Annotated in this window: 52 protein-coding genes and 1 pseudogene (1 of these 53 running past the window's edge); 26 read left to right on the forward strand and 27 right to left on the reverse strand. The window is 69.5% G+C overall.

Annotated elements, in window-relative coordinates; all coding sequences use genetic code 11:
• Positions 1-282: 282 nt before the first annotated feature.
• The 5 genes from VKV26_00140 to VKV26_00160 all read right to left on the reverse strand — a co-directional run bounded on the left by VKV26_00140 (position 283) and on the right by VKV26_00160 (position 7,682).
• Entirely contained in the window at positions 283-756 is a 474-nt protein-coding gene (locus VKV26_00140) for an HIT family protein (GenBank protein ID HLZ68293.1), read from the reverse strand.
• Between the two features lie 605 nt (positions 757-1,361).
• Complete coding sequence (locus VKV26_00145; protein ID HLZ68294.1) at positions 1,362-1,697, reverse strand: AbrB/MazE/SpoVT family DNA-binding domain-containing protein; 336 nt, start codon at positions 1,695-1,697, stop codon at positions 1,362-1,364.
• A 102-nt stretch (positions 1,698-1,799) separates the two neighbouring features.
• The gene (locus tag VKV26_00150; GenBank protein ID HLZ68295.1) at positions 1,800-5,339 is read right to left on the reverse strand and encodes an ABC transporter transmembrane domain-containing protein; all 3,540 of its coding nucleotides are present in this window, start codon (positions 5,337-5,339) and stop codon (positions 1,800-1,802) included.
• Positions 5,340-5,625: 286 nt separating this feature from the next.
• Complete coding sequence (locus VKV26_00155; GenBank protein ID HLZ68296.1) at positions 5,626-6,738, reverse strand: isocitrate/isopropylmalate dehydrogenase family protein; 1,113 nt, start codon at positions 6,736-6,738, stop codon at positions 5,626-5,628.
• Between the two features lie 23 nt (positions 6,739-6,761).
• Positions 6,762-7,682, reverse strand: a complete 921-nt coding sequence (locus tag VKV26_00160; GenBank protein HLZ68297.1) for an inositol monophosphatase — start codon at positions 7,680-7,682, stop codon at positions 6,762-6,764.
• A gap of 229 nt (positions 7,683-7,911) precedes the next feature.
• On the opposite strand from VKV26_00160, the gene VKV26_00165 reads away from it, so the two are divergent.
• On the forward strand, positions 7,912-8,721 hold the full coding sequence (locus VKV26_00165; GenBank protein ID HLZ68298.1) for a hypothetical protein: 810 nt from the start codon (positions 7,912-7,914) through the stop codon (positions 8,719-8,721).
• Positions 8,722-8,737: 16 nt separating this feature from the next.
• On the opposite strand, the gene VKV26_00170 is transcribed toward VKV26_00165, so the two are convergent.
• Both VKV26_00170 and VKV26_00175 read right to left on the reverse strand, forming a co-directional pair.
• Positions 8,738-10,036 (reverse strand): GDSL-type esterase/lipase family protein, encoded by a 1,299-nt coding sequence (locus VKV26_00170; protein ID HLZ68299.1) that lies wholly within the window; start codon positions 10,034-10,036, stop codon positions 8,738-8,740.
• Positions 10,037-10,153: 117 nt separating this feature from the next.
• A complete protein-coding gene (locus VKV26_00175) occupies positions 10,154-10,510 on the reverse strand; it encodes a hypothetical protein (protein HLZ68300.1) in 357 nt (118 codons plus the stop codon).
• Positions 10,511-10,621: 111 nt separating this feature from the next.
• On the opposite strand from VKV26_00175, the gene VKV26_00180 reads away from it, so the two are divergent.
• Positions 10,622-11,356, forward strand: coding sequence for an HAD family hydrolase (locus tag VKV26_00180; GenBank protein HLZ68301.1), 735 nt, complete (start codon positions 10,622-10,624; stop codon positions 11,354-11,356).
• 282 nt (positions 11,357-11,638) lie between these two features.
• Here VKV26_00180 and VKV26_00185 read toward each other — a convergent pair whose 3' ends face one another.
• Together VKV26_00185 and VKV26_00190 are read right to left on the reverse strand one after the other, a co-directional pair.
• Positions 11,639-12,148, reverse strand: a complete 510-nt coding sequence (locus VKV26_00185) for a VOC family protein (protein HLZ68302.1) — start codon at positions 12,146-12,148, stop codon at positions 11,639-11,641.
• A 150-nt stretch (positions 12,149-12,298) separates the two neighbouring features.
• Positions 12,299-13,576, reverse strand: coding sequence for an alpha/beta hydrolase (locus tag VKV26_00190; protein HLZ68303.1), 1,278 nt, complete (start codon positions 13,574-13,576; stop codon positions 12,299-12,301).
• Positions 13,577-13,773: 197 nt separating this feature from the next.
• On the opposite strand from VKV26_00190, the gene glgX reads away from it, so the two are divergent.
• Entirely contained in the window at positions 13,774-15,933 is a 2,160-nt protein-coding gene (glgX, locus tag VKV26_00195; protein HLZ68304.1) for a glycogen debranching protein GlgX, read from the forward strand.
• 18 nt (positions 15,934-15,951) lie between these two features.
• Here the strand turns inward: glgX and VKV26_00200 are convergent, their stop codons facing one another.
• Both VKV26_00200 and VKV26_00205 read right to left on the reverse strand, forming a co-directional pair.
• Positions 15,952-16,335, reverse strand: coding sequence for a RidA family protein (locus VKV26_00200; protein HLZ68305.1), 384 nt, complete (start codon positions 16,333-16,335; stop codon positions 15,952-15,954).
• A 31-nt stretch (positions 16,336-16,366) separates the two neighbouring features.
• Positions 16,367-17,038 carry a response regulator transcription factor gene (locus tag VKV26_00205; GenBank protein HLZ68306.1) on the reverse strand — a complete coding sequence of 224 codons (672 nt, stop codon included), beginning with the start codon at positions 17,036-17,038 and terminating at the stop codon, positions 16,367-16,369.
• A 142-nt stretch (positions 17,039-17,180) separates the two neighbouring features.
• Between VKV26_00205 and VKV26_00210 the strand changes: the two genes are divergently transcribed.
• From VKV26_00210 to VKV26_00230, 5 genes are all read left to right on the forward strand, one after another.
• On the forward strand, positions 17,181-17,990 hold the full coding sequence (locus VKV26_00210) for an enoyl-CoA hydratase-related protein (GenBank protein ID HLZ68307.1): 810 nt from the start codon (positions 17,181-17,183) through the stop codon (positions 17,988-17,990).
• A gap of 35 nt (positions 17,991-18,025) precedes the next feature.
• Positions 18,026-20,704 (forward strand): GMC family oxidoreductase N-terminal domain-containing protein, encoded by a 2,679-nt coding sequence (locus VKV26_00215; GenBank protein ID HLZ68308.1) that lies wholly within the window; start codon positions 18,026-18,028, stop codon positions 20,702-20,704.
• Positions 20,701-21,753 (forward strand): hydroxyacid dehydrogenase, encoded by a 1,053-nt coding sequence (locus tag VKV26_00220; GenBank protein HLZ68309.1) that lies wholly within the window; start codon positions 20,701-20,703, stop codon positions 21,751-21,753. Before VKV26_00215 ends, VKV26_00220 begins: the two co-directional genes overlap by 4 nt.
• 240 nt (positions 21,754-21,993) lie before the next feature.
• Complete coding sequence (locus VKV26_00225) at positions 21,994-22,986, forward strand: aldo/keto reductase (GenBank protein ID HLZ68310.1); 993 nt, start codon at positions 21,994-21,996, stop codon at positions 22,984-22,986.
• 60 nt (positions 22,987-23,046) lie between these two features.
• A complete protein-coding gene (locus VKV26_00230; GenBank protein ID HLZ68311.1) occupies positions 23,047-23,859 on the forward strand; it encodes a chlorite dismutase family protein in 813 nt (270 codons plus the stop codon).
• A gap of 18 nt (positions 23,860-23,877) precedes the next feature.
• Here VKV26_00230 and VKV26_00235 read toward each other — a convergent pair whose 3' ends face one another.
• Entirely contained in the window at positions 23,878-24,963 is a 1,086-nt protein-coding gene (locus tag VKV26_00235; protein ID HLZ68312.1) for a winged helix DNA-binding domain-containing protein, read from the reverse strand.
• A 133-nt stretch (positions 24,964-25,096) separates the two neighbouring features.
• Here VKV26_00235 and VKV26_00240 point away from each other — a divergent pair, with 133 nt between their 5' ends.
• From VKV26_00240 to VKV26_00260, 5 genes are all read left to right on the forward strand, one after another.
• Entirely contained in the window at positions 25,097-26,458 is a 1,362-nt protein-coding gene (locus VKV26_00240) for an aspartate aminotransferase family protein (GenBank protein ID HLZ68313.1), read from the forward strand.
• A 10-nt stretch (positions 26,459-26,468) separates the two neighbouring features.
• Entirely contained in the window at positions 26,469-27,902 is a 1,434-nt protein-coding gene (locus VKV26_00245; GenBank protein ID HLZ68314.1) for an aspartate aminotransferase family protein, read from the forward strand.
• A 317-nt stretch (positions 27,903-28,219) separates the two neighbouring features.
• Complete coding sequence (locus tag VKV26_00250) at positions 28,220-29,317, forward strand: L,D-transpeptidase (GenBank protein HLZ68315.1); 1,098 nt, start codon at positions 28,220-28,222, stop codon at positions 29,315-29,317.
• A 214-nt stretch (positions 29,318-29,531) separates the two neighbouring features.
• Complete coding sequence (locus VKV26_00255; protein ID HLZ68316.1) at positions 29,532-31,823, forward strand: glycogen debranching N-terminal domain-containing protein; 2,292 nt, start codon at positions 29,532-29,534, stop codon at positions 31,821-31,823.
• Positions 31,816-32,604, forward strand: coding sequence for a DUF72 domain-containing protein (locus VKV26_00260; protein HLZ68317.1), 789 nt, complete (start codon positions 31,816-31,818; stop codon positions 32,602-32,604). The genes VKV26_00255 and VKV26_00260 overlap by 8 nt, the downstream gene beginning before the upstream one ends.
• Before the next feature lie 51 nt (positions 32,605-32,655).
• Here the strand turns inward: VKV26_00260 and VKV26_00265 are convergent, their stop codons facing one another.
• Positions 32,656-33,861, reverse strand: a complete 1,206-nt coding sequence (locus VKV26_00265; GenBank protein HLZ68318.1) for an aminotransferase class V-fold PLP-dependent enzyme — start codon at positions 33,859-33,861, stop codon at positions 32,656-32,658.
• Positions 33,862-33,940: 79 nt separating this feature from the next.
• Between VKV26_00265 and VKV26_00270 the strand changes: the two genes are divergently transcribed.
• The 3 genes from VKV26_00270 to VKV26_00280 all read left to right on the forward strand — a co-directional run bounded on the left by VKV26_00270 (position 33,941) and on the right by VKV26_00280 (position 35,133).
• Positions 33,941-34,393 carry a hypothetical protein gene (locus VKV26_00270; protein HLZ68319.1) on the forward strand — a complete coding sequence of 151 codons (453 nt, stop codon included), beginning with the start codon at positions 33,941-33,943 and terminating at the stop codon, positions 34,391-34,393.
• A gap of 17 nt (positions 34,394-34,410) precedes the next feature.
• Positions 34,411-34,626, forward strand: coding sequence for a hypothetical protein (locus tag VKV26_00275; GenBank protein HLZ68320.1), 216 nt, complete (start codon positions 34,411-34,413; stop codon positions 34,624-34,626).
• A 174-nt stretch (positions 34,627-34,800) separates the two neighbouring features.
• Positions 34,801-35,133, forward strand: coding sequence for a putative quinol monooxygenase (locus tag VKV26_00280; GenBank protein ID HLZ68321.1), 333 nt, complete (start codon positions 34,801-34,803; stop codon positions 35,131-35,133).
• A gap of 79 nt (positions 35,134-35,212) precedes the next feature.
• On the opposite strand, the gene VKV26_00285 is transcribed toward VKV26_00280, so the two are convergent.
• From VKV26_00285 to VKV26_00295, 3 genes are all read right to left on the reverse strand, one after another.
• Positions 35,213-36,052, reverse strand: coding sequence for an SH3 domain-containing protein (locus VKV26_00285; GenBank protein HLZ68322.1), 840 nt, complete (start codon positions 36,050-36,052; stop codon positions 35,213-35,215).
• 166 nt (positions 36,053-36,218) lie between these two features.
• Complete coding sequence (locus tag VKV26_00290) at positions 36,219-36,482, reverse strand: DUF4342 domain-containing protein (GenBank protein ID HLZ68323.1); 264 nt, start codon at positions 36,480-36,482, stop codon at positions 36,219-36,221.
• Positions 36,483-36,611: 129 nt separating this feature from the next.
• Complete coding sequence (locus VKV26_00295) at positions 36,612-37,664, reverse strand: Gfo/Idh/MocA family oxidoreductase (GenBank protein ID HLZ68324.1); 1,053 nt, start codon at positions 37,662-37,664, stop codon at positions 36,612-36,614.
• A gap of 104 nt (positions 37,665-37,768) precedes the next feature.
• On the opposite strand from VKV26_00295, the gene VKV26_00300 reads away from it, so the two are divergent.
• Positions 37,769-38,281 (forward strand): PaaI family thioesterase, encoded by a 513-nt coding sequence (locus VKV26_00300; GenBank protein HLZ68325.1) that lies wholly within the window; start codon positions 37,769-37,771, stop codon positions 38,279-38,281.
• A 214-nt stretch (positions 38,282-38,495) separates the two neighbouring features.
• Here VKV26_00300 and VKV26_00305 read toward each other — a convergent pair whose 3' ends face one another.
• Together VKV26_00305 and VKV26_00310 are read right to left on the reverse strand one after the other, a co-directional pair.
• Positions 38,496-39,149, reverse strand: a complete 654-nt coding sequence (locus VKV26_00305; protein ID HLZ68326.1) for a 3'-5' exonuclease — start codon at positions 39,147-39,149, stop codon at positions 38,496-38,498.
• A 70-nt stretch (positions 39,150-39,219) separates the two neighbouring features.
• Positions 39,220-41,619, reverse strand: coding sequence for a CoA transferase (locus VKV26_00310; GenBank protein HLZ68327.1), 2,400 nt, complete (start codon positions 41,617-41,619; stop codon positions 39,220-39,222).
• Between the two features lie 170 nt (positions 41,620-41,789).
• Here VKV26_00310 and pdxA point away from each other — a divergent pair, with 170 nt between their 5' ends.
• The gene (gene pdxA / locus VKV26_00315; protein ID HLZ68328.1) at positions 41,790-42,827 is read left to right on the forward strand and encodes a 4-hydroxythreonine-4-phosphate dehydrogenase PdxA; all 1,038 of its coding nucleotides are present in this window, start codon (positions 41,790-41,792) and stop codon (positions 42,825-42,827) included.
• A gap of 50 nt (positions 42,828-42,877) precedes the next feature.
• On the opposite strand, the gene VKV26_00320 is transcribed toward pdxA, so the two are convergent.
• The 3 genes from VKV26_00320 to VKV26_00330 all read right to left on the reverse strand — a co-directional run bounded on the left by VKV26_00320 (position 42,878) and on the right by VKV26_00330 (position 46,136).
• Entirely contained in the window at positions 42,878-44,014 is a 1,137-nt protein-coding gene (locus tag VKV26_00320) for a tyrosine--tRNA ligase (GenBank protein HLZ68329.1), read from the reverse strand.
• 108 nt (positions 44,015-44,122) lie between these two features.
• The gene (locus VKV26_00325) at positions 44,123-45,340 is read right to left on the reverse strand and encodes a CoA transferase (GenBank protein HLZ68330.1); all 1,218 of its coding nucleotides are present in this window, start codon (positions 45,338-45,340) and stop codon (positions 44,123-44,125) included.
• A gap of 19 nt (positions 45,341-45,359) precedes the next feature.
• Positions 45,360-46,136 (reverse strand): SDR family NAD(P)-dependent oxidoreductase, encoded by a 777-nt coding sequence (locus VKV26_00330; protein ID HLZ68331.1) that lies wholly within the window; start codon positions 46,134-46,136, stop codon positions 45,360-45,362.
• Between the two features lie 105 nt (positions 46,137-46,241).
• On the opposite strand from VKV26_00330, the gene VKV26_00335 reads away from it, so the two are divergent.
• The 4 genes from VKV26_00335 to VKV26_00350 all read left to right on the forward strand — a co-directional run bounded on the left by VKV26_00335 (position 46,242) and on the right by VKV26_00350 (position 49,922).
• Positions 46,242-47,168 (forward strand): LLM class F420-dependent oxidoreductase, encoded by a 927-nt coding sequence (locus VKV26_00335; protein HLZ68332.1) that lies wholly within the window; start codon positions 46,242-46,244, stop codon positions 47,166-47,168.
• A gap of 148 nt (positions 47,169-47,316) precedes the next feature.
• On the forward strand, positions 47,317-48,099 hold the full coding sequence (locus VKV26_00340) for a DUF169 domain-containing protein (protein ID HLZ68333.1): 783 nt from the start codon (positions 47,317-47,319) through the stop codon (positions 48,097-48,099).
• 129 nt (positions 48,100-48,228) lie between these two features.
• Positions 48,229-49,311: a hypothetical protein gene (locus tag VKV26_00345; GenBank protein ID HLZ68334.1), complete on the forward strand. Its 1,083-nt coding sequence runs from the start codon at positions 48,229-48,231 to the stop codon at positions 49,309-49,311.
• A gap of 86 nt (positions 49,312-49,397) precedes the next feature.
• Positions 49,398-49,922, forward strand: a complete 525-nt coding sequence (locus tag VKV26_00350; protein ID HLZ68335.1) for a VOC family protein — start codon at positions 49,398-49,400, stop codon at positions 49,920-49,922.
• A gap of 15 nt (positions 49,923-49,937) precedes the next feature.
• On the opposite strand, the gene VKV26_00355 is transcribed toward VKV26_00350, so the two are convergent.
• From VKV26_00355 to VKV26_00365, 3 genes are read right to left on the reverse strand one after another with little or no spacing between them, the layout of a single operon-like run.
• Positions 49,938-50,561 carry a hypothetical protein gene (locus tag VKV26_00355; protein HLZ68336.1) on the reverse strand — a complete coding sequence of 208 codons (624 nt, stop codon included), beginning with the start codon at positions 50,559-50,561 and terminating at the stop codon, positions 49,938-49,940.
• Between the two features lie 7 nt (positions 50,562-50,568).
• Positions 50,569-50,910, reverse strand: coding sequence for a 4Fe-4S dicluster domain-containing protein (locus VKV26_00360; protein HLZ68337.1), 342 nt, complete (start codon positions 50,908-50,910; stop codon positions 50,569-50,571).
• Positions 50,911-50,925: 15 nt separating this feature from the next.
• Positions 50,926-51,723 (reverse strand): hypothetical protein, encoded by a 798-nt coding sequence (locus VKV26_00365; GenBank protein ID HLZ68338.1) that lies wholly within the window; start codon positions 51,721-51,723, stop codon positions 50,926-50,928.
• A 141-nt stretch (positions 51,724-51,864) separates the two neighbouring features.
• Between VKV26_00365 and VKV26_00370 the strand changes: the two genes are divergently transcribed.
• Together VKV26_00370 and VKV26_00375 are read left to right on the forward strand one after the other, a co-directional pair.
• Positions 51,865-52,326, forward strand: a complete 462-nt coding sequence (locus VKV26_00370) for a MarR family winged helix-turn-helix transcriptional regulator (protein HLZ68339.1) — start codon at positions 51,865-51,867, stop codon at positions 52,324-52,326.
• 114 nt (positions 52,327-52,440) lie between these two features.
• Entirely contained in the window at positions 52,441-52,986 is a 546-nt protein-coding gene (locus VKV26_00375) for a GtrA family protein (GenBank protein HLZ68340.1), read from the forward strand.
• Here VKV26_00375 and VKV26_00380 read toward each other — a convergent pair.
• Together VKV26_00380 and VKV26_00385 are read right to left on the reverse strand one after the other, a co-directional pair.
• Complete coding sequence (locus tag VKV26_00380; protein ID HLZ68341.1) at positions 52,983-54,536, reverse strand: chloride channel protein; 1,554 nt, start codon at positions 54,534-54,536, stop codon at positions 52,983-52,985. The genes VKV26_00375 and VKV26_00380 overlap by 4 nt on opposite strands.
• Positions 54,537-54,569: 33 nt before the next feature.
• Positions 54,570-54,776, reverse strand: a complete 207-nt coding sequence (locus VKV26_00385; protein ID HLZ68342.1) for a hypothetical protein — start codon at positions 54,774-54,776, stop codon at positions 54,570-54,572.
• 103 nt (positions 54,777-54,879) lie between these two features.
• Here VKV26_00385 and VKV26_00390 point away from each other — a divergent pair.
• Both VKV26_00390 and VKV26_00395 read left to right on the forward strand, forming a co-directional pair.
• A pseudogene (locus tag VKV26_00390) lies at positions 54,880-55,476 on the forward strand (hypothetical protein).
• Positions 55,463-55,975: a hypothetical protein gene (locus VKV26_00395; protein ID HLZ68343.1), complete on the forward strand. Its 513-nt coding sequence runs from the start codon at positions 55,463-55,465 to the stop codon at positions 55,973-55,975. The pseudogene VKV26_00390 and the gene VKV26_00395 overlap by 14 nt, the downstream one beginning before the upstream one ends.
• A 17-nt stretch (positions 55,976-55,992) precedes the next feature.
• Here the strand turns inward: VKV26_00395 and VKV26_00400 are convergent, their stop codons facing one another.
• Positions 55,993-56,078 carry the final stretch of a PEP-utilizing enzyme gene (locus VKV26_00400; GenBank protein HLZ68344.1) on the reverse strand. The gene runs 1,735 nt beyond the window's last position, so only the last 86 of its 1,821 coding nucleotides appear in the window; its start codon lies off the right edge, out of view; it ends in the stop codon at positions 55,993-55,995.

Genomic DNA, 56,078 nt, shown 5'->3' on the forward strand with positions numbered 1-56,078 from the left:
CCCCGTCGTGCTGCTCAACGATCGTGGCGAGCAGCGCATCGTGGCGTGCCATGGCCTGGCGCATGGCCGCGGGATGTTCCTCCCACGGCCGCGACGAGCCTTCAACATCGGTGAACAGAAACGTGATCGTGCCGGTCGGCAACGCGGTCATCTGCCGCTCCACCAAGACGCCATGCTGTGAAACAGCCGCGCGCGTAGTGTACCGAATCGAGCGACCGGCGTGGGCCGGCCGCCTCACAGCGCAGCGGTCTCTCCCGTTCAAGCGTCAGCCGCAGCCGGGGACTACGGGCCGTCCCCGGTTGAAGGGTAGCGACCAGCAAAGGCAGCGCGGATTGCCGCCGCGATCCTGCCGAGCTCTTCGCGCGGCGGGTGTACGGACCAGTCGGCGGTGAGGCCGAAGCCGTCGCCTGCAAAGCGCGGGAAGACGTGCAGGTGGACGTGAAAGATCTCCTGGAACGCCGCTTCCCCGTCGGCGAGGAACCAGTTCACGCCCTCGCAGCGCAGCCCCGACGCCCGGAGCGCCGCAGCCATGCGCATGCTGGCTTGAAACAGCCGACCGCCCGTCTCTTCGTCCATCTCGCCGACGAAGGCGACATGCCGCTTCGGGATGACCATCAAGTGACCTGGCGTCGCTGGCTCGGTCGTCAAGAAGCCGAGGATCTGCGCGTCCTCGTAGGTGATGCTGGCTGCCGCGCTGCCGGCAACAATCTCGCAGAATACGCAGTCGGTAGGTCCATCCCGGTCGGAGCCGAGCATGACGCCAAACTCCGTGGCTTGCGAATGTATCAATGGTGACCGTTGCTGTTCGAGTCATGCTCGAAAGTTGATGGTGCAGCGGGCGGAAAACGCTTCGCTGCCTCGATGTACACCGTAGCATGTTCACCGATCGCGAAGACCACGCAGGTGTCCTCTTCAGCTCGGTAGACGTAGACGGCACGATAGCCGCCGCCTTCCTAGCTTAACACGCGACCTAGGCTACATTGATATCAATGGCGGCACCAACTACTATTGTAATTGATGAGGGGTGCACTCATGAGGCTTCGTCTCATCGGCGCCTTGCTCTTTGCCACCGCCGGCGTTTTGGCCTTGTGGTCGGTGATCGATCAGGGCCACCCTGACATCAGAGCCGCGGGCACGCCGCAGGCAACCCACCCAAGCGGCCGGCTGCCCACCACAATCATAACCCCGCCCGCGCCATCTGTTGTGCCCGCTGACCAGCTGCCAAGGCAGCCGACACCGCTGCCGCCAACTGTGCAGCCGACTCTCACTGGACCGCTGTTTAACCCACCAGTCGCGCCTACAGCATTTGCAGCGCCGCTTTCGGGAGAGACGCCGATTCCCGTCATCTCGCCCAAGGTCCGTTAGACGTCGGGTCGTGGACCGGTGCGCTTGGGTTTAGCTCCGCGTGGAGCCGTGGTGGACTCGAAGCCGAGTGCGTCGATCTCGGCCTGCGTGATTCCCAGCTCTGCCATGACCTGCTCGTGCGTCAGGAAGCGCTCGGGATGCTGCTGGTAGGCAGCCCAAACCTGGCGAGCGACAGGGCCGTAGGCAGCGTACGGATCGTCTGCCGGTCGCACGCGAATCTCCCCATCGACAAGAGCATAGCAGACGGCGTCACCGGGCTTGAGGCCCAGCGCCTTCCGCATTTCGCGGGGAATGCGCAACCGATCCTTCGCGTCAATGGTCCCGATCGTCATCGCCTGCTTCCTGTGGGCATTGCCCACCAATCATAGTAGAGGGGGCAAGGCAGCAGGAGTACGGACCCAGCATCGACCCGCATCAGCATGCCGAGGGGTGGGTTAGCCCCCCTGTTCGTAGCGCAGGGCGCTGCCGCCGAGCTGGATCACGTCGCCGTCCCGCAGCTCGGCGGTGGTGACCGGCTGGCCGTTCAGGCGGGTGCCGTTGGTGCTGCCGCTGTCGGTGAGCACGTAGCGGCCGGCCGGGTCGCGCTCGATGCGGGCGTGGAAGCCGGAGACGCGGCGGTCGGGCAGCACAATATCGTTGTTCGGGTTGCGGCCGATGCCCGTAAACTGCTCGTTCAGCGTGATCACACGGCGGTTGCCCGCCTCGTCCTGCATCACCAGGCGCGGCCGCTGGCGGGTCCACGGCGCCGCGAACAGGCTTGCCGCCTGCTGCTCAGTTCCCGGACGCGGCGCCGACACCACTTCCTCCGGCGGCGCCACGGCCACGGCGGGTGAGGCGGCCAGCTGCGAAAGCTCGGCGCCGGCCCCCTGCCGCTCCGGCCCGCGCGCGACATGCCGCTCGGCCACGGCCTGCTCGATCGTCTGGCGCAGCCCCGGCACCGCCTCCAGCAGCGCGAGAAAGCCCTCGCGGTCGAGCGAGTAGAGCGTGAGCGCCGAACGGGCGCGGACGGTTGCCGTGCGCGGCGTGTCGTAGAGCAATGCGATCTCGCCAAAATAGTCGCCGGCGCGCAGCACGGTCAGCTCCCGGTCGTGGCCGGCGCCGTCGCGGCCGATCACCGTCGCCTCGCCGCCCACGATCAGGTAGAGCTTGTCGCCCGGCGCGCCGGTCGCGATCACGTCGGCGCCCTCTTCGCAACGCTCGGTGGTCAGGCGCGAGGCGAGGCTGGAGAGCTGGTCGCCGTTGAGCGTGGCGAAGATCGGCACGCGGCGCAGGTACTCGATCTCCAGCGCCAGCTTGAGCACGCCGCCCGGCACGGCGCCGCTCTGTTCTTCGTATAGCCGTGCGTAGAGGCCGCCCTGTGCCAGGAGCTCGTTGTGCGAGCCCTGCTCCACCAACCGGCCGCGGTCCAGCACGAAGATTCGGTCCGCCGTCGCCGCCGAGGCGAGGCGGTGGGTGACGCTGATCGTGGTGCGCCCTTTCGCCAGCGAGGCGAGCGTGTGGTTGATCGCGTTCTCCGTGCGTGGGTCGAGCGCCGAGGTCGCCTCGTCGAGCACGAGGATGCTGGGGTTGCGCAGGATGGCGCGGGCGATGGCGATGCGCTGGCGCTGGCCGCCGGAGAGGTTGGCGCCGCGCTCGCCCACGGGCGTGTCATAGCCTTGCGGCATCTGCACGATAAAGTCGTGCACCTCGGCGGCGCGCGCCGCGGCCTCGACCTCCTCGTCCGTCGCGTCCTCGCGGCCGAAGCGGATGTTCTCGCGCACACTCCGGTTAAACAAGAAGTTGTCCTGGAAGACGGTGCCGATCTGGCGGCGCAGGGAATCGACCTGAAGCTCGCGCACGTCACGGCCGTCCATCAGCACGGCGCCGCGGTCGGCGTCGTAAAAGCGGCTAATCAGGTTGGTGACCGTGCTTTTGCCGCTGCCCGACGGCCCGACGAAGGCGACCGACGCCCCGGCGGGAATGACGAAGCTCATGTCCACGAGCTGCGGCTCGGCGCCGGTGTAGCTGAAGGTCACCTGGTTGAAGCCGATGCCCTCGCGCAACGGCGCGGCGGGCTGCGCACCGGGCTGGTCGGCGATCTTCGGCACGGCGTTTACGACCTCGTTGACGCGGTCCATGGCGCCGGTCGCCTGCTGCAAGGCCTGGGCGACGCCGCTCATGCTCTGCGCGGGCGCGATCAGGCCGCCGAGCAGGCCGAGGAAGGCGAAGAGCGAGCCGAGCGTGAGCTGGCCCTGGATCACGAAGTAGCCGCCGATGCCCAGCACCAGCACCTGGATCAGCGTGGTCAGCAGCGTGGCCGAGAGGCCGAAGAGCGAGCCGAGGAAGACGACGCGGATGGCGCTGCGGTAGAGCTGCTGGATCGAGGCCAGGTACTCGCGGATGAACGTGCCTTGCAGGCTGTACGAGCGCACCACCGGCTGCGCGGCGATGTTCTCCTGCAACACGCCGGTGACGGCGCCGAACTGCTCCTGCCGCTCGCGCGCGGCCTTCGACGCCGGCGGACCGAGCAGCTTCGTCGTCAGGAAGAAGAGGGGCAGGACCACCACGGCCATCGCCGTCAGCTTCCAGTTCAGATAGAGCAGCGAGCCCAGGCTGACGACGAAGGTGGTGACCAGCACGAAGCCCTGCAGGAGGGCGCCGGTGAGCGCGAAGTCCACGGCAAAGAGGTCGTTGGACATACGCGAGAGGATGTCGCCGGTCGATGTGCGGCTGTAGTAGTCGGCGGAGAGCTCTTGCAGGCGGGTGAACATGCGGGTGCGCAGGCTGCGCATCACGCCCTCGCTCACCTGCGCGTTGAGGTACTGCTGGCGCAGGGCGGCCGCGGCCAGGACCAGAAAGACGACCAGGCCGGCGGCAAGCAGCGTGAACAGCGTGCCGGAGTCGCCCTTCGTGACGGTGCCGTCCGGCAGAGGATGCGGGAAGGCGTTGTCGACGAGATAGCGCTGGGCGAAGGGCATCGCCTGGCTGAAAGCGATGCTGAACAACACGTAGACCAGGATCTCCGCCTGCTTCAGCCGGTACGGCTTCGTCAGCGTCCACGACTGCTTCAAGAAGCGGCCGATGCCGCTGGTCTTCGGCCCTGCCTTCTTCAGCGCCTGCAGCCAGCGCTTCTCCAGCCCATCGAAACCGGCGCCGTAGGCCGCGCGGGCGGCGGCGTCGGGATTGTGCGGATCGTAGGCTGCAAGCAGCTTCAGGAACGCCGGCGCGCCGCGCTCGCCGATCAGGTAGCCCACGAAGGCGACAGAGACCGGCGCGTAGATCTGCGCCGTTTCCGGGGAGGGGCCGTTCAGCAGCGGCCGGACCGCGACCGGGGCGCCGGAGGCGAGCATGCCCGAGAGCATCTGCGCCAGAGCCTCGGGCGGCGGCACGAAGCCGAGCCGCTGCCCGACCACGCTGACCGCGCCGTCGAGTAAGAGCGGCGCCTGGCCCGGATCGCGTCCCGTCTGCAATTGCAGCAGCAGCCGTGCCGTCGTGCGCTCGATATCCACGCCCGGTGCGTCGGAGCGGAAGATGCTCCACACCTCGCGTCGCTCCGGCACGGCGTAGCTGCCGGCGGTCAGCGCCTTGCCGGGTTGCGCCGGATCGTTGAGCACTTCGCCGAGATAGATCGAGATCGGGCCGGGGGGCGGCTGCAGGCCCAGCAGCTCGCCCAGTGCACTGATTAGCGTCTCCAGCCGCTGGCCGACAGAGGCCGACTGTTGATCGGCGAAGGAACCGGTCTGCACGAAGATGCGCAGGTGCGGCGTCGTCTCGACACGGCGCTCGACCGGGCGGCCGATCGAGCCGTCGAGGCGCGAGGCGTCGAGCCGGCGGCCAACCTGGCGGCCACACTGGTTGCAGAACTGCGCGTCGGGCGCGAGCATCGCCTGGCAGCCAGGGCAGGCGAGCGGCGTGGCACAGGCGGAGCAGAAGAACGACCCCGCCGCGTTGGTGCGCCCGCACGCAGGGCAGGTGATACCGGGCGGCGCCGTCATCTGAGCAGACCCCTTCGCACCGGCCGCGCTCCGGCTCTGGCGAAAGTATCAGAGATCGGCTTCCCGCGTGGCAAGCAAGCACCCGCCGGCAGTTCCGCGCGCGTGCAAGCTCGCAACAGGGGTTTGGCGGAGCGCGGGCCGCTGTTCGTCAGCAGGCGGTTGGCGCACAGCAGCAGACGGCGGTTCCGCCCGCCGGCTGAGCGCGGTTTGCCGGGAAATCCTGCACCAACGCAGCGAATTGTTGCATCGCCTCGTGCTCGCCCGATTGCCCAAGGTGGTGCAGGGCCTACAAGCCGCCTCTCTCTCCCCTCTTGCCCGCTCCCTCGTGCAGCTCATGCAGCACGGCGCGAGTGAACTCGCGCGTGCCGACGACGCGCGTCTCCATGCCGTGCGGCAGGTCCGCGGTGCGCACCTCGCCGTCGCGCAGCACGCTGCGCACCGACTCGTCCACGCGGTTAGCGGCGGCGTCTTCGCCCAGGTGGCGCAGCATCAGTACACCGGAGAGGATCGCGGCCGTGGGGTTGGCAAGGTCCTTGCCGGCGATGTTCGGGGCGCTGCCGTGCACGGGCTCGAACATCGCGGCCTCCGCCCCGATGTTGGCGCCGGGCGCGATGCCCAGGCCGCCCGAGAGCCCGGCGCAGAGATCGGAGACGATGTCCCCGTAAAGGTTGGGCAGCACCAGCACGTCGAACATCTCAGGGTGCTGCACGAGCTGGGCGCAAAGATTGTCCACGATCATGTCGTCGAAGAGGATATCGGGGTACCGGGCCGCCACCTCGCGCGCGACGGCGAGAAAGAGCCCGTCCGAGCTCTTCATGATGTTCGCTTTGTGCACCGCCGTGACTTTGCGCCGGCCGTTGCCGCGCGCGTACTCGAAGGCGTAGCGCACCACGCGCTCGGTGCCGAAACGTGAGATCAGCTTGATCGAGACGCCCACGTCCTCGCGCACGTCCGCGTAGCCGTGCGTGTTGATCCAGCGGATCAACTCGTCGGTGCGCGTGTCCTGGTAGCCGAACTCGATGCCGGCGTAGACATCTTCGGTGTTCTCGCGCACGACGACGATATCGACGTGGCCGAAGCGCGCGCCCGTGCCGGGGTAGCTGCGGGCCGGCCGCACGGCGGCATAGAGGTCCAACGCCTTGCGCAGGGCCACGTTCACACTGCGGAAGCCCGTGCCCACGGGCGTTGTCACCGGCCCTTTGAAGGCGACTCTTGTCACGCGGATGGCGTCGATCACGCGTTCGGGCAGCGGCGTGCCTTCCACTGCCATCACCTCAGCGCCGGCACGCTCTTCGCGCCAGTTGAAGCGCACGCCGCTGGCCTCCAGCACCTCGCAGGCGCAGCTCATCACCTCGGGGCCGATGCCGTCGCCGGGGATCAGGGTCACGTCGTGGGCCATCGTAGCGGGTGCTCCACTGTGGATCAGGCTGAGGCCGGGCGTGGGGCGAACGGTTCGCGGCCGGCCTTCACGCGCTCGGTCAGATCGACGGCCAGCGGCTCGTTTGCGGCGATGATCGCGCCCTGCCACTTCCGCAGCGGCCGCCCGAGCGGCGCTTCGAAGGCGCGCAGCGGCTGCCAGGGGCGCTCGCGCTCCTGGCGCTGCATCACGCAGCCGCCCGCTTCGAGGATGAGCGAGACCCCAGCCGCCACGTCCCAGATGCGCGGAATCCAGAACGCGGAGAACTGCAGCGCCCCGCAGGCGGTGAGCGCCAGCTCCAACGCGATGCTGCCCAGGGTGCGGACCTCGGGCCGGCCGCGCGCCTCGCGCCGCCGCTCGATCTCGCCTTGGTAGACCTCCGGCAGGCAGGCGAGTCGCGACGAGCGTAGCTCGGCCGCGGCGTCGACGGCGATCGGGCGGCCATTGAGCCGGGCGCCGCCGCCCTTGCGCGCCGAGAAGAGCGCCGGCTCGCCGGCCACGCCCAGCGGCGCAAAAATGGCTCCGGCCACGGGCACGCCATACCAGAGCACGCCGATCGAGACGGACCACATCGCCTGCCCGTTCAGGTAGTTCGAGGTGCCGTCCAGCGGGTCGATCACCCAGACGATCGGCGCGCCGTCCGGTCCGGGGTCGCGTCCCTCCTCACCGATCATGCTGTGGTCGGGGAAATGGTGCGTCACCTGGCGGAAGAGGAACTCCTCGGCCTCGCGATCCGCTTCGGAGACGGGGTTGCTGCGGCTGCCGCCCTTGTACTCCACATGCAGCGCCTCGCGGGCGCGCGCGCTCAGGCGCTCGCCGGCCGCGATCGCCCATTTGCCCGCGCACGCCTCGATCTCGCGGAACAGCGAGCTGTCCGCCGGCTCGGGGCCGCACACGACTCCGTCTGGGCTGGTCTCCTGCGCCATCGTCCTCATCATGCCACAGTCGGCAGTCATCGCGCGGAGTGGCGCGCTCCCTTGCCTTCGCCTCGCCGGCTGAACACGCCGCGACTCTCACCCCTGCTGGACCTCACCGCTTCGGTCGATTAATGACGGGGGTCCGAAGAGGTGGCCGCCGGAGTAGCTGGTGATGACCGACTGCACAAGCGACACGGCCGGACCGCGAACGGAGGCGGTCGAGGCGATCAACACGCTGATGGACGCCGGCCTGCGACCGCGCGACTGGGACAGCCTCAGTGTCAGCCGGCTGGAGAGCACGGCCGATGGCTGCCCAGCTTCGGCCGAAGCGAACCTGCTGCTCTATTACCGCTTTAGCGACGCCGGCCAGCCCGCGCTGGCCGCTGCGCATCTCAATCGGCTGCTGGACGTGGGCCACCGGCTCGCGCCGTCGCTGCAGGCCGAGCTGGCCTTGACCGCCGCCTATTTCGCCGCGCGCCATGTCGGCGACGCGGGTGCGGCACGGGACTGGCTCGAACGGGCGCCGGCCGACGGCGCGCATCCGGCGCTGCGCGCCCAGGCCGAGGCAGCAGTGCTGCTGGCGGAAGGCCGCTGCTCTGCTGCCCAGGACGCGGCGGAATCGGGGCTGCTCAGCCTGCGCGACGGCCTGCTCGGCGGTCTGAGCGCCGTACAGGGCGATGCCCTGCGTGAGCTGGTCAACGCTGCAGTAGCGGCGAAGCCCGCGCCACCACCTGCGCCCCTCGCCCCGACGTCGTCGACGCCGCCGGCGCCGTCGCATCAACCGACGGCTGCTGAACCACCCAACCGCGGCGGCGGCGGCGCGACGGTGCCGGCCGATGCCGGTGCCACCGGGCCGACGATCGGCCTCGGCGTCACGATCGCGATCGTGGCCGCGGTGACCCTGGTGGTTGCGGTGATGCCGCTGCCGCGCTGCGGGTCAGCGCGCCTGACCGGGCGGCAAGTCGATCCGGCGTTCACCCAATCCGACGGGTCCGGCCAAATCGTGATCGTCGGTCCCGACGGTCAGACGGTGCAGATCGACCGCTGAACCAGCCGCAGCGATATCACGGGATGGGTAACTGCCTGAGCCGTTCGATGCCGGCCGCTGCCCTGCCGGCGATGGCCGCCGCGCCGGCCCGCGCCTGGTCCATTCCCGCTGCCGCGTGATCTCGGGCGCCTTGGGCTGCGGCGTGGGCAGCGGCCCGGACGATGGCCGCGCCGATCCGCGCGAAGCCGGCGGCGCCGCGCGTGCTCCCAGACGGCTCCGCGGCTGCATCAAGGCCGCTGCTCAGGACGAAGTTTTGGATCGCGCTCTGGCCGGGCCGTAGCGTAACGCTGGCAGCAGCCACGCGATCGCCTTCATCGCCCGCTGCGAAATGCAGCGCCATGCCTGCCGGCACATCGTCGACGCGGTAGGCGCCGTCCACGTCCGTCACCACGCTGCCGCCGCCGTACCAGACGCGCACGCCCGTGGCCGGACTGCCAGCCTCGTTGCGCACCACACCGACCAGACTGCCGGCCGCGGTCTCTGGCGCGATCGTGACGGCGGCCAGGGCGTCGCCGAGCAGTGCGTAGCCGCGATCGTTGGGGTGGATATTGATGATGCACTTGCATGACATCCACGTGGTTTGCTGCTCGACGCCCGCGAATGCCGCGTACGGCTCGGCCACACGCAGGCCATGCTCGGCGGCGATGTCCAGAATCGTCTGGTTGAGCCGGCCCATGGCCCACAGGTCAGAGTCGGCATCGCCGAAAGGCTCGTAGTAGGCGAGCAACACCAGGTCGGCGGTCGAGTCCGCCGCCCGCAATTCGCTCTCCAGCTTGGAGACGATCGTTTCGAGGTTGGTTCGAAGCGTCGCCAGCGCCGCCAGCTTCGCCGCGGTCGAATGGCCGGAGCCATGCACGTTCAGCGCGTCGTTTCCGCCGATGTCCAGGGTGACCGGGCCGATGCCGGCGCCGTGGTTGCGGATCTCCGCCACGGCGCGGGCCAGTTGCGAGCGGCTGTCCGGGTTGCTGAAATAGTCGCCGATGAAGGAGTTGGTCGTCTCGCCGCTGACGCCGAGATCGCGCACGCTCACGGCATGGCCCGCGAAACCTTCGAGCCGGCGGGCGAAGTCGGCGACATAGCCGGAGCGGCCGGCGCAGCCGACCGGGCAGCGCGACGAGCCAACGCCGGTGGCCAGAGAATCGCCCAGGGCAAGATACTCGTTGCCGGTCGCGAATACGCGGGCGTCGGAAGGCGTGTAGCCGCGGACTGGCGCGACCACAAACAGCGACGTGAAGACGGCGACGACGCCAAGCGTTGAAGGCAGCGCCCAACGGCGCAGCGGTGGCCGTTGCGCCCCCGCGGTGTCTGCGGTCATCGTGGCCCGACTCCGAGGCGTGGGACTGAACGAGCGGCTGCCCGCTCGGGCACCCAGTGTAGCGGGAAGGGGGCTACCGCACGAAGCCGGCGCCCGGCGCGGCGGGCATGCGCCGCATCAGCCGAGCAACATGTACGCGCCCGCCGCAGCCCAGGAGGCGACGCTGATCAGCGTGCCCCACAGCCCGAGCGTGGTCCAGCGCAGGCCGTGCCAGCGGTCGTCCGGCGGATCCCACGGCTCGAGGGCGCTGAGCAGCGCAAAGAGGCCCGGCACCAGCAGGACGATGTCCAGAGCCACCAGCACCGGGCCGCCGCCCGGCCCTTCGCCGTTGAGGAAGACGCTGGCGACCAGGCCCACGCCGAGGATGACGCCGAACAGGCACTGCACCGAGCCGACGAACAGGAAGACCGCGCGTGCCGCCACGCGCAGCCAGCGCACCCAGCGAAGTCGATACTGCCGTGCCGCCGAGTTCACGCGGCCCTCCGTTCGCCCGCGACCCGGCTTCGCCGCGACGGCGGACGATACTATTCTAGCGTCAGTCGCGATCCGGTTGCTGAAGATCGCGCGGGACGGATTGTACGCAGGATGCCGCCGAGCGCTATCCTCTTCGACTTCTACGGCACGCTGGCCTCCGGCCAAAACCTCGGCAACGTGCGTGAGTTGGAACTGTTCGCCCAGTTCGGCTACCGGGTCGACGCCGAGCAACTCCGCCGCAGCCGCGCGGCAGTGCAGGCGCGGCTCGACGGGCCGGAGCCGATCGACCACCGCGAGTTCAGCGTGAGCCGTGAGCGGTACAACGAGTTTCAGCGCCGCCATTATGCCGTCGGGCTGCGCGAATGCGGCGTCGATCCGGACCATCCGGGACTGTTCGAGCGGCTTTGCGAACTGTGGGACGACCCGTCGCCGATCTACCTCTTCGACGACGCCCTGCCCGTGCTGGCCGAGCTGCGCGGTGCCGGCTACCGCCTCGGCCTCGTCTCGAACTGGTCGTGGGGACTGGAGACGATCCTGCAGCGTACCGGCCTGGCGCCGCTGCTGGAGTGCGCCGTGGTTTCGGCCCGCGCCGGCTACCGCAAGCCGCATCCGGCGATCTACCGCCTCGCGCTCGACGCGCTCGGGCTGGAGGCCGACGAAGTCCTGTTCGTGGGCGACAACCCGCACGCCGATGTCGACGGCCCGCTTGCGGTGGGTATGGCGCCGGTGCAGATCGACCGCGTGGGCGAAGCGCTTCGCCGGCCCGGAATCCCATGCATCTCTGAGCTTGCCGGACTGTTCAAGCTGCTGCCCGAGGGCCGCGCCGCGTCACGGCATTTTCCGTAGCGGCTGCACCGCAACTTCAGTTCGATGACCCCTCGCCTTCCCTCCTGGAGTGGGAGGAGGCGAGGGGCGATCGCTGGCTGGATGTTCCGGGGCCGCGGCCGGTTAGCAGGCAAGGGCAGGAGCAGGTGGCGCCCCCTTCGCGCCGCGATGCGCGAGCAGCGGCGCTCGACCACCTCGACGTCGCCCGAAGCGCTTCAAACAGGATCGCCCCTCTCCCAATCCTGGGAGAGGGGCAAGTGACGACGGACAAGTGACATGAAATGCGGGCCGAACGGCGCCGGGTTACACGCCCACCGGCACCTTCGTGGGGCGGGTGATCGGCGTGGCGCGGGTCTGCACCGAGTCGTCGAGGTCGCGCTCGTCCAACGCGCGCACCCAGCAGGCGAACTCCAGCAGGATGCCGTCCGGGTCGCGGAAGTAAATCGACTTGCAGAACTCGTGATCAAGCGCCCACATCGACTCGACGCCGGCCTCTTCCAGCCGATCCCAGGCGGCCCAGAGCTCGTCTTCGTTCTCGACGGTGAAGGCCACGTGGTGCATTGAGGCGTGCGCGCTGTGGAACTGCGTGTAGCCGGCGTTGCCGACGCCGGGCTGCGCCTCGGGCGCCTCGGGGAACCAGAAGAAGGCGAGCTGGTTGCCGCCGCCCATGTCGAAGAAGTAGTGCTTCGCGCCGCCGCGGATATTCAGCTTCGCGGTGAGCTTCATGCCCATCACGTCGGTGTAGAACCGCACCGTGCGGTCCATATCGCTGCAAACCAGCGCGAGGTGGTGAACGCCCTGTGCCCGGATCATGCTCGTCTCCTTTCGGGGTGCCGGCTACGAACTGCTTCTTACAGTAGCACCGATATGCCCAGCTTTCCACAGACCCGCGCGAAGATCGCGATTCCGCTGGGCCGGATCGCTTGCACATCTCAGGCGTCCGCCGAGCGACGGAAGGTATTCTCAGGCGGGGAAGCGCTGCTTCAGCCATGCCGCGAGGATGCCCGCGAACTCCGCGCGCGGGTTTGTGCCCGGTGCGTCCGGCAGCGGGCGCAGGTAGTGGTCGGCGCCGCTGAGGTCGTGGCGCACCTTGTCCGGCGCCGCGATCGCGTTCCACATCGAATCGGCGTTGGCGGGCAGGATATCGCTGTCGCCATCGGCCGCTGTGAACAGTGTCGGCACGGTGATGCTGCGCGCGTTCTCGACGAAGTTCGCCCGCGACGACGTGCCGCTCCAGGTCGAAAGCCAGGCGCGGGGCGAGAGCACGCGCGAGATGTTGCTGGAGAAGTAGTTGCCGAACTCCGGCCGCGCCGTCGGGCCGCCGAAGATCGTGCCGATCGGCCGGCGATTCGGGTCGATGCTCAGGTCGAGATAGGCCGGATTCGCCACGGTGCGGTAGATCAGCATCAGCCGGTGCGGAATCGCGCGGCGGCGGGCGCGAATCAGCGCGTACGGCGCCATGCCGCTGCCGGCCGCCGCGCCCGCTCCCTCCCGTTCCTCGGCCAGGTGGGCGCGGGCGATCGCATCGAGCCGCAGGTGGCGCGCCCGCTGCGCCTCTCGGTAGCTTGCCAGCCAACCGCGGGCGTACGTCGCCGTGCCCGTTCCCGGGTCGTAGCCGTTCTCCGGGTTGAACATGTCGAGCGCGGGGTCGCAGGAGAGCGGGTCGGCCTCGTCCGTGACCGAGGGGTCGATGCTTTGCAGCATGAACAGCCCCTCGCCCGAGTGCGCGGCCAGCGCCACGAAGCCGTCGCCTGCAGGCAGGTCGCCGGTCAGGTCCACGTGGCTGCCGCCGGGCGTGTCCTGCTCGCGTTCCGCCGGCGGCAGCACCGCCTGCGCCTGGTAGAAGGCATAGAGCGAGGCACCGCCGCTGTTGCCGAGCAGCACGATGTTCTGAAAGCCGCGGGCGCGCAGGTGACGTAACCCAGCGGCGATGTCCAGCACCAGCCGCTCATGAATCGCTTCGGTGTCGTTGTTGAGGTAGCGGCTGTTGTGCCCCCAGGCCGCGTAGCCGGCCGCCACCAGGTAGGGCACGGCGTAGTGGCGGGCGAAGTCGCCGCGGGGGTGCATCAGGCAGCACACGGTGCGCGGCAGCCGGCCGGCGGGATAGTAGAGCACGCCGGCGCTCTCGGCGCTGTCGTCGGCGAAGAGCCGCTGCGGCTCGATCGCCGTGTTATCGGGGAGCGCATCGTAAAACGGCCCTCCGCGGAACTCGGCGGTGTGGGAAACCACCTGCTGTGTCATCGCTGCAGACCTCACAAACCTCGCTGATCTTGGCCTTCGCCCGGCCAGTGTGGGCGATGGCCGGCGCGGAGTAAAGGGGCGTTTGACGGGAAGCCTCAGCGCTCGCATTGCACGCGGGAGGCGTGAGCCCCCGACGGCATTCGCTACAGTGGATCGGCGGGAGCGGTGACGAGGCCGCTCGCGCCGGAGTTGTCCTGTTGGCTGCTGGACCCAATCTCAATGTACGACCCGGCCGCCCCTACCCGCTCGGCGCCACCAGCGACGCGGGCGGCGCCAACTTCGCCGTCTTCTCTGAGAACGCGGAGTTCGTCGAGCTGTGTCTGTTTAACCGGCCGGCGGCCCGCGCGGAGACGGCTCGGATCCGCATGCTGGAAGTCACCGCGCACGTGCACCACGTCTACGTCGAAGGCGTGCGGCCCGGTCAGCTCTACGGCTACCGCGTGCACGGCCCCTACGCGCCGGAAGAGGGCCATCGCTTTAACCCGAACAAGCTGCTGATCGATCCGTACGCGCGCGGCCTCGCGGGCGGCGTCAACTGGGAGATGCCGATTTTCGGCTTCCCGCCCGGGCACGCGCGGCGCGACCTCGGCTTCTGCCGCCGCAACGACGCCCACGCCGTGCCCAAGTGCGTGGTCATGGCCGACGATTTCGTCTGGGGCGACGATCGGCCGCCACGGACACCGTGGCGCAAATCGGTGATCTACGAGGTGCACGTGAAGGGCTTCACAAAGCTGCACCCGGATGTGCCGCCGGAACTGCGCGGCACGTATGCCGGCCTGCACAGTCCTGCCGCGCTGCGCCATTTGCAACAGCTCGGCGTCACCGCGGTGGAGCTGCTGCCGGTGCACGCCTTCATCGACGACGGCTTCCTGCTCGATCGCGGGCTTGTGAACTACTGGGGCTACAACACGATCAACTTCTTTACGCCCGAAGGCCGCTACGCCTGCGCGCAAGACCCCGCCGGCCAGGTGCGCGAGTTCAAGCAGATGGTGAAGGCGCTGCACGCGCAGGGGATCGAAGTCATCCTCGACGTGGTCTACAACCACACCGCCGAGGGTAACGAGCAAGGGCCGACGTTGAGCTTCCGCGGGCTCGACAACGCCGCCTACTACCGCCTTGTGCCGGAGCAGCCCCGCTACTACTTGGACTACACGGGCACCGGCAACACGCTGAACGTGCCGCATCCGCAGGTGCTGAAGCTGATCATGGACTCGCTGCGCTACTGGGTGCAGGAGATGCACGTCGACGGCTTTCGCTTCGACCTGGCCGCGTCGCTGGCGCGCGAGCTGCACGATGTGGACCGGCTTTCGGCCTTCTTCGACGTGATTCACCAGGACCCAGTGATCTCCAGCGTGAAGCTGATCGCGGAGCCCTGGGACGTGGGCGAGGGCGGCTACCAGGTCGGCAACTTCCCCGTGCTCTGGACCGAGTGGAACGGCAAGTATCGCGACACCGTGCGCCGCTACTGGAAAGGCGACGCCGGCCTGATCTCCGAGCTCGGCTACCGCCTCTCCGGCAGCAGCGACCTCTACGAGCGCGGCGGCCGGCGACCCTCGGCCAGCATCAACTTCATCACCTGCCACGACGGCTTCACGCTGAGCGATCTCGTCAGCTACGACGCAAAGCACAACGAGGCGAACGGCGAAGCGAACCGCGACGGCGCCGACCACAACGACTCGTGGAACTGCGGCGCCGAGGGTCCGACGGACGATGCGGCGATCCGCGCCCTGCGCGCCCGCCAGCAGCGCAATTTTCTTGCCACGCTGCTGCTCTCGCAGGGGGTGCCGATGATCAGCGCCGGCGACGAGATCGGCCGTACGCAGCAGGGGAACAACAACGCCTACTGCCAGGACAATGCGATCTCCTGGCTGCACTGGGATCTGAGGGAAGAGCAGCAGCAACTGCTGGAGTGGGCGCGGCGCCTGCTTTCGTTCCGCGCCGAGCAACCGGTGCTGCGCCGCCGTCATTTCTTCCAGGGCCGGCCGATTCACGGCACCGGCGTCGAAGACCTGGCCTGGTTCCGGCCCGACGGCGAAGAGATGACCGAGCAGGAGTGGGTGACGAGCTTCAGCCGCAGCCTGATCGTGAAGCTCAACGGTGAGGCGCTGGACGAGATCGACGAAGAAGGCAACACCGTGCGCGGCGATAGCCTGCTGCTGCTGCTCAACGCGCACCACGAGGCACTGCCATTCACGCTGCCGGCAGCCTCGCCCGGCACGGTTTGGGAGATCGCATTCGACACCGCGCGCCCGGACCTGGCGCCGGCAGCGTGCCGGGTTTGCGAAGGCGGCCCGGCGATCGACGTCGAAGCGCGCTCGCTGGTGGTGCTGTGCCGGAGCGCGGGTGAGGCTCGCTGATCGGACCAAACGCCGACCTCAGTCCAGCTCCGCGATCGCCTCGATCTCCACGAGGAAATCTGGCGTGGCGAGGCTGGAGATCACGACGAACGTGCTGGCCGGCCAGTCGGACTGCCAGTACTTGCTCCGCGCCTCCGCAATCGCCGGCCGGTAGGCGAGGCTTGTCGTGTAGGTATTCAGCTTGACGATGTTCTGCATCTTGCCGCCGGCGGCTTCCACGACGTTCTGCAAGTTGGCGAAGACCTGCGCCGCCTGCGCGGCGATGTCGCCCGGCCCGACCAGCTTGCCATCGCTGTCCTGCGCGACCTGCCCGCTGATGTAGAGCGTCTTGCCGGCGCGCGTGGCGTGTGAATAGCCGGTGGTGGGGTGCACGGCGCCCGGCTTCAGGATCTCGTGAGCCATCGTCTCTCTCCCCGGCCGCTGGATATGAGGGTCAGCCGTCTTTGAAACGGTAGCCCACGTTGCGCACCGTGTCGATGAAGATGTCGCCCTGGCGCAGCTCGATCTTGCTGCGCAGGCGGCGGATGTGCACATCCACGGTGCGGGCGCCGCCGAAGTAGTCGTAACCCCAGACGCGGTTGAGCAACTGCTCGCGGGTGAAGACCTTGGCCGGATTGCTCATCAGGAAGCGCAGCAGCTCGTACTCTTTGTAGGTCAGCTCCACGGGCTGGCCGGCCACCGTGACCTTGTAGTTGGCGAGGTCGATCATCAGGTCACCGCAGCGCAGCACGTTCTGCGCGTCCACATTCGTCCTCCGGCGCAGCGCCAGCCGCACGCGCGCCACCAGCTCACCGGGCCGTGTCGGCTTAAGCAGCACGTCGTCCGGCGGTGGTCCGCCGTCGAGACCCGCCAGCGATTCGTCGGCCAGCATCACCAGCACGGCGGCGTGCTCCGCGATCGCCTGGTCATCTTGCAGCCGGCGCAGCAACTCCGTGCCCGCCGCCTCCAGATCGACGAGCAGGAGATCGGGCGGCGCCTGCTGGATGCGCTCGAACGCGGATTCGGAAACCGCCAGCGCGGCGGCGCGAAAGTCGTGTTGCTCCAGCACGCCGGCGAGAAAGCGCCCCTCGCCGTCGTCGTTGCCGAGCAGCACGATGTGGTACATGGCTCCTCCCGACTGGTCGATGGCTCGCTGGACAGGCAAGTGTAGCAGACGGATCGTACAGGGAGGTTTCAGGCGCGTTTCCTGCCGTTGCGGCCCCGCGCCGCGGCTGGCATGATCGCGGCAACCCGCGAAGGAGCCGCAGATGACCAGCGCCGCGAAAGCCTACAGCGACATTCTCTACGAAAAGCACGACGACGGCGTGCTCGTCCTGACGCTTAACCGGCCCGAACGCATGAACGCGCTCGGCGGCGAGCTTGCGTCCGAGTTGATGGACGCCTTCGCCCGCGCCCGCCTCGATGACGACGTGCGCGCCGTGGTGCTTACCGGCGCCGGTCGCGGCTTCTGCGCGGGCGCCGATCTCTCGCGCGGCACGCCGAAGAGCGGGGACACCGCCCGCCACGCACGCTTGGACCGCATGGGCCGCGCTGGCCCGTTCATGCTCGCGCTGCGCGACATTGACAAGCCGACGATCGGCGCGATCAACGGCGTGGCCGCCGGCGCCGGCATCGGCATCGCCACCTCGCTCGACATCCGCATCGCCTCCAGCGAAGCCCGCTTCACCACGGTCTTCATCAAGCGCGGCCTGGGGCCGGACTTCGGCTCGTCCTACTTCATTCCGAGGCTGGTCGGCAGCGCGCGGGCCTACGAGCTGTTCTTCACCGGCCGCTTCGTCACGGCGGAGGAGGCGCTGCAGATCGGCCTCGTCAATCGCGTGGTCGAGCCATCGAGGCTGATGGACGAGGCGCTGGCGCTGGCGCGCGAGCTGGCCGCCGGCCCGCCCATGGCGATGACCTTCACGCGGCGCGCCCTGCAGCGCAGCCTGCAAAGTACGCTGGAACAGCAGCTTGAGTTCGAGTGGACCAACCAGATCGTGGCGCTCGACTCCGAGGACGCGCGCGAGGGCGTGCAGGCCTGGGCGGAGAAGCGCACGCCGCACTTCGAAGGGCGCTGAGCCCCCGACGACTCCATGCGACACGGAGGCCCGCCATGCCCTACGACGCGATCGTGGTCGGCGCCGGCTCGGCCGGCTCGGTGATCGCCGCCCGGCTCAGCGAAGATCCGCGGCGCTCCGTGCTGCTGCTGGAGGCCGGGCCGGACTACGCCGATCTCGCCAGCACACCGCCGGACCTGCTCAACGGCCTCTGGAACTCGACCCGGCCGCACGACTGGCGCTTCCGCGCCCATCATTCCCAGACGGGCCGCCCGCACCTGATGCCGCGCGGCCGCGTCACCGGCGGCTCCTCGGCGGTGAACACGACGATCGCCCTGCGCGGCGTGCCGGAGGACTACGACGCGTGGGCGGCGCTCGGCAACGGCGAGTGGTCCTGGGAGAGCGTCCTGCCGTTCTTCCGCGCCATGGAGCACGACGTCGACTTCGCCGACGACTTTCACGGCCAGTCCGGCCCGATCCCGGTGCGGCGTTACTCCTATACGCGCAATGAGCTGGTCAACTGGCAGCGCGCCTTCGTGGACGCCTGCCGGCACCTCGGCCTGTCCAGCGCCGCCGACAACAACGACCCCAACGCCACTGGCTGTGGCCCGCACCCGATGAACCGCGAGGGCAGCCTGCGCATCTCGACCGCGATCGCCTACCTGGCGCCGGCGCGCGGCCGGCCGAACCTGACCGTGCGCGGCGACACGCACGTGCGCCGCGTGCTGCTGGATGGCTCGCGGGCGGTGGGCGTCGAGATCGAGACCGATGGGGCGCCGGAATCGATCTTCGCGGACCTGATCGTGCTCTGCGCCGGCGCACTGCAAAGCCCGGCGATCCTGATCCGCTCCGGCATCGGCGGGCGCGAGGCACTTGGCCGGCTCGGGCTGCCTGTCGCCGTGGAGCTGGCGGGCGTCTGCGAACACCTCTGCGACCACCCGGTGGCCGGCGTGATCTACGAACCACGGCCGGGGGTCTGCCGCACGGACGTGCCCTCGGTGCAGGTGACGTACCGCTATACGGCGGCAGGCAGCGATCAGCGCAACGACATGCAGGTGATGCCGGTTTCCTTCTACCAGACCGCAGACGGGCCGGTGTATTCGATCGGCGTCGTCGTGGAGCAGGTGCGCGGCCACGGCCGGCTCGTGGTCGAGTCGCTGAACCCGCGTCTGCAGCCGCGCATCGAGTCGCACTTTCTGGAAGACGAGGAAGACCTGCGGCGCATGGTTGACGGCATGCGCCTGGCGCTGCGCCTGGGCGAGACGGAGCCGCTGCGCGCGCTGCATACCGGCATCCGCCGGCCGCGCGCGCAGCACCTGGAAAGCGATGCGTCGTTGGCGGCCTGGGTGCGGCGGGTGGCCGACTCCGGCTTTCATCCCTGCGGCACGGCGAAGATGGGGCCGGCGAGCGACCCCATGGCCGTAGTCGATCAGCACGGCCGCGTATACGGCGTGCGGGGGCTGCTGGTGGCCGACGCCTCGATCATGCCGACGGTGCCGCGCGCCAACACCAACTTCACCTCGATCATGATCGGCGAGCGCATCGGCGCCTGGCTGCGCGACGGCATGGCGGGCACCGACGTCGCCGCTGCTCCGGCGCACGCCATTGCGTCCAAAGACCTGCAGGCCGTCGCACCGAACGGCCGGCCTATGCCGGAACACCCGGTCGCGCCGCGCCCCACACGCAGCCCGTTCGCCGTTGCCAGGGATCGCGGCGCAGATTATCTCGAATCCCGCCAGCGCGAGGACGGCCTCTTGGGCGACGAATCCGGCGGCCTGGGCGGCTTCTACAAGGCGACCTACGCCCTGGCAGCGGCCGGTCGCACGCGGGCCGCCGGGCGGATGGCCGGCTGGCTGCGCAGGAACGCAGCCACGCCGGAGGGCGACTTCGTCGGCGACTGGGAACGCGGCGGTCTTGCCGATCTGTATCCGTACGGCAACGCCTGGATCGCGGCCGGGCTGATTCGCGCCGGCGCCATCGGCCTCGGCGGCCGTGGGCTGGACTTCCTCGCGACGATGCAAGACCCGGAGTCGGGCGGCCTGCGCACACGCATCGACCGCAACGGCCCGGAGGTGCGGCAGGAGGTGATGTCCAGCGCAATGGCAGGCGTCGCGGCGCTGATCGGCGGGCGGCTGGAGATGGCGGACGGTGTCGCCCGCTTCCTGCGCACCGTGCTGGCGGCGCAGCCGCGGCCGGCGGAGATGCTTTGCCACGTCTATACCCCCGCGCAAGGCGTGATCACCGAGTTTCCGGAGGAGAAGGCGCGCGAGTTCGCCGTGATCGCAAACCGGCCGCTGCAGGCGTACTTCATGTACGGCATCGGCGCCGCCTTCATGACCGGCTACGCACAGGCTCGCGGCGACGGCCGCGCCCTCGACGACGCGGCCGCCTTCCTGCTGCCCGCCCTCAACGCGACGGACGCGATGTACGAGACGGCGCAGGTGGGCAAGGTCGCCTGGGGCGCGGCGCTGCTGGCCGGCGCGACGGGAGACAGGACGCACCGCGATCTCGCCCTCCGCGCCGCCGGGGCGCTGCTGGCGCAGCAGAACCCGGACGGCAGCTGGGACAACACCGGCGGCTACACGACGGAAGGCTCTCGCGACGAGGTCACGGCCGAGTTCGTGGCGATCATGGACTGGGTCGAGCAGGGGCTGGCCGGCGCCTCGCTCGACGGATTCAGGCCCCCGACACCGGCCGCGCTGCTGGCGGGCGCGCCGGCGAGCGGGCGGCGATGAGCGTGCGCATCGTCATTCCCGACGACTTCCCTCCGGCCTACGCCGGCCGGCCGGAGCTGGAGGAGCTGCGCAAGCTCGGCGAGGTCACGCTCTACGGCGACCGCGCCGACACGCGCGAGGAGCTCGTGCAACGGCTGGCCGGCGCGGACGCAGCGATCAACGTGCGCGCCTACACGCGCTTCGACGAGGAGCTGTTTGCAGCGCTGCCGCGGCTCAAGCACGTCGCCATCTTCGGCGTCGGCACCGACAACTTCGACCTCGACGCGGCCACGCGGCACGGCGTAATCGTCAGCAACTGCCCCGGAGAAAACGCGCGCTCGGTGGCCGAGCTGGCGATCGCGCTGATGCTCGCCGTGGCGCGCACGATCCCGGCCTACGACCGCGACGTGCGCGCCGGACTCTGGAAGCACTACCATGGCATAGAGCTGGAGGGCAAGACACTCGGCGTGCTTGGCCTGGGCAGTATCGGACGGCACGTGGCGCGCATGGGCGCAGGGCTGGGGATGAAGGTCGTGGCCTGGAGCCCGACACGTGACGAAGCCCGCGCGGCTGCCCTCAGCCTCACACAGCTTGAGCTCGGCGGCGTCCTGCGTCAGGCCGACGTGCTGCAAGTCTGTGTCGCCCTCTCCGAGCGCACGCGCGGGCTGATCGGCGAGCGGCAGTTCGCACTGATGAAGCCGGGCGCGATCCTGGTCAACACCGCCCGCGCCCCGATCGTGGACGAGCCGGCGTTGATCGCCGCGCTGCAGTCGGGCCGGCTGCGCGGCGCGGGCCTCGACGTCTTCGCGTCGGAGCCGCTGGCGCCGGACAGCCCGCTGCGAGCGCTGGAGAACGTCGTGCTCACGCCGCACGCCGGCTGGGTCACGACCGAGGCCAGCGCCCGCCTGCTGATCGCGCCGGTGCGCAACCTCGCCAACTGGCTTGCCGGCCAGCCGACGAACGTGGTGAACCCTGCGGCGCTCGCCCGCACAACTGACCCCGCTCCCTCTCCCAATGCTGGAGGGAGGGAGCGGGGCAATCCACTGGATGAAGGTCCGGGGACTCGCTGAGTTGGCCCTGCTCGGCGCGAATCCGATCATGCCGCGAGCCATTGCAACTGATCAGAGATTCGCGCCTTCAGCCTTGATCGCCCGAAGATCGCTCTCCCCTTCCCCCAGAATTGGGGGAAGGGGCAGGGGGATGAGGGCCGGCCCCGAAGCTGCGCAAACCTGCGCGCGTCTCTGGCACCGCCGGATGCTAAGCTCAAAGCAGATTGTGGCTTCTGTCACAGGCTTCGCGGAGGGCGGGAGATGCGCTACCGGCCGATCGGCGGCACCGGCTTGATGGCCTCGGAGTTCGGCTTCGGCGCCTGGACCATCGGCAGCGACTGGTGGGGGCACATCGACGACGATCAGGCGCGGCGCATGTTGAACCACGCCTTCGATCTCGGCGTCAACTTCTACGACACTGCGGACCAGTACGGCGAAGGCCGCAGCGAGCGCCTGATCGGCGAGACGTTCGCCGGCCGGCGCGACAAAGTCCTGATCGCCGGCAAGTTCGGTTACGACTTTTACGCCGGCCACCGGCGTGAGGGTCACAACGAGCTGCCGCAGAACTTCGCGCCGGAATTCGTGCGCTTCGCCCTCGAACGCTCGCTGCGCCGGCTGCAGACCGACTATCTCGACATCTGGCATATCCACAACGCGCGCATGGAGTCGCTGCGCGACGACCGTCTCTGGCAGACGCTCGCCGACCTGCGGCGCGAGGGCAAGGTCCGCCACCTGGCGGTGGCGCTCGGCCCGGCAATCGGCTGGCTCGACGAGGGGTTGGCCGCGCTGCGCGAGCGGCCGATCGCGGCGATGCAGATCATCTACAACCTGCTGGAGCAGGAGCCGGGGCGCTCGTTTGTGCCCGACGCGGTGAAGCGCAACATCGGCCTGCTGGTGCGCGTGCCGCATTCCTCCGGCCTGCTCGAAGGCAAGTTCACGCTGGAGACGACATTCGGCCCGAACGACCACCGTAGCCACCGTAAGCGCGAGTGGCTCGTGGACGGCCTGACGAAGCTGGAGCAACTGCGCTTTCTCACCGACGACGGCTCGCGCACGATCGGCCAGGCGGCGCTGCAGTGGCTCTACGCGCAGCCGCAGGTCTTCTCCGTGCTGCCGAACCTCTACGGCATGGAGCAGATCGAGGAGTTCGCCGCCGCCTCCGACGCGCCGCCGCTGAGCGAAGAGCAGGTCAACCGCGTGAACAAGCTGTTCGCGACGAACTACGGCCTGGCGACGGCAAGCGCCAGCGCGTAGCGGCCTCGCCGCTCGTTCCTCGTTCCTATTTCCTTGGCTCTATTTTCTCAGGAGTGCGCCATGGCCGAGCAGCACACCAGTGGCAACGGGCAGCATCGCTACGGCACGGGCCGCGTGCCGCTGCCGCAGACCAGCCACGAAGGCATGGACGAGATCAAGAAGGGCCAGTTCGTCCAGTACGCCTTCTACACGATCGATTCCGCCTGGCGGCGGCTTCCGGCCGAAGAGCGGGCGCGGCAGAAGTCCGAGTTTGCCGATACCGTGGCGGCGCACGCGGGCGAGGTGCAGACACGGGTCTATAGCCTCGTGGGGCTGCGTCCCGACGCCGACCTGCTGCTCTGGAACGTCGCCGGCACGCTCGATGCCTTCAGCCGGCTCGGCGCGGCGCTGCTGGGCACCGGCATGGGCGCCTATCTGCGCACGCCGTATGCGTATCTCGCCGTCACCAAGCGATCGATCTACGTCACGCGGCACGCGCACAGCGGCCAGGACGGCCAGCGGCTGGAGATGCGGCCCTCCGGCGCAAAATATTTGTTCGTCTATCCCTTCGTGAAGACGCGCGCCTGGTACAAGCTCACCCAGTCGGCGCGGCAGGGGATGATGGACGAGCACATCACGATCGGCCACAAGTATCCGAGCGTGAAGCTGAACACCACGTACTCGTTTGGCCTCGACGACCAGGAGTTCGTTGTCGCCTTCGAGACCGACGAGCCGCGCGATTTCGTCGATCTCGTGCAGGAGCTGCGCGAAACCGAGGTCAGCCTCTACACACTGCGCGATACGCCGATCTTCTCCTGCGTGGCGATGACCCTGCCGGAGGCGCTCGACGCGCTGGATGGCGCCCGCGCGGCCGCGCCGCATCCCGTCGCCTGAGCGCGGAGCAGTGAGGCGCTACGCCGCACTCACACCGCTCACCCCCACGCCCAGGAAGCGGCCGTACCGATCGGCCGCCGCGGCGATCGCCTGCGCCTGAGAGGCAGGGCCGGCAGCGAACAAGTCGTAGGTGAGGCTTGCCGCATGCCGTGTCAGCGTCCGCTTCCAGGTACCCGCGACGCGGCCGTCGATCACCACTGTCGGAAAAAAGATGCCATTGCCGCCGGGGACGATGCGCGGCGCGTGCGCGGGAGCCAGCACGGCGCCCCGATCGGCGTAGCCGAGCAGATACTCGTCGAATCCGGGTAACAGATACGTGCTCGGCTCAGTCGTGCCGGCGATCGGCGCGCTGTCGGCGAACCAGCAGGCTTGGCCATCCACGTCATCGCCGGTCAGACCCGGCTTAACGAGATCGAGCCCCGCCCGCGCCTCGCCGGCAGAGAGGCCGGACCACCAGGTGAAATCGCGCAGCGTGGCCGGGCCGTGGCTGGTGAAATAGCGCCGTGCCAGCTCGCCGATCGCCTGTTCGCGATCGAATGCGGTCGTCGCCGGCAGCCACTCGTCGAGCAGGACAAATGTTTGCTGCGTCCCGGCCGACGGACCGAAGCAGATCACGCCGTCATTGGCGAGCCGCCAGAGGATGTGATAGCCGCGCTGCCCGGCGGTGGAGACGCCGGCCCGCTCAAGCGATTGCAACAGTGTCGCGCGCGTCAGTGGTCCGCCGCCTGCCAGCGCGGCTTCCACTGCTGCTCGACTGAGGGCGAAGACGGCCTCATCGAGCTCGAGTTGCCGCTGGCGCCGCGCGCTGCGCGCGATGTTGCGCGGCGCCAGCAGCGCCAGCAGCCAGCGCATATCGGCCGCCGCAACGAAGTGCAGCGTGCCGCGCAGCGCCCAGGTGCGCACGACCTGGCGATCGCCGACCGCCTGCTCAACCTGCGCAATCGTGGCCGCGGGCAGCCGCAGCCCGATGGACCAGAGGGCGCCGGCGTAGTCCTGCGCCTGCATCGCCCCCAGCCAGGAGACGATCTGCCCCGGCTCCGGGCACTCGTGCCGTGCGATCTGCTGGTTGTGCAGGCGCAGTCGAGCGACGGTGGCGGCATCCATTGCCTTCAGTGTAGCGGACGCCGAGCACCCGCCGCCGCGTGTGTACCTTCGTTGAGCCTGCGCCGCGGCCGCACCTATACTTGACCGGAACGATGGCGTGGGCCGCCGCCTGCCGCGCGGCCGGGGGTGCGTAATGGTCACGATTCTCGAACGATATGAGCAGACCCATGCCGGATCGGCGGCGATGCACGCCGAGGCGGCGAAGGTGTTTCCCTCCGGCGTCACGCACGACATCCGCCACTTCACACCGTTCCCGATCTGCGTCCAGCGGGCGCGCGGCAGCCGCAAGTGGGACGTGGACGGCAACGAGATCATCGACTACGTGATGGGCCACGGCGCTCTGCTGCTCGGTCACCTGCACCCGGCGGTCGAGGCGGCCGTTGAGCAGCAGATCCATCTCGGCACGCACCTGGGCGCCTCGCACCCGTACGAGCTGGCCTGGGGCCGGCTTGTGCAGCAGCTCGTACCCTCGGCCGAAAAGGTGCGCTTCACCAGCTCGGGCACCGAGGCGACGCAGATGGCCGTGCGCCTCGCCCGTTTCCGCACCGGCCGTAGCCGCGTGATCCGCTTCGCCGGGCACTTCCACGGCTGGAGCGACACGCTGATCGAAGCGCGGGGCGGCAGCGCCGAGGATCCGAGCGCGCCCGGCATTCCGGGCGTGGCGCTGCGCCAGCAGCTCTCGCTGCCGCAGAACGACATCGATGCCCTCGCCAATGCGCTGGCCGAGCACGGTTCCGACGTGGCCGCGGTGATTCTTGAACCGACGGGCGCTGCCTGGGGCGACAACCCGATCGACCTCTCGTTCGTGCAGGCCGTGCGCGAGCTGACGGCGAAGGCCGGGGTGATCTTGATCTTCGACGAAGTGATCACCGGCTTCCGCGCCTCGAAGGGCGGGGCGCAGGCGCGCTACGGCATCCTGCCCGACCTGACGACGATGGCCAAGATCGTCGCCGGCGGCCTGCCCGGCGGCTGCGTGGCCGGCCGCGCCGACCTGCTCGACCAGATCGCCTTCACCGACGACCCGGAGCACGACAGCAAAGGCCGCATCTCGCATCCGGGCACATTCAACGCCAATCCGCTCTCTGCCGTGGCCGCCGCCGCCTGCCTGAGCGAAGTGGCGAAGGGCGAGCCGAACAAGGCGGCCGACGCGGCGGCGCTGCGCCTCGCCAGCGGCATGAACGAGATCGTGGCCAAGCGCGGCGTGCAAGGCTGCGTCTACGGCTACGCTTCGATGCTGCACATCCTGCTCGGCCAGCCGGCGCGCCTGCCCGACGATGGCATCACCTACGTCTGGCAGTCGCAGGACCATCGCCGCGCCCCGCACACCGCGCACGAGATCGAGTTCGCCCTGCGCCGCGCCATGCTCAATGAGGGCGTGGACCTGATGCACGCCGGGATGATGGTCTCCGCGGTGCACGATGATCGCGACGTGGACGCCACGATCGAGGCCTTCGACCGCTCGCTGGCGGCGTTGCAGGCCGAGGGCGTGGTCTGAGCCGCCGCCCGTGACCGACGCCTTGGCTGCCGTCGAGAGCACGTTGCCGGAGCCGCCGGGCTTCGGCGATCTGCTGCCGCGGATCGTCACGCCGCCGCCGGGGCCGCGCTCGCGCGCGTATGCCGAACGCCTCGCCGCAGTCGAAGCGCCGGCAATCTCGACGCTTGCCAACGGCGACCGGCCGATCTTCTGGGCGAGCGCGGCGGGCGCCAACGTGCTCGACGTCGACGGCAACCTCTACCTCGACACGACCTCGGCCTTCGGCGTCGCCTCAGTCGGCCACCGCAATCCGGCGGTTGTTGCCGCAGTGGAGGCGCAGGCGCGGCGGTTGCTGCACGGCATGGGCGACTTCCTGCCGCCGGCCGTGCGGCTGGAGCTGGCGGAGGCGCTCCGCGGCGTGCTGCCGCGCGGAGTCGACCGCGTGCTCTTCGGCCTGAGCGGCGCGGATGCGGTCGAAATCGCGCTAAAGGCCGCGGCGGTATACACGGGCAAGCCCGGCGTCGTCGCCTTCGAGGGCGCCTTCCATGGCCAGTCATACGGCGCCTTGGCTGTCACCAGCCGCGAGTCGTTCCGGCGGCGCTTTGCCGCGCAGCTCGGCGCGCACGTCGAGCGGGCGCCCTACCCATACCCGTACCGGCGGCCGTCTGGCTGCAGCGCCGAGGACGATGGCTCACGCTGCCTCGCCGGCGTGGATGCCGCGATTGAGCGGCTGGCGCGGCGCGGCTTTGCGCCTGGTTGCGTGATCGTCGAGCCGTTCCAGGGGCGGGAGGGCGAGATCTTCCCGCCCGATAGCTTCCTGCCGGGCCTGCGCCGCCTCTGCGACGAGCGCGGCCTGCTGCTGATCGCGGACGAGATTTACACGGGCTTCGGCAGAACCGGCCGCATGTGGGCCTGCGAGCATACCGGCGTGCTACCGGACCTGCTCTGCGCCGGGAAGGCGCTGGGCGGCGGCTTGCCCGGTTCGATCGTCGCGGGCCGTGGCGAGGTGCTCGACGCCTGGCGGCCGGATACGCCCGAAGCGCCGCACTCAAGCACGTTCCTCGGGCACCCGCTCGGCTGCGCCGCCGCGCTTGCTGTGCTGCACGAGCTGGGCGAGCATCGCCTGGTCGAACGTGGCGCCCGGCTTGGCGCGGACTTGCTGGCCGAATTGCAGGCTGCCGTGCGAGGCAATCCGCATGTGGGCGAGGTGCGCGGGCGAGGCATGATGCTCGGCATCGAGCTGGTGAAGGACCGAACGAGCCGTGAGCCCTATCCCGATCTGATCCCCGGCGTGCTGCAGCGCGGCCTCGAACGCGGGCTGATCCTGCTGCCGGCGGGCATGTTCGGCAACGTGATCTCGCTGGCGCCGCCGCTGACCATTACCGAGCACCAGTTGCGCTATCTCGGTGAGAACCTGCCGGAGGTGCTCCGGGCATCAAGCGTTTATGTTCGGCCGCCGTTGTGACGGCGACGCGCGGCCTGTAGACTTTCCGTGTAGATCGCGGCGCCCGGCCGGGGCGGGGAGCGGGCATGGGTCGGAGGGGCGGATCCCGCGTGGCGGGATGGATCGGGCTGGTCGGCGTACTCTTTCTCTTATTGTTCGTGGCCGCTTGCACTGGCTCCTCGAATCACCAGCGCGGCGTGGCCACCCGTCCGCCAGACCTCATAATCGCCACACCGTCCGCGGCTCGGATCGCTTCGGCCAGTGCCACTGCTTCGCCAACGGCTACGGCGACGCCCCGTGCGACGCCTTCGCCCACTCCCTCCGCCACACCCAGTCCGATGCCGAGCGCCACGCCGGAGCCGACCGATACGCCTGTGCCGCCGCGGGAGACGCTGGCCGACGGCACGCACGGCTATGCTGTGAGCAGCGGCGCCTCCGTCTACAGCCAGCCCACCACTCGAAGCGCCCCGGTGCGCCGCCTGGCCTACGAAGAACAGCTGAACCTGCGTGCCAAAGTACGTGGCGAGAACGTCGTCGTGGGTGACCAGACCTGGTACATCGCCCGCCAGGATTGGCAGAACCTCTGGTACCAGGTCGATGGCGGCTACGTGTACTCGGCTTTCGTCTGGATCCCGCGGCCCGGAGAGGTGCTCGCCTCACAACTGCCGCGCGGCGAACGTTGGGTGTCCGTGGACCTCGCCACGCAGACGGCGAAGCTGCTGATCGGCAGCAGCGTGATCTACTCCGCGGACGTGACCACCGGCAAGACCGGCTACGAGACGCCGACCGGCCACTGGCGCGTCAACTACCAGGTGCTCAACGAGACGATGACCTCCAGCCAGGCGGGCATCAACGATCCGGCGGAGCACTACGACGTCAAGAACGTGCTGTTCACGCAGTACTTCGACGGCCTGGGCGACGCGCTGCACCTGAACTACTGGCAGCCGGCCGGCGTCTTCGGCGACTCGCGCACCAGCCACGGCTGTGTCGGCCTGTACCTGAACGACGCGCAGTATTTCTGGATGTTCGGCCAGCCGGGCATGCGCGTGGAGATCACGCAGAACGGCCGCATCCTGCCGCCGCAACCGGCCACCGTGGCGCCGACGCCGCCGCCCACGCATACGCCAGCGCCGCGCCCCACGCCGCTGGCCACCCGCCCGCCGACGCCTGCTCCCGCCACTGCGACGCCGGCTGGCCCGACAACACTCACGCCCGCAGCGCAACCGGCAAATCTCGCCCCGCAAACGGCGACACCGGCGCGGCGCCCGACGCCCATTTTGAATCTCACCCCGCCGCCGGGTGATGCCACACCCCGCACCGACGAGGCCACGATCAACTCACCCCTTGTGCCGCGCACTGGTACGGTTACAACGACGCCAACACCGGCCACAGCCCACGTGCTGACAGCGACGAGCACGCCGCCGGCCGGCCGCTGAGCGACCAGCGCGCTCGCAGCACGGCGGATAGCGCTCTTCCCCTCCCATCGGTAGACAGCTCGCGAAGCGCGCGGGGAGAGTGAAGGCGCGCGCACAGGAGCGGGCCTGGCGAGCGGAACACTCCCTCGCTTTCTGGCGGGCCAGCCGCACCTGCGCGACAATGGTTGTGCGGCCGCTCTTGGCCGCGCGAGCATCTCCTGCCGGAGCTACATGCATGCCGGAGACGCACCGGCCCCAGTCCGAGCCGCCGCCGGTCGTCGATGATCTCTCGATCGGCCCCTTCCGCACGGCGGAAGCGGAGCCAATGGCGATCGAGGACATCCGTGACGCGCTTGTCGTGCGCGAGAACGGCACCTTTCTGCTCACGGACAAGTACGGCAACGTTCCTGCCGGCAACGAGTCCGGCTTCGGGCTCTATCGCGGCGACACCCGCTTCCTCTCGACCTACGAGTTCGTCTGCACAAACGCGCCGCCGGTGCTGCTGCTCTCCGAAGCCGGGCTGGGCTACGCCTGCGAGCAGGTCCTGACCAATCCACGCATGACCAGCAGCGACGGTCACGAACTCCCGCGCGAGACGATCGAGCTGCGTCGCCGGCGCACGATTGACATCGAGCTGCATGAAACGCTGCAAATCACCAACTTCAACGCCGTCCCCGTCACGCTGGAGTACCGCTACCGCTTCGACGCCGACTTCGCGGATATCTTTGAGGTGCGAGGCCAGAAGCGCAGGCACAGCGGCTTGCGACTGCCCGCCGTGGCGACCGAGAACGGCTTCTGCCTGGCCTATCACACCCTCGACGGCCGCGAGCTGCGCACGCACGTGTCCTTCGAACAGCAGCCAGCTCGGATTCAAGACCGTGTGGCCGTCTTCCGGCTCGCGCTTGGCCCGCGCGAGACGCAGGCGCTGTCGTTGCACGTGCGCACCGAGGATCTGGCGCGGGCGCCGGAGCCGGATCCGCCGGCGCCGTATCTCCGGCCGCGCGTTGCTCTCGCGGAACAGTACCGCCGCTGGAAGGACGCGTGCACGCGTTTCTTCACCGGCAATGAGATCTTCAACGCGGTGCTCGACCAGTCGCTGCACGACCTGCGCATGCTCTGGAACTTCGACGGCGACGGCGAAGATGGCTATCTCTCGGCCGGCACGCCGTGGTTCGATACGCTCTTCGGCCGCGACAGCCTGATCACCTCGCTAGAGCTGCTGGCGTTCAATCCACGCCTGGCGCGCAGCACCCTGCTGCGGCTGGCGGAGCACCAGGGCCAGGTCAACGACGAGTGGCGCGACGAAGAGCCCGGCAAGATCTTGCACGAGCTGCGCACTGGCGAGCTGTCGCGTCTCGGCGAAATCCCCTTCGCCCGCTATTACGGCAGCATCGACTCCACCCCGCTCTTCTTGCTGCTCGCGGCCGAATACTGGCGCTGGACGGCCGACACCGCGCTGCTGCAGCGGCTCAAACCCAACCTGCGCGCGGCACTCGACTGGGTGTGGCGCTCGGGTGATCGGGATGGCGACGGCTACATCGAGTACGAGCGGCACTCAGAAAACGGCCTGCTGAACCAGGGCTGGAAAGACTCGGGTGACGCGATCGTCCACAGCGACGGACGCCTGGCGCGGCCGCCGATCGCACTGGTCGAGGTGCAGGCGTATCTCTACGCCGCGTTGCTCGGGCTGGCGCCGGCGGCCGAGGCGCTGCGCGACAGCCGCTGGGCGGGCGAGCTGCGCCGCGCCGCGTTCGCGCTGCGCGCCCGCTTCAACCGCGACTTCTGGCTCGAAGACGAGGGCTGCTACGCCCTGGCGCTGGACGGCGAGAAGCAGCCCGTGCGCTCGATCGCCTCCAACGCCGGCCATGCGTTGTTCGCGGGCATTGCCACGCCGCCCCGCGCCGCCGCGGTCGCCGAGCGCCTGTTGCAGCGTGAGATGTTCAGCGGCTGGGGCGTGCGCACGCTCAGCGCCGCCTCCGCGCGTTTCAACCCGATGGGCTATCACCTTGGCTCGATCTGGCCGCACGACAACGCGCTGATCGCCCTCGGCCTCAAGCGCTACGGCCAGGAAACCGCGCTCTCGGCGCTGGCGACCGCGATTTACGATACGGCGCGGACGATGGACCATTTCCGCCTGCCGGAGCTGTTCTGCGGCCTGCCGCGCTCGCCCGAGGGTCAGCCGGTGCCGTATCCCGTCGCCTGCCGGCCACAGGCCTGGGCCGCCGGCGCCGTGCCGGCGATCCTCACCGCACTGCTTGGTCTCAGCCCCGACGCGCAGCGCAGCGAGTTGCTGATTGTGCAGCCGCGCCTGCCCTACTGGCTGAACAGCGTGCAGGTGCGCGGGCTGCGGGTGGGCAGCGGCAGCGTTGATTTGCTGTTCGAACTGAAACAGCGGCGCACCCAGGTAACGGTGTTGAACGTGAGCGGCGCGTTGCGTGTCACCGTGGTGCCGCGCTGGCCCCGCAATGAGCCGGCGTCTCCGGGCCGCGCCGAGAACGACACCCCGAAAGGGAGGCGGCGTGACTGAGTATCGCATCGGTACGCAGGGCTGGAGCTACCAGGACTGGGTCGGGCCGTTCTATCCCGCGGGCACGCCCAGCAGCGACTGGCTGGAGGTCTACGCCCAGCGCTTCGACACGGTTGAGCTGGATACCACCTTCTACCGGGCGCCGTCCCCGGCGCTGGTGCGCGGCTGGGACGCGAAGACGCCGGACGGCTTCCTCTTCGCGGCAAAACTGCCGCGCGCGATCACGCACGACGCGATGCTGGAAAACCCGGCGGACGAGCTGCACCACTTCCTACGCAGCGTCGAGCCGCTCGGCGCCAAGCTCGGTCCGATCCTGGCGCAACTGCCGCCGCAGTTTCACCGCGACGCGCAGACCTTCGCCACGCTGCGCGGCTTCATCGAAACGCTGCCGGAGGGCTTTCAGTTCGCGGTCGAGTTCCGCCACCGCTCCTGGCTGCGCCCGGAAGTCTACGACCTGCTGCGCGAGCGCGGCGTGGCCTTCTGCATGATCGACCTCTTCTACATGCCGAAGACGTACGAAGTCACGGCGCCGTTCACCTATGTGCGTTGGCTGGGCGAGCGCAGCAAGGTCGAGAAGGTCGATCACGTGCAGATCGACCGGCGGCGTGAGCTGATCGACTGGGCCGCGGTGCTGAAGGAACGCGTGGTGGACAAGGTGCAGCGCGTCTACGCCTACGTCAACAACCACTACTCCGGCCACTCGCCCGCCAACGTGCGCCAGCTTCACCTGCTGCTCAACGGCGAGCTGCCGCCGGGCTCCGAGCCGGAACAGGACGACTGACGTTCACCGCTCCAAAGCGGCCGCTTCGTGGCGGCGCCGGTGAAGCTCCGCCTACGCCAGGTCCGCGATGATCGCGACGAAGCGATCGATCTCGCGCTCCGTGTTGTAGTAGTGCAGCGAGGCGCGCACGACCTCGTTCAGCCCGCGCGCGTCCATGTCGAGCATCGTGCTCTGGCGCGACGAGGTCGTCACGTTCACGCGCGGCTGCATCTCCGCCAGCACCGCCTTCAGCGCCTCCGGCTCGCGGCCCGCGACGGTAAACGAACAGATGCCGCACAGCTCCTCGCCCGGATCGGTCACGCGCACGCCGGGAACCGCCGCCAGACCGCGCCGCAGCCGCGCGGCCAGCGCCTGGATCCGCGGCCAGGTGCGCTCGACGCCCAGCGCCAGGGCATACTCGACCGCGGCGCCGAGGCCGAGCAAGCCGGCGACGTTCGACTCCCAGTTTTCGAAGCGGCGAGCGTCATCGCGCAGGATGTAGGTGTCGCGCGCCGTCCAGGTGGCGGCGCGCAGGTCGACGAAGGGCGGATGCAGCTCGTGCAGACGCTCGCGGCGCACGAAGAGGAAGCCGCTGCCGCGCGGGCCGCGCAGATACTTGCGGCCGGTCGCGGCCAGCAGGTCGCAGCCCAGCGTCCGCACGTCGATCGGCAGGTGGCCGGCGGCCTGTGTCGCGTCCAGCGCATACCAGGCGCCAGCGGCACGAGCGAGCCTGCCGACCTCGGCCGCCGGCTGCACGAGGCCGGAGTTGGTCGGAATCCAGGTGAGCGAGACGGCCCGCACCCGCGGCTCGGCCAACATGCGCTCGAGGGCAGCGAGCGCGATCTGCCCGTGCGCGTCGTTCGGCACGTGGCGCAGCTCGATGCCGTCTTCGCGCACGCGGCGCAGCGCCGCCATGTAGTTGCTGGCGTAGTCGGCCATGCTCACCAGCACCGCGTCGCCCTTGCGCAGCGGCAGCGCGTGGAAGCCCATGTCAAAGGCGCGGGTCGCGTTCTCGATCAGCGCAATCTCGTCCGGGCCCGCGTTGAGCAGGCGGGCGATCGAGGAGTACACGGCCTCGTATCGCGCCGCGGCCTCGTCCAGCGCCTCGTAGCCGCCGATCTCCGCCTCGCGCCGCAGGTGGCCGGTCACCGCATCGAGCACGGATTGCGGCATCAGCGCGGCGCCGGCTGCGTTGAAGTGCAGCACCCGGGCGCAACCAGGCGTCTCCGCGCGCAGCCGCGCGATGTCGAGCGCGGTGTCGGCCGCTGCCTCGGTCATACCGCCTCCGTCGTGCTTGCGACCAACTCGCCTGTCTTGAACAATAACGGTGCCGAGCATGCAGGAAGAAGGCCCGACGATGACCAGCTCTCACGAACCGCAGCCCCTGCCGCTTGTCGATGCCGGCGCCGAAACAACCGCGCGCGGCCGTGCCGGCGCCGTGACCCTCAGCGAAGCCGGCCGTGAACGCGTGGAGACGGCCTTTGAGCGGCTGGTGACAGCGCTCTCGTCCTGCTACGTGTACGTCGTCGGCCATACGGCGCTCGAAGCCTGCGCGTTTCAGGTCGAGCGCGACGGCACCGGGCGCTGCCTGCTCTCCGGCGTGCCGCAGTGGGAGGTCGCGCTGCCGGCGGCCGCGCATGCGCAGCTGGCCGTGGTCGTGCAGCGCTGGCAGGAGGGCGTTCTGCCTCGCAGCAGCCAGCTCGACAGCATTCGCCTGGGAGAGGTGCGCGAGTTGCCGGACGGCTCCCGTGCCGTCGATGTGCTGCCGGCCGACGATCCGCGCCGGCGCACGCGCACGACGATCGGCTGAGCCAACGGAGCGAAGCGGTGGCCGCGGAGCACGCCGACGACCGCAATATCGACCGCAGCTACATGCGCGACTTCGTCGTGCGTCTTCGGCTTTCGGGCGAGTCGGCGCCCCGCGAGTTCCTGGTGCGCTCCTCCACCGTGCGCGGAGCCCTCAGCCGGGCGATCGAATCCGAAAGCGAAACGATCGGGGGCGACGGCGGGCGGCTGCTGGGCGCGGAGATCACCGAGGCGTAGACTGCGGCATAGCCGGAAGCCCTGCCGCGGCCATGCGCCACGTCGGGCGCCGCCGGCCGGCACGCAGCGGGCCGCTGCCAGGATTGAACGCCGGCGCCGCGACAGCGGAGCGAATCCACAAAAGCGTGCGAGCGCCGCGGAGATTCGACGTTCTTGCGCCGCGGGAGGTCGCGGGTGTCGTTTCACTTCATCGTCCAATTTGAACCGCGGCCGGGGAAGGCGCGGGAGTTTCGCGAGGAGTTGTTGCGGGTCAATGAGCCGTCGCGGGCAGAAGGCGGCTGCCTGGCGATCCGCGTGTACGAGTCGCTGCGGGAGCCACACGTGTACGCCATTCATTCCGAGTGGGTGGATGAGGCCGCGTTTGAGCGGCACGCGCAATTGCCGCACACGATCCGCTTCATTGAAGCGGCCGAGCGGCTGCTGACCCATCCTGTGCAGGGGCTGCGAACGCGCGAGATCGGCGGAGGAGCAGGCGCGGGCGCCGTAGCGAGCCCCGCGCCGTCGTAACGGCTTCCACGTCCGCCAGTAAGCGCGGGGACGGCCACCGCACAGTCCGCACTGCCGCGGAACGTCACTCCGAGCGCCGCTACGGGCCGGCCGACGCGACCGTATCGGTCGTCACCGAGATCGTGCCGTCCAGTGCGCCGGCGGCGAGCGGCGCGAGGCGCTGGAAGGCGGCGGCCGAAAGGTCGATCGCGCCGGGCGGCAGGTGGCCGCGGTCGCGAACGGCGACGGTTACGCACTTCGCGCCGGCGCAGACTTTGAGATGTGTGCCGCAGGGGTAGCCGTTAGCGGCCGCGATACCGGGGTCGTCGGCGCTGAAGCTGCCGCCGCAGGCCAGCACGCCGCCGTCGAATTCGTGGCCGTACCAGGTGATGCGCGCCGCCTGACCGTCGGGCGGCAGCGCCGTCAGGTACTGGCCGTCCACCCAGCCGGCGACGCCGTTCGCCGTCACCGAGTACCAGCCGTCGGCTGTTGGGTCGCCGTAAATGTGCACCTGCGTGCCGGGCGGCAGCACGCTGATGATCGTGCCGTTCAGGCCGGGCGTGCTGCGCAGGCGTACGCCGTCCGCGGGGGCAACGATCGCGTCGCCGCGGAGCGGCTGGGAGGGCGTCGCATCGAGATAGAGGCTCTTCACGTAGCCCTGCAGGCCCTGGGCGCTGACATTGACCCAGCCGTCGTCGCCGGGCGCGGCCAGTTCGTCAACGCCGGCGCCGAAGGGCAAGACGGCCAGCACGTTGCCGGAGAGCGACGGCGCATCGCGCAGATTGAGTCCGTCGGGGCTGCTTACTCGTGCGTGCACGGCCGCCAGCCCCGGGGCGGAGGTGAGGAGCGCGACCAGTACGGCGATGAAGGAGAGAAGGAAGAGGCCGCGCCTGCCTGGGTGTACCCACCACCGTACCGCGGCGGGTTCCGCCTTCAGCAATACGATCTCCTGGTGATGCGCGGCCGCAGCAGATTGGCCGCGAGGGTCTTGCGCACCGCGGCCGCAGCCGCGGCGGTCTCAACTCCCGCACTGTTGTACAGGACTCGCGCGCAGCGGTCAATGCGGGTGAGCGCCGGAAGCGCTCGGGCCGAGGCGGAGATCCGCGCTACGGCGGCGGTGAGCTTGCGCCGTCGTCGCTGCGCTCGACCTCCACGGTCACCTCGCCCGCGGCGACGGCGATCGCCCCGATGGCGGCCAGCACCGGCGCGACGATGATGGCCGCGACGCCGATGGTGACCGGCACTTCCATCAGGATGTGCCCGTCGTGCTTGAGGATGATGCGGCGCACATTGCCCTCGTGAATCAGGCGCCGCACCCGTTCGACCAGCTCGTCGCCCCTGGCGCGAAAGGTCTCTCTGCGCAATGTCATCGGTTGCTCTCCGGTTGCAATTCCCGATCGTGGTGTCGGCGCACGCTGCCCGGGCGACATGGGCCGATCGGCTCGATTTCGCCGGTCCAGCAGCCGTGCGGCCATGGACGCCCCGTGGCGGCGCTCGCGCTACCCGGCGGCCGTCAGCGGGGGCAGCGGGTCGAACTCGATCCGGCGCTGCTCCACGAATGACCGGCGCGCGCACAGCGCAATTTGCAGCGCCCGACGCGCGTCTTCCACGCCGGGCCGCGGCGCCCGTCCCGATCGCAGCGCATCGACGAACGCCTGCAGCTCATCGCGGAAGGCCTCCGCAAAGCGCATTCCGAAACCGCTTACTAACTCTCGGCCGGCACGGCCGCCCGACAGGGTGAGCAACGGCTGCCGCCGCGTGCCGCCGAGGCGCAGCGTGCCTTCGGTTCCCTGCACCTCGGCAAAGACATCCTCGCCGTAGCCCGCAAAGCGATTCCACTCGCACACGCCCAACGCGCCGTCCGCAAAGTCGAGCAACGTGACGCAGGTGTCGAGGTCGTCGATCGCCGCCAGTTCCGGGTAGGCCAGGTTGGCGCCGTGCGCCAGCACCCGCACCGCTTCGTTGCCCGCGGCGCCGCCGAGCAGGAAGCGCGCGGCGTCAAAATCGTGGATCGCGGCGTCGAGGAAGATGCCGCCGCCGCTGGCCGGGTCATGATAGGCGATCGGCGCCGGCGCCGGATCACGGCCGATCGCGCGGAAAAGACGCGGCCTGCCGATCGCCCCCGCCTCGATCTGCTGCCGCGCCAGCAGATACGCCGCGTCCCAGCGCCGCTGGAAGCCGATCTGGAAGGCAACGCCAGCCTCTACGACCTCCCGCAGCGCCCCATCGCTCGCCGCCTGCGTCAGCGCCACGGGCTTTTCGGCGAAGACCGCCTTCCCGGCTCGCGCCGCAGCGGCGATCAGCTCCGGATGCGAGGCGGTGGTGGTCGCGATGACCACGACCTCGACATCGTCGCGGGCGAACACAGCTTCGGGCGCCGTGCAGGCCGCGACGCGCAGCTCTGCGGCGACCCGCTCGCAAGCCGCGGCATCCACATCGCAGACGGTCAGCAGCCGCGCCCCGTGCACCGCCCGCGCCAGGTTCGCCGCGTGCACCCGGCCGATGCGGCCGAGGCCGATCACCGCGCAGCCGATCTCATCCGTCCCGCCCATCCGCTCTCCCGACACGTGCAGCGTAGTACGGTACAGTCTGAGCGAATGCGCTGCCGGATACCAGCACGAACCGCGCGGCAGAACGGATGGAGGTAAGCGGCAGGATGCGCGATTCCATGGATGCGCCGCCCGATGGGACGGCCGGCCCGGAGGCGGTCTGGGCCGGCGGCAAGCCCGTTTCGGCGGAGTGGCTGGCGCGCTGGCGGGCCGAGCCGCTGCACAAGTTCCTCGACCTCGCGCTGGAAGCGCAGCGCGACGGCTACTGCCGCATCGTGCTGCGCATGGGTCCACAGACGCGCGGCGGCGTGGGCGGCTCGGTGCACGGCGGCATCATCGCCACGCTGGTCGACATCGTCACGATCGGCGCCGTCGCTTCGGCGATCGAGCCGCACGACGTGATGAACGGCACGGCTGAGCTGAACATCAGCTATCTGCGCCCGGCGTTGGGGGCGCAGGTGGTGGCCGAAGGCCGTGTGCTCAAGAAAGGGCGCAGCCTCGCGGTGGTGGACGCCGAGTGCTCGGACGGCGCCGGCCGGCTGTTCGCCAAGGGCCGCGCCCAGTACGCGCTCCGTCAGCGCGAGCCCCCACCCCCCGGTTCATCCGGTGGCCCCCGATAAGCGGGGGAAGAGCGGATCGCAACGCCGCAGATTCGGGCTGAAGGCGTTGCAGTCTGCTCCGGTGTGGGCGTTGCGCATCACGTGCGACCTTGTGCGTGCACGGTTCGCCGCTCCGCGGAGTCTCCCCTGCCCGGTCGTTTGCAGCGCCCGGCGGATCTTCCGAGCACCGATTCGTGCGACCGAGGGCAGTTTGCGGGAGCGACGGTCGCCCGTTTCAGCCCGCCGCGCAGAGGCGCTGGTAGAGCTGCAGCGTGATCTGTACGTCCCCGGCGGCGCGGTGCCGCGTAACGTTGTCCAGGGAGATGCCGAGGGCCATGCAGCAGCGGTCGAGGGCATAGCGCAGTCCGGGAGCCGGCCGGTCCAGCGTTTCGCAGGCGAAGGTCCAATGGTCCTGGCCGGGGCGCGGCTTCAGGGCGAGCCTCTGCGCCTTGTACAACGCCGCCGTGTCGCGGTAGCGGCCGCGCGACGGCGCCACGAGACCGGCGCGGCGGCAGGCCGACTCCAGAAAGAAGGCGTCGAAGCGCACGACATTGTGCCCGACCAGCGGCAAGTCGCCGCAGTCGGCGAAGAACTGGCCGAGCACCACAGCCAGGGCGAGCGCCTCCCGTGCCAACAGCTCATCCGAGATGCCCGTGAGCGCCTGCACCGCGCCCGGCAGCGGCACCGGAATCTGTGCGAGCAGGGAGCGCAGCGGCCCGGGCGTGCCGTCGCGCACCACGCACCAGCCGATCTCGATCACGTGATCGGTTGCGGGGCGCAGGCCCGTGGTCTCGAGGTCGAACACCACGTAGTTGAGCGCGTCGCCGTCCCGCTGAGTGGCGGGCGTGGACGCGATCGTCCCGTGCATCTCGCTGAGCCTGGCTGACATGGCGCCCTCCGCCGGCCGACCACCCGGTTTCCTGACTGTTATAGCATAACACCCTGTGCGGTGCCAGCCGCTAATGCAGCGCTCCACCGGCCGACAGCCGCTCCAGCGTCTCCGACGGAATGCCAAGCAGCCCGCCGAACACGGCCGCGTTGTCCTCGCCGAGGCGTGGCGCCGGACGGCGCACGGGCAGCGGGTCCGGGCCAAAGCGGTAGGGCGCGCTGTACACAGGCAGCGTTGCCCAGCCGGGATGCTCGACCGGATGGAAGAAGCGGCGGGCCCGCAGGTGTTCATCTTCGAGGAGATCGCCGGCGTGCTGAGAGCGCATTGCCGGCACGCCCGCCGCCTGCAGCCGCGCCGCGAGTTCCGCCGCGTCCTGGTCCGCCGTCCATGCTGCGATCCGCAGGTCGATCGCTTCACGGCGGTCCAGTCTGCCCGCGACGCTGGCGAGCATCGCAGCTTGCGACCACTCCGGCGCGTCCATCTCCTGCGCCAATGCCTGCCACTCTGTGTCGGATGTGACAGCGACGGCGAGCCAGCGGCCTTCGCGACATGGGAAGACGTTGTGGGGCGCCCAGCGGCGGTCGGCGTTGCCGAGGCGAGGCGGGTCCACGCCGTGTTCCGCCAGCAGAGCGTATCCCTCGGTCAGCGCGAACAGCAGTCCCTCGGCCTCCGAGAGGTCGATGTGCTGGCCGCGGCCGCTGAGGCCGCGATGGCGCAGCGCCGCCAGCACGGCCACGGCGCCGAGCAGGCCGCCGATCGGGTCCGCGTAGGGCAGGCCGAGCGCTTCCGGCGGCCCGGCGGCGTACCCGGTCAACTCGGCCAGGCCGGAGAAGGCTTCCATCGTGTAGCCGTACGCGACATAATCCCGCTCCGGGCCGGTCTGGCCGAAGCCGGAGAGGCTGATCATGACCAGCTCGGGTCGCAGGGCGCGTAACGTCTCGTAGCCGAGACCCAGCCGCTCCATCACGCCCGGCGCGTAGTTTTCCACGACGACATCGCTGACGCTCACCAGCTCGCGCGCCAGCGCCAGTCCCTCGGCGCTGCGCAGGTTGAGCGTGATGCCGGCCTTGCCGCGGTTGAAGGCGGCGAAGCGCAGGCTCTTGTCGGGGTCGATCGGCGCGCCGCGCGGGAACGGCCCCACGCCGCGAGCAGAGTCGATCCGCTCGCGCGTCTCAATCTTGATCACCTCGGCGCCGAGGTCGGCAAGCTGCAGGGCGCAGTGCGGCCCCGCCCATGCCCAGGAGAAATCGGCGACGCGAATGCCTGTCAAGGGCGCAGGTTTTAGGGCGTAGGGCGTAGGAGGCGTGCCGGATTCAGCCGAGGCCGCGGGCTGTGCCTCGCTGTTACCCCTCTCGGCGAGGACTTCGGCCGTGTGCCGGCCGAGGCGCGGCGCCGGCCGTGTCAGCCGCCAGGCCGTCTCGCCGCTTCGGAAAGGGGCGCCGGGCAGCAGGCGCGAGCCGCCGTCCGGCCAGGGCACGGCGACGAACGCCTGGCGCGCGACAAATTGCGGCTGGCTCTGCGCTTGCGAGGGGCGGTTGACCGGGGCGAAGGGCAGGCGCAGGCGCTGGCCGGCATGATAGACCTCCTGTTTGGAGTGGCCAGCCGCCCACGCTGCCGCGCGAGCCTCGATCTCCTCGCGGCTCGCCAGCCGTGCCCGGCGATCCGGAACCATCACCAGCGCCTCGGCCCCGATCAGCTCGCCCAGCTTCTGCCAATGCTGCTCGGTCACGGCCATCAGCCGCGCCAGGCCGTCCGCGGCTGGGGTGAAGCCGGCGAAGACGATTGTCGGCGAGAAGCGATCGCGCACTTTGCCGGTGATCACGACTTCCGGCAGGCTGGAGTGCAGGATCGAGGCCACGCACTCCTGCGTCGAAACGTCGATCGCGGCGCCGGCCTGCATGGACGGCTCACCTCGCTCGCGGCCGAACAGCGCCGCGACCAGTGCGACCGCCGCGTGCAGCGCCGCCAGCACTTCGGCCTGGCGCGGAGCGGGACGCAGCGGCGGCTTCGCCGGGTCGTCCACCCAGTCCGGCACGATCGCGGCCAGCCCGCCGGCGTGGATGCCGATCAGGTCTTCGCCTTTCCACAGCCGCCGCGGCCCGCTTTGGCCGAAGGGCGAAAGCGAGACCACGATCAGGCCTGGCCGCAGGCGCTGCAGCCGCTCGACGCCGAACCCGGCTACGTCGAGAAAGCCGGGAGGGTGGTTCTCGATCAGTGCGTCGGCCCCGGCGATAAGCCGCTCGATCTGTGCGCGGCCCGCCACCGTCGTCGCATCGGCGACCACGCTGCGCTTGTTGAAGTTGAGCGCGGGAAAGAGCGGATCGCCGCGCAGCCAGTCGCCGGCAGGAGGTTCCAGCTTCACCACGTCGGCGCCGAGGTCTCCGAGCAGCCGGGCGCAGAGCGGCGCGGCGAAGCCTTCGCCCCACTCGACGATGCGCAGCTCGCGCAGGGCGCCCTCCGATTCAGGCATGGGTGCGGCTCGGCGGCGCGGAGACGTGGGTGAGCACGGTGTCTTGCTGGCCTCAAGGTGTGGTGCGGCGCCGCCGCCATCGTAGCGCGGCGCGGCCGCCCACGCCCCTGCGGATTGCCGGCTGTGACACAATGCGAGGAACCAGGCAGCGCGGGGACGGAGGCGCAGCGATGGCGAGTCAAGGCAAGCGGCCGATCATTGCGATCACGATCGGCGATCCGGCCGGCATCGGCCCCGAGGTCACGGCGGGCGCCCTGGCGCACGGCCGGCTCGACGAGGTCTGCCGGCCGCTGCTGCTGGGCGACGCCGGCGTGCTGCGGCAAGCGGCGCGCTGCATGGGTGTCGAGCTCAAGCTGGTGCCCGTCGCCTCGCCTGCCGACGCAACGTTCGCGCCGGACGAGGTTTCCATGCTCGACCTGGCGAACGTCGATCTTGGCGTCCTGCGCATGGGCGAGATCCAGGGCGCCTGCGGGCAGGCTGCCTACGGCTATATTCGCAAGAGCATCGAGCTGGCGCTGGCGGGCGAAGTCGACGCCGTTGCCACCGCGCCGATCAACAAGGAGGCGCTGCGCGCCGGCGGCGTGCCCTACCTCGACCATACCGCGATGTACGCCGACCTCACGCACAGCCTCAACCCGATGACGATGTTCACCGTGGGAACGCTGCGCATCTTTTTCGCCACGCGCCATGTCTCGCTGCGCACCGCAGTGGATCAGATCGCCCAAGACCTCGTGCTCGAGAACCTGGTCAACGCCGACGAGGCGCTGAAGTCGTACGGCCTTACGGCGCCGCGCATCGCTCTGGCCGCGCTGAACCCGCACAACGGCGAAGGCGGCCTCTTCGGCGACACGGAGTCACGCGAGCTGCGCCCCGCCGTCGAGGCGGCGCGGGCGCGTGGCATTAACGCCAGCGGGCCATATCCGGCGGACTCGGTCTTTCACATGGCGATGCAAGGCGGCGCCGACGCGGTGCTCTCGCTCTTCCATGACCAGGGCCACATCGCCGCCAAGAGCATCGACTTCGAGAAGACGATCGCGATCACGACCGGCCTGCCCTTCGTGCGCGCCAGCGTGGACCACGGCACCGCCTTCGACATCGCCGGCACGGGCAAGGCGAGCTGGGTGAGCATGGCCGAGGCCGTGCGCGTCGGCGCCGAGTACGCCCGCCTCTTCCGCGAGACCAGGGAGGGGCAGGCAGCCCAGACGTGATCGGTGCGGCTTAGCCGAGCGCGATGGCTCGGACGCTGGTCAAATCTCGCTCAGCGCAACGAGCCGCTGGCCATCAGCCGGTCGAGGTCTTCGAGCATGGCGCGCGGGCCGGGCTGCTGGAAGTGCTCCCGCGCCGGGGCCAGCAGGGCGATCAACGCCTCCGAGACGCCGGCCTTCAGGTCCATCGGGTGCAGGGCGCCGGTGCTGTACGCTTCGGCCAATTCCTCGAAGCTTGTGAAGGTGACCGAGCCGCCGTTTTCCGGCGTGCGCGGAATGTGCAGCGCCGCGCCCGGTTCGTTGAAGATCAGGTAGCGCGCCCAGTCGAGGATCGGATTGAAGGCGACTTCGTTCGGCGGGCAGAACGCCTTGCGGATCTTCTGGCGAATCTCGTCTTCGCTGTCGTGGATGAAGATGGCCGAGGACGGATCGGACTTGCTCATCTTCATCGAGGCGGCGAAGTCGTGCACGTTGTCCGTCGGCGGCGGCCAGACGGCCGGCTTGCGCAGGCCCATCAGCAGGTGATGGTGGATGGCGATCGGCTTGATCTGCTGGCCCGCGGCGTTGTGAATCGCGTTGATCTTCATCTGCAGCGCCGTGTCGCGCGCGATCACGTGCGCCTTGCGCTGGTCCAGGCCTGCGTGGGCGAGCTGGACGTGCATGGCGAAGATGTCGGCAACCTGCAACGCGGGATAGAGCAGCTTGGCGAAGTCTCCGGATTCGCCCTCTTTGCGACCGAGAATGGTGATGCTGCGCTGCATGCGCCCCAGCGTGGTGTTCTTGGAGACGTCGATCACCGTGGCCCAGTAATCGTCGTTGCAGTGGTACAGCTCCGTGCCGAGGATGAACTTCAACCTGCCCGGGTCGTGCCTGAAGCACTTGAGCGAGGCGATGAAGCCCTCTTTGAAGTAGTTGACGGCCACACGCTGGATCACTTCGCGGTCGCCGCCCAGCTTGTCGTTGATCCAGCTGTGCCAGTCGGCCAGAAAAACCGAGCAGTCGATGCCCGCGTCCATGAAGTCGCGGACCTTGGACATGCTCATCAGGCCGGAGCCCAGATGCATCTTGCCGGAGATCTCGAAGCCGATGTAGTGCTGGATCGGCTCGCCCGTGGCCAGCAGCCTGCGCAGGTCATCGACGGTGATGATCTCTTCCACGTTGCGGCCGATCAGGGCCAGCCGCTCCTCCACCGTGTTTGCAGTGTCCGTCTCACTCACGCTGGGCGCCTCACTCCGTTGCTGCTTTCAGTGTAGCCGGAAAGCGGCGGGGCGCTCACCAGCAGCGGTGTGGCGGCGCGTTCAGATCGCGCCTTGCTCGCGCAGCTCCGCGATCTGCCCGGCGCCGAGGCCAAGCAATTCGTGCAGCACCTCGTCGGTGTGCTGGCCCAGCAGCGGCGGCGCCGTGCGCGGGCCGACGTGCGAGTCCGAGAGCGCGATCGGTGAGCCGACCATGGGCAGCTCACCGATCGTGGGGTGCGGCAACAACGTGACCACGCCCAGCGCCTGCACCTGCGGGTCGGCGAAGGCCTGCGCCACGGTGTTGATGGCGCCGGACGGCACGCCATGCGCGTTGAGCAACTCCACCCACTCCGCCGCCGTCTTCTGTGCGATGAGCGATTGCACCATCGCGATCAGCGCCTTGCGGTTGGCGACGCGATCCGCGTTCGTGCGGAAGCGCGGGTCGTCGGGCAGGTCGGGGCGGCCGGCCAGCTCGCAAAAGGTCTTGAACTGGCGCGGGTTGGCGCAGGCCAGGGAGATCGGCTGGTCGCTGGCGTGGAAGACCTGGTAGGGCACGATGTTGGGGTGGGCGTTGCCGAAGCGGCCGGCGTCCTTGCCGCTGACGAGATAATTTTGACCCACGTTCGCCAGCCAGGCCATGGCGGACTGCAGCAAGGAGGCGTCCACGCGCTCGCCCCGGCCCGTCTCTGTGCGGCGGTAAAGCGCGGCCAGGACGCCGTTCAGCATAAACAGGGCCGCGGTGATGTCCACGATGGCGATACCGACCTTCATCGGCTCGCCCGCCGGCTCGCCGGTGACGCCCATGATGCCCGCCAGCCCCTGAACGACGAAATCGTAGCCGGCGTACTCGGCGTACGGCCCCGTCGTACCGAAGCCGGTGAGCGAGGCGTGAATCAGGCCGGGGTTCGCTTGCCAGAGCACATCGTCACCGAGGTCCATGCGCTCCAGGGTGCCGGTCCTGAAGTTCTCGATCAGGATGTCGGACTTGCGCACGAGCTCGAGCGCCAGCTCGCGCGCGGCCGCGTGCTTGAGATTGAGCGTGATGCTGCGCTTGTTGCGGTTGACCGAGAGGTAGTAGGCGCTTTCACCGCCGGCGAAGGGGGGACCCCAGCCGCGCGTCTCGTCGCCCTCGCCTGGCTGTTCGACCTTGATTACGTCGGCGCCCATGTCGCCCAGTGTCATCGCGGCGTACGGCCCGGCCAGCACACGCGAGAGATCGAGCACGCGTACGCCGGCGAGCGGGCCGGGTCCTTGAGCTTCCCGATTGGCTTCGTTCATCGGAACCTCGGTGGCTGCATCAGTCGAGATAGAGGCCGCCGGCCGGGTGCAGCATCTGGCCGGTGAAGTAGCTGGCCTCGTCGGAGCAGAGGAAGAGCGCCGTGGCGGCGATCTCCTCCGGCTCGCCCATGCGATGCATCGGCACGGCGCGTAGGATCTGCTGCAGCCGCTCCTCGCTCTGGTGCATCGGCTGGGTCATCGGCGTGTCGATGTAGCCGGGGCCGATCGCGTTGATGCGGATGTTTTGCGCCGCAAGCTCCAGCGCCATGACTTTGGTGAGCATCCAGACGCCGGCCTTGGCGATGCAGTAGTGGCCGCCGCCGGCCAGCGGCAGCCGCGCCGCTCCCGAGCTGATCGTGACGATGGCGCCGGGGCGGCCGGCGTTCAGCATCTCGCGCACGGCCGCGCGGCAGGTGAGCAGGACACCGCGCAGATTCACGTCCAGCATGCCGTCGAAGGCTTCGAGCGGCATGTTCCAGAGCGGCTCGCCGCCTTGCTGGCCGGGCGCCCGCGCGATGCCCGCCGCGGCCACGACGCAATCCAGGGCGCCGTACGTCTCGACGCAGCGGTGGCTGACGCCGTTGACGATCGCCTCACTCGTCACGTCGGCCTGTGCGGCGAACGCCTGCCCGCCGGCCGCCTCGATGCGGCGCACCGTCTCTGCCGCGCCCTCCAGCGAGCGATCGATGACGCAGACGCGCGCGCCTTCCGTGGCGAAGCGCTCGGCGCTCGCTCGGCCGATGCCCGAGCCGCCTCCCGTGATCAACGCGACCTTGCCTTCCAGCCGTCCCGGCATCTGCTGCTCCTTCGCTGTCCGAACCTCGCCACCAGCATACTGGCCGGACGTGTAGCATGGGCACTGCCGCCCGCAGCCGGGCGAGCCCTGCAACGGGTGCTTCACATGCGCTTCGGCATCGTGCTCCCGCACTTTCGCGCTGTGGCCGGCGCCGCCGCCATCCGCGACGTGGCGCAGGCCGCCGATTCGCTGGGCTTCGATTCGATCTGGATCACCGATCGCGCCGCCATTCCGCGCGGCGAGGTGAACCGCCGCTTCGGTCCGGCCTTCTACGATCCGCTGGTCACGCTCGGTTACGTCGCGGCCTGCACCACGCGCGTGCGGCTGGGCGCCACGGTGTTCGTGCTGCCGTTTCGTCATCCGGTGCTGATGGCCCGCGCCATCGCTTCGCTCGACCAGCTCTGCGGCGGACGGCTGGACGTCGGCGTGGGCACGGGCTGGATGCGCGAGGAGTTCGACGCGATCGGCGTGCCGTTTGAGCAGCGCGGCGCCCTCACCGACGAATATCTTGACGCGATGATCGCCCTCTGGAGTGCGCCCGTCGCCTCGTTCGCCGGACCGACGGTGCGCTTCGAGAATCTGCACGCTGAGCCGCTGCCCGTGCAGCAGCCGCACCCGCCGATCTGGGTGGGCGGCCGCACGCCGCCCGCCTACCGGCGCGCGATCAAATACGGCCAGGTGTGGCACGCCTCGCCCGTCGGCCTCTCCGAGCTGTTGCCCGCCATCGCGGGGCTGCGCGAGACGGCGAAGCGGCTTGGCCGCGACCCGGAGACTATCGCCCTGACGACGCGGGCGCCGCTGTACTTCGAACTGACGTCGCATCGGTTCGGGGAAAGTGAGCCGCCGGAGATGCCGATCGGCACGCCGGACGCGGTGCTCGCCACGCTGCGCCGCTACCAGGCAGCCGGCTTCTCCGAAATCGTCTTCGACACGTTCTTCGCCGGCTTTCCCGAGCTGGAGGGCGCCACGCCGGACGGGATTCTGCAGACGATGTCGCAGTTCACGCGGGTGGTGCGGCCCGCCTTCCCCTGATCGCAACGGGCCAGGCGGCCGATGCTATAAGCAGACGAGCTCATCGCCGGTGCGATGCAGTTCCCGGCGTTGGCGTACGATAGGTAAGCACGCGCCGCAGCGAGGGAGACCAGGGATGACCACTGACACAAACAGCTCCGAGATGCCGATGGCGTTTCCGCCGGTTCAGCCCGAGCGCTACGACTGGGAAGCGGTCGTCGACGAGCTCAACCGCCTGCTGCGGCTGCGCACCACGCCGATCGGCATGAAACTGTTCGAGACCGTGGCCGAGATGGAGGCGATTCCGCGCATTCGGCGGCCTAAGGCGATCCATACGACCGATCAGATCGTGGCGCAGGCTGCCCGGCTCGGTTGGACCGTCGGCATCACCAACGACGACCTCGTAGGCGCGCAGTGCGGCGCCGTGATCGGCCTGCATCCGCAGGACGCGGACTGGCTCTCCGGCAGGCGCATGGCCGGCGTCTGGTTCGACACGCTGGAGAACTCGGCGGCGCACCAGGCGGCGATGGACGTGGTGCCCTACGGCCGCTTCACGGCGCTGGCCGTCTCGCCGCTGACCTCGGGCCGGCTCGATCCGCCGGACGTTTGCCTGATCTACGGCACGCCCGGGCAGATGATCATCCTGATCAACGGCCTGCAGTGGACGGGCTACCGCAAGTTCGAGTGGGGCGTGGTGGGCGAGTCGGCCTGCGCCGACTCGTGGGGCCGGGCGCTGAAGACGGGCGAGCCGAGCCTCTCCATCCCCTGCTACGCCGAGCGGCGTTACGGCGGCGTGCTGGACGACGAGCTGCTGATGGCGATTCCGCCGCGCTTCCTGCCCGGCGCGATCGAGGGGATGAAGCGCATTGCCAGGAACGGTCTGCGCTACCCGATCCCGCAGTACGGCATCCAGAGCGACGTCCGCGCCGGCCTGGCCTACAGCTACGGGTGATCGTCGGGAGTCGTATGGAGGCTGTTGGGCGCAGTGAAACGTCACCACGGTCCGACCGTTTACGCTGCGGTTCCTGTGGTTCTAGTTTGATGAGGATGCACCCGCGCCGAACCGAGCGAGAGGACGGCTATGCGCGTCCTGCTGCACCTGCTGCCGCTGATCAGCGTCTTCGTGCTCGCCTGTGGCGGTGGGTCGCACCACGCCACACACGCGCCGGCGAGCAATGCGAGCTTCGTGGCTCCACAGGCGCTAGCCGCCACGCCGCGCGTCGCGCCGCCCACGACAGGCACACCGGCGCCCGCCGCGCTCGTGATGCCCGCCGGACTGCAGGACGTGGGCCAGTTCGTGGTGAGCGCGAGCGGCCCGGTACAGGCCGAGAACCGCGCGGCCACGATGGTGTTGCACCTCAGGCGAGGCGACGAGATTCACTTTCCGCCGAGCATGACGTGGGGAACGCTCCCCAACGTCGGGCTGTCCGCACCGCACTGGATTGGCGCGGCCGTTCGGCTGTCCGGCCACCTCCTCTACCTCACCGGTGAAACGGGCTTTGGGCCTGGCGATGCTGCATTCGACCGCGCGGACGACCGCACCTTTCGCGTGACTATGCCCGGCGAAGTGCTCTTCTGGGCGAATGAAGACGGGGTGCGAAACGAAGGCGGCACGCTGGCGGACTACCCGATCGCCGTCGATGCCGCCGGCCATCTCTGGCTCGGGCCTCTGCCCGTGCCGCCGAACAGCGTAGTGGACTACAACACCGGCGTTGGGCTCGATCTCGGCGGCATGAAGCGGGTCGGCTGGCTGCCGTCCGCGGGGAACACCGGCGCCTTCTTCTTCACGACTTGCGGACCGGCGACCTGCGGCTATACCGACCGGCTCGCGACCACGCTGACCTCACCCATCACAGGCACGCTCACCTGCCGCTCCGGCACGAACTTTGATCTCGTCGGCGACGGCTATCGGCTGCTGTTTCGAGATACGGCGACGCTGATCCGGCCGCGAGACAGCACGCCGACTGCAACGCCGGCCGCTGCCTGCGGCCAGAGCTTCGCCATTCAAGCGGGTGAGCCGGTTGACGACACGGGAGCCCACTACTTCGTGACCGCCGTTGCAAGCGACGGTGAGCCGCTCTCGGTCGTCGTCGCCTACGACGGCACGCTGTATGTGGGGCATCTGACGGCGCCGCCGCTTGAAGGGCCGAGTCGCGCCCTTTGAGCCGGCGTGGCGGCCGACGCGCGTGCGCGATTCGGCGTATGATAAGCCACATTCAGGCGCGGTGTTCAGCGCAAAGGAGCCTCCGCATGGCGCGCGTGGTTGGCCTCGGGCACGTCGGCATTTACGTCCAGGATCTCGAAAAGATGGTGGCGTTCTACCGCGACCTGCTCGGCATGCAGGTGACGAAGCAGAACTGGGAGGCCGGCGCCGTCTTCCTCAGCTCGGATCCCGCGCGCAGCGACCACGAGATCGCGCTGATGCGCGGCCGGCCCAGCGCCGAGGATCCGCACCTGATCAATCAGATCTCCATGCGCGTGGTCAGCCTCGCGGATCTGCGCGAGATGTACCGCGCGATCAAGGCCGGCGGCTACAGGATCCACCGCGTGGTCAGCCACGCCAGCGCGATCGGCTGCTACTTCGCCGACCCGGAGAACAACACGACCGAAGTCTTCTGGGTGACGAGCCGGCCCTGCTGGGTGATGGCCGGCGATCCGATCGATCTGGAGCAGCCGGACGAGGTGATCATGGCGCAGGTCGATCGCCAGTGGGAGCGGCTGCGCGACGTGCCCGTCGGCGGTGTGCCGCTGCCCGCGGCGGCGCCGGCGGGTTAACCAGGTTGCCCACCGCTACCGGCCCAGGTCGCCGCAGATGCCGCCCGCCTGGATCAGCAGGTCTTCCAGTTCCGCCTGCCAGGCGAGGGCGGCGCGGCGCTTCTCGCGCGTGTCCGCTAGCTCCTCGTAGATCGCCTGGCCCCACTTCAGGTGCTCCTCCTCCTCCAGCAGGATGTGGCGGAGGATACGCACCGTGGGCGCGTCGCAAACCTGGTCCGTCACCAGCGCGTGATGGCGGTAGTAGACGCAGAGCTGCGTCTTCAGCACGCGGTAGAGGCCGACGAGCCGCAGCAGCGGCTCGGTCTGGAGCTGCATCGTCTCGACGAACTTCACGAACTGCTCGTTGGGCGGCTCCATCTTGTAGCTGCTGCGCAGCGTAGGGGGCGCCTCGATGTCGGCGCCCTCGGTGACGCGCAGCTCGGGCAGGCGTTGCCCCAGCCAGAACCAGTGCACCGAGTCCTGGTAGCAGTGCTCGCCCAGGGCAAATTTGGCCTTGATCTGCGGCATGGTTGAGGCCCAGGCGCCCGCCGCCGTCATGCAGGCGTGCTCGGCGAAGCGGTAATGCAACAGCCGGCGGCCGTTCTCGTCCACCGAGAAGGCGCCGCCGACGGTGCGCGGGTCGATGCAAAGCTCGGGCATGCGGTCTTCACCTCGAAGGGCCGGCGTCTGCCGGCCGCGCCCGTACCCCTGCCGCCGCCGCTTCCGCCCGGAGCTTGCGTTGCTGCGCGGTTTGGCGCTGTCTTCGGGCCCAGGCGCGGGCGTGCGCTTTGGCCGCCTCCAGGTCGATCGGATCGTGCCGGTACTCCTGGTCGTAGCTGATCACGTCCACCGGGCAGACGCGGGCGCAGATGCCGCAGTCGATGCAACCCTCAGGCCTGATCACGTGCGTGCGCTGGCGCGTCAGGAAGAACGCGATCGTTTCCGTTGGGCAGGCGCGGCGGCACCAGCCGCAGTTGATGCAGCCTTCCAGGGCAATGCGGTAGGTCATACCTGGTCCTGAATGCTAGCCCAGCGCCGTGCTGGCGCGGTCGGCTTCTTCGGCGAAGAAGGCGCGGATCTCGTCCTTCTGTTCACCGCTGAGCTGGGCACGGATCTGCTCAAATTTCGCGTGGGCGCGCAGGGCGCGGCCCTCCTGCGCCGGGTCCGCCGCGCATAGCTCCTTCACGAAGTAGTCGCCAATCGCCGTGTGCGTGACTTCGTCGGCCCAGTTGTAATCGTAGACGTGCTGCATCAGCGCATCGCCGATTCGGCCGCCCAGCTCGCTGGTGGCCTGGAACAGCGCCAGCGCCTCGCCCTCGAGCGAGACATTGGTCGTTTCCAGGCTGATTAGCGGGTCCTGCGGGTTGTCGCCCAGCGCCAGTTCGAGCATCTGCCGCACCTGGCCGCCGCCACCGCCCAACGTGTCCGGATACTCGTCGATCTTTCCGCCGTACGAGTCGAGCAGGCCCAGGGCGAGCTGCGCGTGGCGCACCTCGTCCCAGGTCTGGCGGGCCATCGCCATGATCAGCTCGGGCGGCACGTTCCAGTCCTGCCACTCAGCCACTTTGCGGCTGAAGGCGTCCACTCCGGCGAACTCGGCGCTGGCGATGCCGCAGACCATCGCCTTGCGGAACTCGACGTTCGCTGGGTCTGCCTGCACCATGTCGCGCAGCAAGCCGATCTCGTAGTTGGCGGCGTCGCCCAGCTTCTCGGCCAACGCCGCGCGCTCGGCGGCGGGGAGCAGCATCGCCGGACGGTAGGGAGGCTCGCGTTGCGGCATCGACTGCTGCAGTTGCTCGCTCAAGCGGGATCGCGTCACCATCGCGCTCCTCCGTGCCTGCCGGCCGCCTGTCGCCTGCGTGGGCGGCGCGACGTAGAATCAACGCGCATAACCGCGGAAACGCCCGGCCGGGCGATGCCTCTACGATACGCGCAAAAAGCAGTTGTGTAAAGGGCAAATAGTATGGCGCATGATCGTGCGGCGCTCGTCGGGGCGGCGCGGCTCTACGGTGAGGCGGTGGCAATTGTGGACCCGCTGCGGGCGCGCCTCTGGGCGGAGTGCGGCCTGACCGTGCCCCAGTTGCGACTGATGTTCATGCTGCGCGAGGAGCCCGGCAGCACCGGCAGCCTGCTTGCTGAACGGTTCGGCGTCAATCCCTCGACGATCACGGGTCACGTCGAGAAGCTGCTGCAGCGCGAGCTCGTCTGGCGCGAAGAAGACGAGCAGGACCGGCGCGTACAGCACAACTACCTGACGGAGCTGGGCGCCGACCTAACCGGCCGGCTCGAGCGTGCCGCCGGCCATTACGTGATCGAGATCCTCGGCCGGCTTACGGAGTCGCAACTGGCCCGGCTCACGGAAGCGCTCGGCGATCTCGTTATGGCAGCCAGAGCCGGGCCGGCGGCTGCAACCCATTCGGGCTAGCGTGATAGTCTTTTGTCACCACGTCCTTGTAATCTCTTAACGACTCACGCGCCCGCCGATGATAGTACTCAGTCAGCGGATCACCGTACACACCGCGCGAGGAGCCGATCGCTGGTGACAGTTTCGCAGGCCGCCACGCGCCGCCGTGAGCCCTCGGTCTCCTGGCAGGCGATCCGCTTCGGCATGATTGGGCTCAGCGGCACGGTAATCTCCTTTGTGCTCTTCACCCTGCTCAATCAGCAGCTTGGCTGGCGTGTGATCGTCGCCAATCCGATCGCCTACGGTGCCGGCATCGTCAACAACTACTTCTGGAACCGCATCTGGAACTACCGGCACGTCGAGCGGCGCAGCGTGCTGCATCAGGGTGGGCAGTTCGCGCTGATCAGCCTCGGCGCCCTCGTGCTGCACACGGGCATTCTCGGCTTCGCCACCCGCTGGGGCGTAGGCATCAAGCGAGATTTCTTCGTCTACTGCGCGGTCTACGCCGGCGCCACCGCCGTCTCATATGCGTGGAACTTCACGTTCAATCACCACATTACTTTCCGCGAACGGGCGCCGAAGACGCTGCAGGCGCTGGCCCACCCGCATGTGCCGCACCCGCATCTGCCGCACCTGCACCCAGAGAAGGAAGGCACGACGCTCGCGGGAGACGGCGATTAGCCCCCAGGTTGCTGACGTGCCCGCCGCGCCCGCTCCGAGCGGCCCTGCAGGCGCGAGGCGGCGCTGTATGAGCGCAGGATCGCGGAACGTTCCAGCACACCCACGTACTGTTCCCCGTGGCGGCGCACCACCGGCACGATCGGCATGAACGAGGCGGCGCCGGCCAGCGCCAGCGCAACCTCGTGCAACGTTTCGTCAGGGTCGAGCAGCGGCACGTCGCGCAGCGCCAGGTCACGTACACGGCGGTCCTCGAACTGCGTTTCGCCGGCGGCGTCCGCCCGTTCCAGCGCGGCCGCCACCTGGTCGAGGCTGAGCACGCCCTCGAAACGCCCGTCGCGATCGACCACCGGAAAAACCGTGCGGCCGCTGGTGCGCGCCTGCGCCATCGCCTGGCGCAGCGTGCGATCGGGCGCGATCGTCGGCCAGTCGCGGATCAGGACTTCGCGCACGCGGATGCGCGCCAGCGGGCTGAGGCGGATCAGCTCGCGGTCGATGCCACGCAGGCGCAGCGGCAAGGTGTAGATCGACTCCGCGTGCAGCCGGCGGGCCAGCATCACACTTGCCGCCACCGCGGCGACGATCTGCGGCAGCAGGTTGAAATCGCGCGTGAACTCGCAGACCAGCAGCACCGCGGTGAGCGGCGCGTTGACGACGGCCGCCACCACCGTGCCCATGCCGACCAGCGTGTAAGCCGGCTCCGGGCTGGCGCCGCTCCAGACGCGGCCGACGATCGCGCCGAAGGCGCCGCCCAGCGTCGCGCCGATGAAGAGCGAGGGCGTGAACACGCCGCCCGTGGCGCCGGATCCCAGCGTGAAGCTGGTGGCCGCCAGCTTGGCAAGCGGCAGGGCAAGCAACAGGCCGGTTTCCAGGTGACCGTTCAGCGCCTGCTCGATGCCGGTGTCACCGCTGCCGAGCACGCGCGGCAGAAACAGGCCGATGGCGCCCACCGCGAGCCCGCCGAGCGCCGGACCGAGCCAGAAGGGAATACGCGACTGCTCGATGCGGCTGCCCAGCGAATGCACGGCCAGGAAGAGCGCCACGCCCAGCGGGGCCGCAATCAGCCCCAGCAGCAAGTCGAGCGGCACGTCCTGCCAGGGCGCCGGCGGCAGCGCGGGCGCCGTGATCACGTGCTCGACGCTGAACTGCTGCGCCACGGCAGTAGCGGCCACCGCGGCCAGCGCCAGCAGCGAGAAACGCCTCGGCTCCAGCTCCTCCAGCAGCACTTCGCTGGCGAAGGCGGCGCCGGTGAGCGGCGCATGGTACATGCCCGCGAGGCCGGCCCCGGCGCCGCAGGCCAGCAACGTGCGCAGCCGCGGCGCCGGCAGACGCAGGAGCTGGCCGAGCCCGGAGGAGAGCGCCGCGCCGATCTGGATGATCGGCCCCTCCGGCCCGGCCGAACCGCCGGAGCCGATCGTCACGGTCGAGCCGATCGCCGTGTGCACGCCGGCGATCCAGGGCAGGCGGCTCCCTCTCGTTTCCACGGCCACGATCACCTCGGAGACGCCGTGGCCCGCCGGTGCGTGCAGCACGAAGCGCAGATAGAGGCCCACCAGCAGCCCGCCCGCCGCCGGCAGCAGCGCGACCTAGGGCCGGTCGAGCAGCGTGGCGGCGAGATCTACACCCTTAAACGAGCCGAAGAAGAGCTGGTTGGCGCCGTGCAGCAGCTCGCGGAAGCCGACCGCGACCAGCCCCATGCCCGCGCCCGTGGCGACGACGAGCAGCAGAAAGCCGGCCTGCTCAGCCAACCCCGCCGATTCGACGCGCTCGCGCAGCCCCAGCCAGCGGCTCATGAGGCTATTGTGAGAGCCAGCGCCGGCAGAGAACAGCGCACTCCGACCGATGCCCGCGCGATCCGATAGCCGCGGTCGGTGAGAAGCGATCTGGGGTGAGCGGATGACGCGGCGCCAGCGGCCACTCAATCCTGCCCCCGACGCCGACGTGGCGGCGATCTTGCGTCGTGTGCCGAAGATCGAGCTGCACCTGCATCTGGAGGGCAGCCTGCGCCCGCAGACGGTGCGCGAGCAGGCGAACCGCTATGCGCCTGGGTCGCCGCTGGCGCAGCCCGGCTGGGAGCGCGACTTCTGGCGCTTCACGGATCTACCGAGCTTCATCCCCGAGTTCGGCACAGTGTTGCGTACGACGATTCGATCGGCCGCCGACTACTACCGCGTCGCCCGCGAATGCTTCGAGGATCTCGTGGCGCAGAACGTGATCTACGCGGAGCCGAGCTTCGGTCCGCGCACGCCCGGACAGCCGTTCTACGTGCCCCTCGGCGAGACGCTGGCGGCGATCGACCAGGCGCGGCGCGAGGTGGAAGCGCGGAAGCCGCTGCGGATCGGGCTGATCCTCGGCTTCAGCCGCACCCATCTCATGCCCGATGGCCAGAGCGCCGCCACGCTGGCGCGCGACTGGTTGGAGGAGGCGCTGGCCGCTCGCAAGGGCGGCCTGCCGCTCTGCGGCGTCGATCTGCACGGCGATGAGCGGGGGGGCGCCCGACGCAGGCATCTTTCGCGACGTGTTTCGCGCGGCCGCGGCAGCCGGGCTCGGACGTCGCGTCCATGCGGGCGAAGGCGCCGGGCCGCGAAGCGTGCGCGACTGCCTGCAAGATCTGCGGCCGCGGCGCCTCGCGCACGGCGTGCGGGCGGTCGAGGATCCTGAGCTGCTGGCCACGCTGTCGCGGCAGCGCGTTGCGCTCGACGTCTGCCCGACGAGCAACCTGCGGCTGGGCGTCGTGCCCGCGCTCGAACAGCATCCGATTCGCGCACTGGTGGCGGCCGGCGTCCCCGTCACCGTCAGCTCGGACGACCCGCTGCCGTTTCAGACCAACCTCAGCAAGGAGCTTGGCCTGCTGCATGACCGGCTCGGCTTCACGCTGCCGGCGTTGCGTGAGCTGACCCTGCACGCTGCGCGGCACAGCTTCTTGCCGGAGGCGGAGCGTGCGGCACTGGCGGCAGTGGTTCGTGCCGGCTGGCCGGCGGGCGAGGTGTAGCGGCCGCGGGCCAACCGTTAGTGCAACAACACCTCGCCGCTGGTGCCGTCCACAGTGATCTCCTGGCCATCGCGAATCTGTTTGGTGCCGGTCTTGACGTTGA

This window comes from Dehalococcoidia bacterium, from assembly GCA_035310145.1.
Classification (GTDB): domain Bacteria; phylum Chloroflexota; class Dehalococcoidia; order CAUJGQ01; family CAUJGQ01; genus CALFMN01.

What these genes read in the sequence shown, in the direction of transcription:
- VKV26_00140 (HLZ68293.1), bottom strand. Translation starts at nt 756, where the DNA reads ATGCTCGGCTCCGACCGGGATGGACCTACCGACTGCGTATTCTGCGAG.
- VKV26_00145 (HLZ68294.1), bottom strand. Translation starts at nt 1,697, where the DNA reads ATGACGATCGGGACCATTGACGCGAAGGATCGGTTGCGCATTCCCCGC.
- VKV26_00150 (HLZ68295.1), bottom strand. Translation starts at nt 5,339, where the DNA reads ATGACGGCGCCGCCCGGTATCACCTGCCCTGCGTGCGGGCGCACCAAC.
- VKV26_00155 (HLZ68296.1), bottom strand. Translation starts at nt 6,738, where the DNA reads ATGGCCCACGACGTGACCCTGATCCCCGGCGACGGCATCGGCCCCGAG.
- VKV26_00160 (HLZ68297.1), bottom strand. Translation starts at nt 7,682, where the DNA reads ATGGCGCAGGAGACCAGCCCAGACGGAGTCGTGTGCGGCCCCGAGCCG.
- VKV26_00165 (HLZ68298.1), top strand. Translation starts at nt 7,912, where the DNA reads ATGGACGCCGGCCTGCGACCGCGCGACTGGGACAGCCTCAGTGTCAGC.
- VKV26_00170 (HLZ68299.1), bottom strand. Translation starts at nt 10,036, where the DNA reads ATGACCGCAGACACCGCGGGGGCGCAACGGCCACCGCTGCGCCGTTGG.
- VKV26_00180 (HLZ68301.1), top strand. Translation starts at nt 10,622, where the DNA reads ATGCCGCCGAGCGCTATCCTCTTCGACTTCTACGGCACGCTGGCCTCC.
- VKV26_00185 (HLZ68302.1), bottom strand. Translation starts at nt 12,148, where the DNA reads ATGATCCGGGCACAGGGCGTTCACCACCTCGCGCTGGTTTGCAGCGAT.
- VKV26_00190 (HLZ68303.1), bottom strand. Translation starts at nt 13,576, where the DNA reads ATGACACAGCAGGTGGTTTCCCACACCGCCGAGTTCCGCGGAGGGCCG.
- VKV26_00200 (HLZ68305.1), bottom strand. Translation starts at nt 16,335, where the DNA reads ATGGCTCACGAGATCCTGAAGCCGGGCGCCGTGCACCCCACCACCGGC.
- VKV26_00205 (HLZ68306.1), bottom strand. Translation starts at nt 17,038, where the DNA reads ATGTACCACATCGTGCTGCTCGGCAACGACGACGGCGAGGGGCGCTTT.
- VKV26_00210 (HLZ68307.1), top strand. Translation starts at nt 17,181, where the DNA reads ATGACCAGCGCCGCGAAAGCCTACAGCGACATTCTCTACGAAAAGCAC.
- VKV26_00215 (HLZ68308.1), top strand. Translation starts at nt 18,026, where the DNA reads ATGCCCTACGACGCGATCGTGGTCGGCGCCGGCTCGGCCGGCTCGGTG.
- VKV26_00220 (HLZ68309.1), top strand. Translation starts at nt 20,701, where the DNA reads ATGAGCGTGCGCATCGTCATTCCCGACGACTTCCCTCCGGCCTACGCC.
- VKV26_00225 (HLZ68310.1), top strand. Translation starts at nt 21,994, where the DNA reads ATGCGCTACCGGCCGATCGGCGGCACCGGCTTGATGGCCTCGGAGTTC.
- VKV26_00230 (HLZ68311.1), top strand. Translation starts at nt 23,047, where the DNA reads ATGGCCGAGCAGCACACCAGTGGCAACGGGCAGCATCGCTACGGCACG.
- VKV26_00235 (HLZ68312.1), bottom strand. Translation starts at nt 24,963, where the DNA reads ATGGATGCCGCCACCGTCGCTCGACTGCGCCTGCACAACCAGCAGATC.
- VKV26_00240 (HLZ68313.1), top strand. Translation starts at nt 25,097, where the DNA reads ATGGTCACGATTCTCGAACGATATGAGCAGACCCATGCCGGATCGGCG.
- VKV26_00250 (HLZ68315.1), top strand. Translation starts at nt 28,220, where the DNA reads ATGCCGAGCGCCACGCCGGAGCCGACCGATACGCCTGTGCCGCCGCGG.
- VKV26_00255 (HLZ68316.1), top strand. Translation starts at nt 29,532, where the DNA reads ATGCCGGAGACGCACCGGCCCCAGTCCGAGCCGCCGCCGGTCGTCGAT.
- VKV26_00265 (HLZ68318.1), bottom strand. Translation starts at nt 33,861, where the DNA reads ATGACCGAGGCAGCGGCCGACACCGCGCTCGACATCGCGCGGCTGCGC.
- VKV26_00270 (HLZ68319.1), top strand. Translation starts at nt 33,941, where the DNA reads ATGACCAGCTCTCACGAACCGCAGCCCCTGCCGCTTGTCGATGCCGGC.
- VKV26_00290 (HLZ68323.1), bottom strand. Translation starts at nt 36,482, where the DNA reads ATGACATTGCGCAGAGAGACCTTTCGCGCCAGGGGCGACGAGCTGGTC.
- VKV26_00295 (HLZ68324.1), bottom strand. Translation starts at nt 37,664, where the DNA reads ATGGGCGGGACGGATGAGATCGGCTGCGCGGTGATCGGCCTCGGCCGC.
- VKV26_00300 (HLZ68325.1), top strand. Translation starts at nt 37,769, where the DNA reads ATGCGCGATTCCATGGATGCGCCGCCCGATGGGACGGCCGGCCCGGAG.
- VKV26_00305 (HLZ68326.1), bottom strand. Translation starts at nt 39,149, where the DNA reads ATGTCAGCCAGGCTCAGCGAGATGCACGGGACGATCGCGTCCACGCCC.
- VKV26_00310 (HLZ68327.1), bottom strand. Translation starts at nt 41,619, where the DNA reads ATGCCTGAATCGGAGGGCGCCCTGCGCGAGCTGCGCATCGTCGAGTGG.
- pdxA (HLZ68328.1), top strand. Translation starts at nt 41,790, where the DNA reads ATGGCGAGTCAAGGCAAGCGGCCGATCATTGCGATCACGATCGGCGAT.
- VKV26_00325 (HLZ68330.1), bottom strand. Translation starts at nt 45,340, where the DNA reads ATGAACGAAGCCAATCGGGAAGCTCAAGGACCCGGCCCGCTCGCCGGC.
- VKV26_00330 (HLZ68331.1), bottom strand. Translation starts at nt 46,136, where the DNA reads ATGCCGGGACGGCTGGAAGGCAAGGTCGCGTTGATCACGGGAGGCGGC.
- VKV26_00335 (HLZ68332.1), top strand. Translation starts at nt 46,242, where the DNA reads ATGCGCTTCGGCATCGTGCTCCCGCACTTTCGCGCTGTGGCCGGCGCC.
- VKV26_00340 (HLZ68333.1), top strand. Translation starts at nt 47,317, where the DNA reads ATGGCGTTTCCGCCGGTTCAGCCCGAGCGCTACGACTGGGAAGCGGTC.
- VKV26_00345 (HLZ68334.1), top strand. Translation starts at nt 48,229, where the DNA reads ATGCGCGTCCTGCTGCACCTGCTGCCGCTGATCAGCGTCTTCGTGCTC.
- VKV26_00350 (HLZ68335.1), top strand. Translation starts at nt 49,398, where the DNA reads ATGGCGCGCGTGGTTGGCCTCGGGCACGTCGGCATTTACGTCCAGGAT.
- VKV26_00355 (HLZ68336.1), bottom strand. Translation starts at nt 50,561, where the DNA reads ATGCCCGAGCTTTGCATCGACCCGCGCACCGTCGGCGGCGCCTTCTCG.
- VKV26_00360 (HLZ68337.1), bottom strand. Translation starts at nt 50,910, where the DNA reads ATGACCTACCGCATTGCCCTGGAAGGCTGCATCAACTGCGGCTGGTGC.
- VKV26_00365 (HLZ68338.1), bottom strand. Translation starts at nt 51,723, where the DNA reads ATGGTGACGCGATCCCGCTTGAGCGAGCAACTGCAGCAGTCGATGCCG.
- VKV26_00370 (HLZ68339.1), top strand. Translation starts at nt 51,865, where the DNA reads ATGGCGCATGATCGTGCGGCGCTCGTCGGGGCGGCGCGGCTCTACGGT.
- VKV26_00385 (HLZ68342.1), bottom strand. Translation starts at nt 54,776, where the DNA reads ATGAGCCGCTGGCTGGGGCTGCGCGAGCGCGTCGAATCGGCGGGGTTG.
- VKV26_00395 (HLZ68343.1), top strand. Translation starts at nt 55,463, where the DNA reads ATGAGCGGGGGGGCGCCCGACGCAGGCATCTTTCGCGACGTGTTTCGC.